Genomic DNA, 56665 nt, shown 5'->3' with positions numbered 1-56665 from the left:
GAACGTCACGTTCAATGAGCCGTATTTCCAGGGACATTTCCCTGGCCGTCCGGTGATGCCGGGCGTGCTGATGCTCGAAGCGCTGGCCCAGGCCGCCGGCCTGCTGGCGTTCGACGCCATGGGCCAGGTGCCGGACGAAAACAATATCTACTACTTCGTCGGCATCGACGCCGCGCGCTTCAAGCGTCCGGTCGAGCCCGGCGACCAGCTCGTGCTCGAGATCACCATCGACCGCGTGCGTGGCGGCATCTGGAAGTTCAAGGGCGTGGCCCGCGTGGGTGACGAGGTGGCATGCGAAGCCGACCTGATGTGCACCATGCGCGCCGTCGGTTGAGGACGCAGCTTTGGTCGTGAGCCGCATCCATTCCACCGCGCTGGTCGATCCCGCGGCCCAGCTCGACGCATCGGTGACGGTCGGGCCCTATGCCGTGGTCGGCCCGCATGTCCGCATCGGCGCCGGCACCAGCGTGGGCGCGCATTGCGTCATCGAAGGCCATACGACGATTGGCGCGGACAACAAGATCTTCCAGTTTGCCTCGCTGGGCGCCCAGCCGCAGGACAAGAAGTATGCCGACGAGCCGACCCGGCTGGTGATTGGCGACCGCAACACCATCCGCGAGTTCTGCACCTTCAACACCGGCACCGTCCAGGACGAAGGGTTGACCCAGGTCGGCAACGACAACTGGATCATGGCCTATGTGCACATCGCGCATGACTGCGTGGTGGGCAACCACACGGTGCTGGCCAACAACGCGACCCTGGCCGGCCATGTCAAGGTCGGCGACCATGCCATCCTGGGCGGCCTCACCGGCGTGCACCAGTTCACGCAGATCGGCGCGCATGTCATGGCCGGCTTCGCCAGCCACATTTCGCAGGACGTGCCGCCCTTCATGCTGGTCGACGGCAATCCGCTGTCGGTGCGCGGCTTCAACCTCGAAGGCCTGCGCCGGCGCGGGTTCGCCCCCGAGCGGCTGGCCGCGGTCAAGCAGATGCACCGGCTGTTGTACCGCCAGGGTCTCACGCTCGAAGCCGCACGCCAGGCCATCGACGCGCTGGCCGCGCAATACCCCGAGGCCGCCGCCGATATCCAAGCCCTGAGCCAATTCATTGCGGGCTCGAAGCGCGGCATTGCGCGCTGACGGGAACGGGCGATGGCAACGGAACGCGTGGCAATGGTGGCCGGCGAGACCTCGGGCGACCTGCTGGCCGGCCTGATCCTCGACGGCCTCAAGACCCGGTGGCCTGGGCTGCAAAGCATGGGAATTGGCGGGCCGCAAATGCAGGCGCGCGGTTTCGATGCCTGGTGGGATAGCCAGCGGCTTGCCGTGCATGGCTACAACCTTGAAGTCTTCCAGCGCCTGGCCGAGCTGCTGCGCACGCGCCGGCAACTGCGCGAGCGGCTGCTGGCCGCGCCGCCGAGCGTATTCGTCGGCGTCGACGCACCCGACTTCAACCTGGGGCTCGAAGCCGACCTGCGCGCTGGCGGCATCAAGACCGTGCATTTCATCTGTCCTTCGATCTGGGCCTGGCGCGCCAACCGGGTGGAGAAGATCCGCCGCGCGGCCGACCATGTGCTGTGCATCTTTCCCTTCGAGCCCGAGCTGCTGGCGTCCCACGGCATCGATGCCACCTATGTCGGCCACCCGCTGGCCAGCGTGATCCCGCTCGAGCCAGACCGCCTGGCCGCGCGCGCGCGCCTGGGCCTGGCACCCGATGCGCTGGTACTGGCCGTGCTGCCGGGCAGCCGCAATTCCGAAATCCGCTATATCGCGCCCGCGTTTTTCGCGGCCGCGGCGCGCTTGCGCCAGGATTTTCCGGCGCTGGAAATCATCGTGCCGGCCGTGCCGGCGCTGATCGACAAGGTGCGCGCCGCCGCCCAGGCCGCGGGCCTCGATGGCCGCATCCATATCCTGCAGGGCCGGTCGCACGATGCGCTGGCGGCCTGCGACTGCACGCTGATCGCCAGCGGCACGGCGACGCTGGAGGCCGCGCTGTTCAAGCGGCCGATGGTCATTGGCTACCGCATGCAGCCGCTGAGCTGGCGGCTGATGCGCCGCAAGCAGCTCCAGCCCTGGGTCGGCCTGCCCAACATCCTGTGCGGCGAGTTCGTCGTGCCGGAGCTGCTGCAGGATGCGGCCACGCCCGAGGCCCTGGCGGCCGAAGTCTCGCGCTGGCTGCGCGCGCGCAGCGATTCCCCCTCAACCATTGAGGCGCTAGAGCAGCGCTTCACAGCGCTGCACCATGTGCTGCGGCGCGATACCGCCCGATTGGCTGCTGATGCTATCCAGAAAGTTGTCTCTTCCACCTGAACAGGCCTGCTTGCCGTGGCATCCGCCCGGCCTGGTAGCCGGGGTGGACGAGGCGGGGCGGGGCCCTCTGGCCGGTCCGGTGGTGGCGGCGGCCGTGATCCTCGACGACCTGAACCCGATCACCGGCCTGGCCGATTCCAAGAAGCTCACGGCCGCACGCCGCGAGGCGCTGTTCGACGAGATCCGCGCCAAGGCGCTGTGCTGCTCGATCGCCGAGGCCAGCGTGCAGGAGATCGACCAGCTCAACATCCTGCAGGCGACGATGCTGGCGATGCGCCGTGCGGTGATGGGGCTGCGCCTGAAGCCGGTGCTGGTGCTGGTGGACGGCAACCGCATTCCGGTGCTGGACATGCAGGCCGAAGCCATCGTCAAGGGCGATGCGCTGGTGCAGGCGATATCCGCAGCCTCGATCCTGGCCAAGGTGCACCGCGACCGCTGGTGCGAGCGCCTGCACGAGCAGTATCCAGCCTATGGCTTTGCCGGCCACAAGGGCTATGGCACGCCCGCGCATCTGACGGCCTTGCAGGCGCATGGCGCGTGCCCCGAGCACCGCCGCTCCTTTTCTCCCGTCTCCCAGGTCATGGTGTGCACCCCCTGAGCGACTACGTGGCCGGGCCACTCCGCGCTTCCCCCTCTCAACCTTCGGTGGAGGGGGACGCCACCCTCGCTGCGGGGCGGCCCTTGCTCGGTGGCCCTGACCTGGCTCGCGCCGGTTTTCAAGGCTGCATGCGGTGGGCAGCACCATTGGTTGATTGAAAATTTTCACTTGAACGGCTATGACCTCACCTGTGACACCCATCCATTCGCGCGACAACTCCTTCGTGAAGGAGTTGCGCAAGCTGTCGCATGACAGCACCGCGTATCGCAAGCAGGGCCGGGTCTGGCTCGAAGGCGACCACCTGTGCCGCGCGGCGCTGGCGCGCGGCCTGCGCCCGGAAATCGCGGTGTTCGCCGAATCGTTCTGGCCGCAGGTGCCTGCCGAGTGGGCCCAGGCCGCGCGCAAGGTCGTGGTGCTGGCCGATGCGCTGTTTGCCGACATCAGCGGCCTGGAGTCGCCGGCGCGCATGGGCTATCTGCTCGAATGGCTGCCGGGCCAGGAGCCGCAACCGGGCCAGGCCACGGTGGTGCTCGACCGCGTGCAGGATGCCGGCAACGTCGGCTCCATCCTGCGCAGCGCGGCGGCGTTTGGTTTCACCCAGGTCGTGGCGCTCAAGGGCACGGCCGCGCTGTGGAGCCAGAAGGTGCTGCGCGCGGGCATGGGCGCGCATTTCGGCCTGCATCTGGTCGAAGGCGCCGAAGCGTCGGCGCTCGAAGCGCTGCAGGTGCCGCTGATCGTCACCAGCTCGCACCAGGGCAAGCTGATCCAGCACACCAATCTGCCCTGGCCCTGCGCCTGGGCCATGGGCCACGAGGGGCAGGGCGTGGGCCCGGCGGTCGAGGCCCTGGCGGCGCTGCAGGTGCGCATCGGGCAGCCCGGCGGCGAGGAGTCGCTGAATGTGGCGGCGGCGGCAGCGATCTGCCTGCATGCGAGCGCGCTTGCGGCTGCAGGGTAGCGCCGGTGGGTGAGTCGCCGCTGTTTGTACGGCTGCCATTCATCCTTCGACAAGCTCAGGACGAACGGGAAAACCGTTCGTGGTGAGTTCCGGACGCCGGACAAAACCGTTCGTGGTGAGCCTGTCGAACCATGAGCGGCCTGCCCGCGGGAAAGCTGCGTAGCCTTTGACGGCTGCGCGGCCGTATAGGTCTCCTGCCCTCTCGGGTAATCCCTGGCGCTGCCAAACGCCTGTCATGGCTCACGGCTATAATGGGCGGCTTTCAAGCATTCCACATCTACGCCTAGCGCCGCTTCGAGCCTTCCCCCGCATCACAAGCTACAGCCGGACTCACGTCCAGGCTCGCTGGGCGTAACCGTAATTAGAACCGGAGAACCCAGTGCTTTTGTCTCTCAAGGGAACCTTCCCCCCAGCCATCCTGGCGCTCGCAGACGGCACGGTCTTTATCGGCAACTCGATCGGTGCAGTCGGCACCACCGTCGGCGAAGTGGTGTTCAACACCGCGATCACCGGCTATCAGGAAATCCTCACCGACCCAAGCTATTGCCAGCAGATCGTGACGCTCACGTATCCGCACATCGGCAACTATGGCGTCAACGCCGAGGATATCGAGGCTGTAAAGGTCCATGCCGCAGGACTGATCATCAAGGACCTGCCGTTGCTGGCCAGCAACTTCCGCAAGACCGAGACCCTGTCCGAGTACCTGGTGCGCGAGAACACCGTCGGCATCGCCAACATCGATACCCGCAAGCTCACGCGCCTGCTGCGCGACAAGGGCGCGCAAAACGGTGCGATCGTCGGCCTGGCGCAGGGCGAGAGCGTGACCCAGGAGCGCATTGACGAAGCCCTGGCCGCAGCCAAGGCCGCGCCGTCGATGAAGGGCCTGGACCTGGCCAAGGTGGTGTCGACCACCAAGACGTATACCTGGGACCAGACCGAGTGGCAGCTCGAAGGCGGCTACGGCACGTTGACCGAGCCGCGCTTCCATGTCGTGGCCTACGACTACGGCGTCAAGCTCAACATCCTGCGCATGCTGGCCCAGCGCGGCTGCAGGCTCACCGTGGTGCCGGCACAGACACCGGCGTCCGAAGTGATGGCGCTCAACCCCGATGGCGTGTTCCTGTCGAACGGCCCGGGCGACCCGCAGCCCTGCGACTACGCGATCAAGGCCACGGCCGAGCTGATCGAAGCCGGCGTGCCCACCTTCGGCATCTGCCTGGGCCACCAGCTGATGGCGCTGGCCTCGGGCGCGACCACGTACAAGATGGCCAACAGCCACCATGGCGCCAACCATCCGGTCAAGGACCTGGACACCGGCCGCGTGAGCATCACCAGCCAGAACCACGGTTTCTCCGTCGACATGGACACGCTGCCCGCCAACCTGCGCCCGACCCACGTGAGCCTGTTCGACGGCACGCTGCAGGGGCTGGAGCGCACCGACAAGCCTGCGTTCTGCTTCCAGGGCCACCCCGAAGCATCGCCCGGCCCGCATGACATCGCCTATATGTTTGACCGCTTCACGGCACTGATGGCCAAGGCCCAGGAGAACAAATAATGCCAAAGCGCACAGACCTCAAAAGCATTCTGATCATCGGCGCCGGCCCCATCGTCATCGGCCAGGCCTGCGAGTTCGACTATTCCGGCGTGCAGGCCTGCAAGGCGCTGCGCGAAGAGGGCTACAAGGTCATCCTGATCAACAGCAACCCCGCGACGATCATGACCGACCCGGCCACGGCCGACGTCACCTACATCGAGCCCATCACCTGGCAGACGGTCGAGAAGATCATTGCCAAGGAGCGCCCCGACGCGATCCTGCCGACCATGGGCGGCCAGACCGCGCTGAACTGCGCGCTGGACCTGTGGCGCAATGGCGTGCTCGACAAGTACCAGGTCGAGCTGATCGGCGCCACGCCCGAGGCCATCGACAAGGCCGAAGACCGCCTCAAGTTCAAGGACGCGATGACCAAGATCGGTCTCGGTTCGGCGCGCTCGGGCATTGCCCACAGCATGGATGAAGCCTGGGCGGTGCAAAAGCAGATGGGCTTCCCCACGGTGATCCGCCCCAGCTTCACGCTGGGCGGCACGGGCGGCGGCATTGCCTACAACCCCGAAGAATTCGAGACCATCTGCAAGCGCGGCCTCGAAGCCTCGCCGACCAACGAGCTGCTGATCGAGGAGTCGCTGCTCGGCTGGAAAGAGTACGAGATGGAAGTGGTGCGCGACAAGGCGGACAACTGCATCATCATCTGCTCGATCGAGAACCTGGACCCGATGGGCGTGCACACCGGCGACTCGATCACCGTGGCCCCGGCGCAGACGCTGACCGACAAGGAATACCAGATCATGCGCAATGCCTCGCTGGCAGTGTTGCGCGAGATCGGTGTCGACACCGGCGGCTCGAACGTGCAGTTCTCGGTGAATCCCGTGGACGGCCGCATGATCGTCATCGAGATGAACCCGCGCGTGTCGCGTTCGTCGGCGCTCGCATCGAAGGCCACGGGTTTCCCGATCGCCAAGGTCGCGGCCAAGCTGGCCGTGGGCTATACGCTCGACGAGCTGAAGAACGAGATCACCGGCGGCGCGACCCCGGCCTCGTTCGAGCCCTCGATCGACTACGTGGTCACCAAGATCCCGCGTTTCGCGTTCGAGAAGTTCCCCACGGCCGACAACCGCCTGACGACGCAGATGAAGTCGGTCGGCGAAGTCATGGCCATGGGCCGCACCTTCCAGGAATCGTTCCAGAAGGCGCTGCGCGGCCTCGAGGTCGGCGTGGACGGCATGAACGAGAAGACCCAGGACCGCGAGACGCTGGAAAAGGAACTCGGCGAGCCCGGTCCCGACCGCATCTGGTATGTGGGCGATGCATTCGCCATGGGGTTGTCGGTCGATGAAGTCTTCAACCTGACCAAGATCGACCGCTGGTTCCTGGTGCAGATCGAGCAGATCGTGAAGATCGAGCTTGAACTCGACGAGCTGTACGCTGCCCAGGGCGAAGGCGCGCTGGCCGCGCTGGACGCCGCCACGCTGCGCACGCTCAAGCAAAAGGGTTTCTCCGACCGCCGCCTGGCCAAGCTGCTGCACACGACCGAAGACGCCGTGCGCGCCGCGCGCCATGCGTTCGATGTGCGGCCGGTGTACAAGCGCGTGGACACCTGCGCCGCCGAGTTCGCGACCAACACCGCCTACATGTACTCGACGTACGACGAGGAGTGCGAGGCCGCGCCGACCGACAAGAAGAAGATCATGGTGCTGGGCGGCGGTCCCAACCGCATCGGCCAGGGCATCGAGTTCGACTACTGCTGCGTGCATGCCGCCCTTGCGATGCGCGAAGACGGCTATGAAACCATCATGGTCAACTGCAACCCCGAAACCGTGTCCACCGACTACGACACTTCGGACCGCCTGTACTTCGAATCGCTGACGCTCGAAGATGTGCTGGAAATCGTCGCGGTCGAGAAGCCCGTGGGCGTGATCGTGCAGTACGGCGGCCAGACGCCGCTGAAGCTGGCGCTGGGCCTGGAAAAGGCCGGTGTGCCCATCATCGGCACCTCGCCCGACATGATCGACGCCGCCGAGGACCGCGAGCGCTTCCAGAAGATGCTGCATGAGCTGGGCCTGCGCCAGCCGCCCAACGCCACCGCGCGCACCGACGCCGAGGCGCTGGAAAAGGCGGCCACGCTGGGCTACCCGCTGGTGGTGCGTCCGAGCTACGTGCTGGGCGGCCGCGCGATGGAAATCGTGCACGAGCAGCGCGACCTCGAGCGCTACATGCGCGAAGCCGTCAAGGTCAGCAATGACTCGCCGGTGCTGCTCGACCACTTCCTGTCGAATGCCATCGAGTGCGATGTCGACTGCGTGCGCGACGTCGAGGGCAAGGTGTTCATCGGCGGCGTGATGGAGCACATCGAGCAGGCCGGCGTGCACTCGGGCGACTCCGCCTGCTCGCTGCCGCCGTACTACCTGTCCAAGGACACGATCGACGAGATCAAGCGCCAGACCGCGGCCATGGCCGAAGGCCTGAGCGTGGTCGGCCTGATGAACGTGCAGTTCGCGATCCAGGAGCGCGACGGCAAGGACGTGATCTACGTGCTCGAAGTGAACCCGCGTGCCTCGCGCACCGTGCCCTTTGTCTCCAAGGCCACGGGCATCCAGCTGGCCAAGGTGGCCGCGCGCTGCATGGTCGGCCAGACGCTGGCGTCGCAGGGCGTCACCAAGGAAGTCACGCCGCCGTACTTCAGCGTCAAGGAAGCCGTGTTCCCGTTCGTCAAGTTCCCGGGCGTGGACACCATCCTCGGTCCGGAAATGAAGTCGACCGGCGAAGTCATGGGCGTGGGCAAGACCTTTGGCGAAGCCTTCGTCAAGAGCCAGCTCGGCGCGGGCACGCTGCTGCCCAAGTCGGGCCGCGTGTTCCTCACCGTGAAGAACAACGACAAGGCGCGCGCCGTGAGCATCGCGCGCGACCTGGCAGCCATGGGCTTCGAGCTGGTGGCGACCAAGGGAACGGCTGCGGCCATTGCCGAGGCGGGCATTGCCGTGCAGGTGGTGAACAAGGTCACCGAAGGCCGTCCGCACATCGTCGACATGATCAAGATGGGCGACATCGCGATGGTGATCAACACCGTCGAGGAGCGCCGCAACGCGATCGCCGACTCGCGCGCGATCCGCACCAGCTCGCTGCTAGCGCGCGTCACGACCTTCACGACCATCTTCGGCGCCGAAGCCGCCGTCGAAGGCATGAAGAGCATGGACCACCTGGAGGTCTATTCGCTCCAGGAGCTGCATGCGCAGCTGGCCGCCCAGGCTTGAGCACCAGCCCGGGTTATACCGGGTGATTGCCGCGCCAATCGCGGCATAATGGACCCATGACCAGAAACCGCCGCGCGGCAACGTGCGGCGGTTTGCTTTTGGGGCGCGCGACCATGGCTGCGCGCCCAGGCAATGCAGCCCCGTGTCCCGGGCATCCGCTGGTTTTTTTTATGGAACTGCCGCGCCCGGCGCGGAACCTGCTGAACGTGGAGAATTAGCAATGGCCACCATCCCGATTACCAAGCGCGGTGCCGAAAAGCTCAAGGCCGAGCTGCACCGCCTGAAGACCATCGAGCGCCCCAGCGTCATCCAGGCGATTGCCGAAGCGCGCGCCCAGGGCGACCTGAGCGAAAACGCCGAGTACGAAGCCGCCAAGGACCGCCAGGGCTTCATCGAAGGCCGCATTCTCGAAGTCGAAGGCAAGCTGTCGGCGGCGCAGATCATCGACCCGACCGCGGTGGATGCGGGCGGCCGCGTGGTGTTCGGCGCCACGGTGGAGCTCGAGGACGAGAACACCGGCGACAGCGTGACCTACCAGATCGTCGGCGAAGACGAGGCCGACCTCAAGGAAGGCCTGATCAACATCTCCAGCCCGATCGCACGCGCGCTGATCGGCAAGGAAGAGGGCGACACCGCCGAAGTCCAGGCCCCGGGCGGCCTGCGCCGCTACGAAGTGGTGGCGGTGCGCTACCTCTGAGGCACGCCATGGCGAAATTCGCTTCGCAACTGCCGCAGCGCCTGCCGGTGCTGGCCGCCGCGCTGTGGTGGGGCGGCCTGAGCGTCATCGGCTTCATTGCCGTACCGCTGCTGTTTGCACACCTGCCCACGCCGGCCATGGCCGGGCGCATGGCGGCCACGCTGTTCACGGCCCAGACCTGGGTGTCGGTGGCCTGCACGGCGCTGCTGCTGGTGCTGGCCAAGCGCCGCCATGCCGAAGCCGAGGAGCCCTGGGCGCGCGACGTGCTGGCCTTGTTGATCGGCGGCATGCTGCTGGCGCTGCTGGTGCAGTTCGGCGTCTCGCCGCGCATCGTGGCCAAGCAGGACCTGCGGCTGTGGCACAGCGTCGGCACGCTGATGTATGCGCTGCAATGGGTTTGCGCGCTGCGCGTGCTGTGGCGCACCAGTGCGCCACAGCCTTAGAGCGCGTGTATTGCAAGGCGAAAAAAAGGCGGTTCCGAGGAACCGCCTTTTTTGTCCAGTCCGGCGCGCCGCGCCTCAAGCGTTCATTCGCGCCAGTGTTCCGCGACCCAGGTCGCGGGCTGGATGAAGCGAAAACGCCGGTTGCGCCGGCCCGCGAGCGCATCGGGCGGATTGCATTCGCCGTGGAAGATCACCACGCGCGCGCCTGCGGGCACGAACGGCGGCTTCCAGTAATTGGTGGGCCAGCGCGGAATGCCGTGGTACTTGAAGCTCGGGCACCATTCGGCCGGCCAGTACTGCAGCTTGCCCTGGCGATGCAGGAAGTCGGAGAGGTAGGCCTGCTCGTTGCGGAACTTCCTGCGGATATCCTCGAAGTGGCTGCGGAAGTAGGCCAGCACATCGGGATGCGCGCCCAGCTCCCAGCGGTAGACGGACGAATTGCCCGTGATCCGCCAGGGGCGCTTGTAGTCGTGGATGATGCGGAACTCGCCGGGCAGCGTGAAGAAATCGTCGAGCGGGCCGGTCACGACCACATCGACGTCGAGGAACAGCGCCGTGCCGCGCAGGCCGTACAGGTCCTCGGTGAAGGTGGCGAGTTTGGTCCAGCCGCGCTCGGGCAGGCCCGCGGGCAGGTCGAGCGAGGGAATCGGAAAGCACTGGACCTCGGGACGAATCCCCTGGCTGTCGTCGGTCAGGCAGACAAAGCGAAAATCACCCTGCAGATGGCGCCGCACCATGGCATAGAGCCGGTTGACGTATTCGGGGCCGTATTTCGTGCCCCATTTCATGCAGATGATGTGGCGCTCGCGCGCCGCGGAGGTCGAAGTTTCGTTCATGGGCTACGCGGCGGGCTGGCTTCAGTCGCCTTGCTGGCGCTTCTTGATGGACTTTTGCTTGACCTTGGCGCGCTTGATGGTGCCGCCGGCCGTGAGGCGCTGGTTGCCCAGCACGCGCAGCTGCTTGACTTCGGGGCGCTGGCCACCGCGCGAGCTGAACTTGAGCACCTTGACGTCGCGCGGGCCGGGCATGCGGTCCTCGTCGACGGTCTTTTCCTTTTCGGGAATCGGGCGCCACAGCACCAGCAGCTTGCCGATGTGCTGGATCGGCGCGGCGTCGAGCTCGTCGGCGAGTTGCTGGTAGATCTGGTCGCGCGCGGCGCGGTCGTCGTTGAACACACGGACCTTGATCAGGCCGTGGGCATTGAGGGCCGCATGGATTTCTTTTTGCACGGCCGGCGTGAGGCCGTCGCCGCCGATCATGACCACGGGGTCGAGATGGTGGGCGTTGGCGCGGTGTTCCCGGCGCTGTGCGGGAGTCAATTGAATTTGGGGCATAGCCCGTATTATCTAGGCAGGACGTAATCAGCATGAAAACCAAGACCAAAAGCAAGAAGGTCAATAAGGCATGGCTCAATGACCATGTCAACGACACCTACGTGAAACTCGCCAAAGTCGAGGGATTCCGCGCCCGCGCGGCGTACAAGCTCAAGGAGATCGACGAGCAGTTGAACCTGATCCGGCCTGGCGACTTCGTTGTCGACCTGGGCTGCACGCCGGGCGCCTGGAGCCAGTACGTGCGCCGCAAGCTCTCGCCCAAGGGAGCGGCCGCGGGCGAGCTCAACGGCCGCATCATCGGGCTCGACCTGCTGCACATGGAGCCGATCGAAGGCGTGCATTTCCTGCAGGGCGACTTTCGCGAGGAGGCGGTGCTGGCCGAGCTCGAGGCGCTGCTCGACGGCAAGAAGGTGGATGTGGTGGTTTCCGACATGGCGCCCAATCTGTCGGGCAACGGCTCGACGGACGCCGCGCGCATCGCGCTGCTGATCGAACTCGCGGTGGATTTCACCAAGCAGCACATGAAGCCCGAGGGCGCGCTGGTGGTCAAGCTGTTCCACGGCAGCGGCTACACCGAGCTGGTGGACCTGTTCAAGCAGACCTTCAAGGTGGTCAAGCCGATCAAGCCCAAGGCCTCGCGTGACAAGTCGTCGGAAACCTTTCTGGTGGGCATGGGCTTGAAATAGCCGCCGGGCCCGCGCAAATGGCCTTGCCCCCAAGGCCAGATCAAGGGATTTATGGGCTGTCGCGCTTGAAGCACCTAAAATGGTCCCCAAATAGGCCATGAAGATTTCGTGACCCTTTCCCCGCATTCCATCTGGAGCCCCGCTTGAACAATCAGTGGTTTTCAAAAATTGCCGTCTGGCTGGTCATTGCCATGGTGCTGTTTACGGTGTTCAAACAATTTGACACCCGTACCAGCGCCTCGGCAGGTCACATCGGCTATTCCGAATTTCTGGAAGAAGTTCGCAACAACCGCATCAAGAGTGCGACCATCCAGGAAGGGCAGGGCGGCACCGAGATCGCTGCTGTCACGACGGACGACCGCAAGCTGCGCACGACGGCAACCTATCTGGACCGCGGTCTGGTGGGCGACCTGATCGCCAACAACGTCAAGTTCGATGTCAAGCCGCGCGAGGAAGGCTCGCTGCTGATGTCCCTGCTCGTGAGCTGGGGCCCGATGCTGCTGCTGATCGGCGTGTGGGTCTACTTCATGCGTCAGATGCAGGGCGGCGGCAAGGGCGGCGCGTTCAGCTTCGGCAAGAGCAAGGCGCGCATGCTCGACGAGAACAACAACACCGTCACTTTTGCCGATGTGGCCGGCTGCGACGAAGCCAAGGAAGAAGTCAAGGAAGTCGTCGACTTCCTCAAGGACCCGAGCAAGTTCCAGAAGCTTGGCGGCCGCATTCCGCGCGGCCTGCTGCTGGTCGGCCCGCCGGGTACCGGCAAGACGCTGCTGGCCAAGTCGATCGCCGGCGAGGCCAAGGTGCCGTTCTTCAGCATCTCGGGCTCCGACTTCGTGGAAATGTTCGTTGGCGTGGGCGCGGCCCGCGTGCGCGACATGTTCGAGAACGCCAAGAAGAATGCCCCCTGCATCATCTTCATCGATGAAATCGACGCGGTCGGCCGCCAGCGCGGCGCCGGTGTCGGCGGCGGCAATGACGAGCGCGAGCAGACGCTGAACCAGATGCTGGTCGAGATGGATGGTTTCGAGACCAACATGGGCGTGATCGTGGTGGCCGCCACCAACCGCCCCGACATTCTCGACGCCGCGCTGCTGCGCCCGGGCCGTTTCGACCGCCAGGTCTATGTGACGCTGCCCGACATCCGTGGCCGCGAGCAGATCCTCAACGTGCACATGCGCAAGGTGCCCGTGAGCCAGGACGTGAACGCCGCGGTGATCGCGCGCGGCACGCCCGGCATGTCGGGCGCCGATCTGGCCAACCTGTGCAACGAGGCGGCGCTGATGGCCGCGCGCCGCAATGCGCGCACCGTCGAGATGCAGGACTTCGAGAAGGCCAAGGACAAGATCATCATGGGCCCCGAGCGCAAGTCCATGGTCATGCCCGAGGAAGAGCGCCGCAACACGGCCTACCACGAGGCCGGCCATGCGCTGATCGGCAAGCTGCTGCCCAAGTGCGATCCGGTGCACAAGGTCACCATCATCCCGCGCGGCCGCGCGCTGGGCGTGACCATGAGCCTGCCCGAGAAGGACCGCTACTCCTATGACAAGGAGTTCATGCTGAACCAGATTGCCATGCTGTTCGGCGGCCGCATTGCCGAGGAAGTGTTCATGCACCAGATGACCACGGGTGCGAGCAACGACTTCGAGCGCGCCACGCAGATCGCGCGCGACATGGTCACGCGCTATGGCATGACCGAAGCGCTGGGCCCGATGGTCTACGCCGAAAACGAGGGCGAAGTGTTCCTGGGCCGTTCGGTGACCAAGACCAACAACGTCAGCGAGCAGACGATGCAGAAGGTCGACGAGGAAGTGCGTCGCATCATCGACGAGCAATACCACCTCGCGCGCAAGCTCATCGAAGACAACAGCGACAAGATGCACGCCATGGCCAAGGCCATGCTCGAGTGGGAAACCATCGATGCCGAACAGCTGGACGACATCATGGCCGGCCGCGCACCGCGCCCGCCCAAGGACTGGACGCCGCGCACGCCTTCGTCGGGCGGCGACGATGCCAGCGGCGGCACGCCGGCCGTGAAGGCCGAGGGACCCGCCGCGGCCGACGCCAAGCCGGGCGATTCCAACGCCGCACCGACTGCCGCCTGAAACCGGCAGTGCAATCAATACAGCGGGGCCTGCGGGCCCCGTTTTTCATGGGCAGATTTTTTCAAGAGAGTGAACATGCAGCATTGGCAGACCAGCCGCTTCCTGTTGGGCCTGGAGCGCCCGCTCGTGATGGGCATCGTCAACGTCACCCCGGATTCGTTTTCCGATGGCGGCCGGCATGACAGCCTGGCGCCCGCGCTGGCGCACTGCGAGCAGTTGCTCAAGGACGGCGCGCACATTCTCGACATCGGCGGCGAGTCGACGCGCCCGGGCAGCCCGGCCGTGGGGCTGCAGGAAGAACTGGCGCGCGTGCTGCCGCTGGTGCGCGAAGCCGTGAAGCTGGGGGTGCCGGTTTCCGTCGACACTTACAAGACCGAGGTGATGCAGGCGGTGCTTGATCTGGGCGCCGACATCATCAACGACATCTGGGCGCTGCGCCAGCCTGGGGCCGCGCAGGTGGTCGCCGGCCATGCGCAGTGCGGCGTGTGCCTGATGCACATGCACAGCGTGCCGCAAAGCATGCACCAGGACCAGATGCAAGGCGATGCCGTGGCGCAGGTGCGCGACTTTCTCGCGGCCGCGGCGCAAGGGCTGCAGGCGCTGGGCGTGGCACGCGGGCGCATCGTGCTGGATGCGGGCACGGGCTTTGGCAAGACCGTGGCGCAGAACTTCGCGCTGCTGGCGCGCGAGGCGGAGCTGGCGGCCCTGGGCTACCCGCTGCTGGCCGGCTGGTCGCGCAAGGGCTCGCTGGGCCAGGTCACTGGCCTGCCCGTGGGCGAGCGCATGGTGCCGAGCGTGGCCGCGGCGCTGCTGTCGGTCGAGCGCGGCGCGCGCATCGTGCGCGTGCATGATGTGCGCGAGACCGTGGCGGCGCTCCAGGTGTGGCAGGCAATGCGCGACAATCAGGCCTTGGCTGGCTGAAACATCGCGGCCGCTCCCTCACAACGGACTGATAACAAGGCTTGCAATGGCTCGTGAATATTTCGGCACCGACGGTATCCGTGGCACCGTCGGCCGCTCGCCCATCACCCCTGACTTCGTGCTGCGCCTGGCACATGCCGTGGGCCGCGTGCTGCGCCGCACCGAAGCTCGGCCACTGGTGCTGATCGGCAAGGACACCCGGATTTCGGGCTACATGCTGGAAAGCGCGCTCGAATCGGGTTTCAATTCGGCCGGCGTCGATGTGCTGCTGCTCGGCCCCTTGCCGACGCCAGGCGTGGCCTACCTCACGCGTGCGCAGCGCGCCAGCCTGGGCGTGGTGATCAGCGCCAGCCACAATCCCTATCCCGACAACGGCATCAAGTTCTTCAGCGCCCAGGGCAGCAAGCTGCCCGACAGCTGGGAGGAAGAGGTTGAGAAGGCGCTGGCCGAAGACCCGGTATGGGTCGATTCGGCGTCGCTGGGCAAGGCGCGGCGCCTCGATGATGCCGCAGGCCGCTACATCGAGTTCTGCAAGAGCACCTTCGGCCAGGAGCTCACGCTCAAGGGCCTGAAGATCGTCGTCGATGCGGCCCATGGCGCGGCCTATCAGATCGCACCCAAGGTGTTCCATGAACTGGGCGCCGAGGTCGTGGCCATGGGGTGCGCGCCCAACGGACTCAACATCAACGACGGCGTGGGTGCGACCCATCCCGAAGCGCTGGTGCGCGCGGTCGCGGCGCAGGGCGCGCACTATGGCATTGCGCTCGATGGCGACGCCGACCGGCTGTTGATGGTCGATGGCGCCGGGCGGCTCTACAACGGCGACGAGCTGCTGTATCTGCTTGCGGCCGACCGGCTGGCACGCGGCGAAGCCGTGCCGGGCGTGGTTGGCACGCTGATGACCAATCTCGCCGTCGAGTCGGCGCTCAAGGCGCAAGGTGTGGACTTCGTGCGCGCCAAGGTCGGTGACCGCTATGTGCTCGAGGAACTCGCGCGCCATGGCTGGCTGCTGGGCGGCGAGGGCTCGGGCCACCTGCTGGCGCTGGACCGCCACACCACGGGCGACGGCCTGGTCAGCGCCTTGCAGGTGCTGCAGGCCTGCGTGCGCGGCGGCAAGACGCTGGCCCAGTGGCTCGAAGCCGTGCCGCTCTATCCCCAGGAGCTGATCAACGTGCGCCTTGCTCCCGGCCAGGACTGGAAGAGCAACGCGCAGCTCGAGCAGACGCTGGCGGCCGTGCAGGCCGAACTGGGCGACAGCGGCCGGGTGCTGATCCGCGCCAGCGGCACCGAGCCGCTGCTGCGCGTGATGGTGGAAGCGCGCGATGCGCAGCAGGCCACACGCTGCGCGCAGCGCCTCGCGGACGCCGCCAGCGCTGGCTGAGCCCGCAGGCTCCTGGGCTCAGCGCCTGGAGGAGGAAAAGGCCGGCGCCTGCCGGCTGCGCAGGAACTGCAGCAGGTCGTCGCCCGGCGGCAGCGGCCGGCTGAAGTAATAGCCCTGGGCTTCGTCGCAGCCCATGTCGCGCAGGAACTGCAGCTGGGCCTCGGTCTCGACGCCCTCGGCCGTGGTCTGCATGCCCAGCGCCTGGGCCATGCGGATGATGGCGCTGACGATCGCGCGGTCGTTGCCGTCGTGGTCGAGATCCTGCACGAACGACTGGTCGATCTTGAGCTTGTAGATCTGGAAACGCTTGAGCTGGCTCAGCGACGAGTAGCCGGTGCCGAAGTCGTCGATCGACAAGCGCACGCCGCGCGAACGCAGCTGGTCCATGGTTTCGGTGGCGGTGCGCGGATCGTTGACCGCGACGCCCTCGGTCAGCTCCAGTTCCAGCGCATCGGGTGGCACCGCTGCGGCATGCAGGATCTGGCTCACCAGGTCGGGCAGCTGCGGCTGGTGGAACTGGATCGCCGAGAGGTTGACCGCGACCTTGAGCTCGGTGAGGCCGGCAAGGCGCCAGGCCTTGAGCTGGCGCACGGCGTTGCGCAGCACCCACTCGCCGATCTGCAGGATCTGGCCCGTGTCCTCGGCCACGGGAATGAACTCGGCGGGCGAGATCGGCCCGAGCTTGGGATGGTTCCAGCGCAGCAGCGCCTCGACGCTGTGCACGCGGCCGGTGCGGATGCGCACCTGGGGCTGGTAGTGCAGCTGCAGCTCATCGCGCTCGAGCGCGCGGCGCAGCGCGTTCTCGAGCTGCAGGGCGCGCAGCGACTGGGCGCGCATCTCCGGCGTGAAGAAGCGGAAGGTGTTGCGGCCGTCGAGCTTGGCGTGGTACATCGCGACATCGGCCGACTGCGTCAGCGTGTCGAAATCCATGCCGTCCTGGGGGTACAGCGCAATGCCCATCGAGGGCGCCATGGTCAGCTCATGGTGGTCGATCTGGTAGGGCTGGCGCGAGGCTTCGAGCAGCTTGTCGGCCACGCGCGCCGCGCCATGCGCATTGGCGCCGGGCAGCAGCAGCACGAATTCGTCGCCGCCGATGCGCGACACCGTATCCTTCTCGCGCACCACCGAGCGCAGCCGCTTGGCGATCTGCACCAGCAGGGTGTCGCCGACGCGATGGCCCAGCGAGTCGTTGACATGCTTGAAGTGGTCGAGATCGAGGAAGATCGCGGCCAGCGGCGTGCCGTTGTCACGCGCCAGCTGGATGGCCTGCGTGCTGCGGTCGGCCAGCAGCGTGCGGTTGGGCAGGCCGGTCAACGGATCGTAGTGGGCAAGCCAGTAGATGCGGTCCTGGTCGCGCTTGCGGTCGGCCATCTCGCGGTGCAGGTCTTCGACGGTGGCGCTGAGTTCGCGCGTGCGGTCGCGCACCTGCTGCTCGAGCTGCTCATGCACCTTGGCCAGCGCCGCCTGCGCCTGGGTGCGCTCGGTGATGTCGACCGTGATCCAGATCGTGCCCTGGTCCGGATCATTGGCGTCGATCAGCTTGCAGCGCACTTCGCAGATCACCGTGCCGCCGTCCTTGCGGGACAGCATCATCTCGCCTTCGGAGCTCAGGCCCACGGCGAGCTGGCGCGTGAAGTTCTCCTCGATCCGCTCCCATTCGGCAGTGCTGGCAAACCAGTCGCGTGCGCTGGTGCCGATCAGCTCGCCCGGTCCGTAGCCGAGCATGGTCTCGAAATGGCCGTTGCAGCGCGTGAGGTGGCCGCGGCGCATGAAGATGATGCCGACGCTGGCGTGGTCGAACAGCAGTTGCTTTTCGCGCAGCGCCGTGCTGAGCAGGGCCTGGGCCTGGCGCTGCTCGTCGATGTCGTCAAGGGTCCAGATCGACCCTTCGCCGGGAGCGGCGGGGTTGATCAACCGGCCTGTGATACCGCCCCAGAAGAGTGCGCCGTCGTGGCGGCGCAACTGGGATTCGGTGCGGAAGGTGAGTCCCTGGGCCATGTGCAGCCGCGCCCTTCGGCGCAGGCGGCGGAAGGTTTTCTCGTCGGGATGCAGCGATGCCCCGTGGCGCCCGAGCATCTCGTGCGCCGCGCCATGGCCGAAGATCTCGGCGCAGCGGTCATTGCAGCTCACGATTTCCTGCTGCCGCACGAAGGCAATGCCCAAGCCGGTGCTGCCCAGGAGGCTGTGCTGCTCGCGCAGGATGCGCTCAATTGCGTCAAGCGAGACGGTATTGGAGGAGTGCACGGAAAATCGCTCTAGCGAAGAGGTAGGCCCGGAGCGGCAAATTCTGGTGCGCTGCAGGGCAGAAGGATGTTATGAAGTGTAGCATTTGATACTTCTTTTACACCCCCGCATGGCACCCCGGAGCAGGCGTGATTAGCGCCTGCCGAGGTCTAGGGCACTGCACTTGCCGCGGTATGCAGGCTGTAGAGCAGTCCATGGCGCAGCGAACCCTGGGTCACGCGCATCTCCTCGATGCCGAAGAGCTGGAACACGGCCTGCATCACGCTCACGCCGCCGCCGATCACCGGACGCAATTCCTCGCGCAGGCCGGCGAGGTGCACCTGGCTGCTGTGGCCGCAGTCCTGCAGCCGGGCCAGCAGCCAGTCCAGTCCCTGGCGCGTGATCAGGCCGTGGGGATGGCGCTGCGGTGCCTGCGTCTGGGCCGACAGTACCCGGCTGATGGCACCCGCCGTGCCTGATGCGCCATAGGCCTGTTCCCAGTGCGCCGGCGCAAACTCCTGCGCCAGCGGTTGCAGCAGCGCGCGTGCGCTGGCCTGTGCCGCGAGGAACTGGTCCGGCCGCAGGCCGCCATCGGCAAAATGGCGCAGCGACCAGGCCACGCTGCCGATCTCCACCGAGCGCGTGCGCTGCGCGGTGAAGCCCTGGCCCAGGCACAGTTCGGTGGAACGCCCGCCGATGTCGATGACCAGGCGCCGGCGCGGCGATGGCGGCAGCAGCCGCGCCACGCCCTGGTAGATCAGACGCGCCTCTTCCTCACCATCGATGACTTCGATGGGTGCGCCCAGCAGGGCGCTGCCGCGCTCGAGGAACTCCGCGCGGTTGGTGGCTTCACGCAGGGTCTGTGTCGCGACGGCGCGCACGCGTTCGCGTGGCAGCCCGGCAATCAGCGGCGCGAACCGCTCCAGGCAGGCCCATCCCCGCTCCATCGCGTCGCGGCTGAGCCGTCCGCTCGCTTCGAGCGAGCCGCCCAGGCGGATGGTCTCCTTGCGACAGGTTTGTGACACCAGCCGGTCGCCGACGAAATGCCCCATTTCCAGCAGGCAGCTATTGGAGCCTATGTCGATGGCGGCAAACAGGCTGGTATCGTGCATGGAAGAGGAGGGAAAAGGTCAAAAAGCGCGCAGCTTAGCACCTTACCCTGGTTGCACGCCGGCCGCATGCCAGCTGCGGGAGCAAGTCGCCTGGCCGCCGCAGCGAATGTCAGTGTCATCGCGCTGACATAAACGCGGTCGATACTGTGCCGCGCCACGTCTTTTGCACGTTGTAGGATTGTTTGTGACTACTTTGACCTCTACCCAGCCCGAGCGCGCGGTTCCTGACGAGGCCGGCATGGCTGAACTGAACACGTCTGTTTCCACCGAGCTGCAGGGCGCGATTGCCGACCCGGCACAGGCGCTGGAACCGGTGGAGGACAACTGCGAGGAAGCGGTGGAGGCTGCGGCCGACAGCGCTGCGGCCGGGGTGCTGCTGGACCGCGACCACAGCATCCTGGCATTCAACGACCGCGTGCTCGACTGGGCGGTGCGCGACGACGTGCCGCTGCTCGAACGCCTGCGCTATCTGTGCATCGTGTCATCCAACCTCGATGAGTTCTTCGAGGTGCGGGCTGCGCCGCACATCACGGCCGAGCTCAGCGGCGACGGCCAGGGCGCCTATACGACGGCTTCGTTCCAGGCCCTGATGGAGCAAGCCCACGACCTGGTCGCGCGCCAGTACGCGCTCTACAACAAGGCGCTGGTGCCGGCTTTCGCGCGCCAGGGCATACGGATCATCTCGCATGGCGAGCGCTCGGGCGCGCAGCGGCGCTGGGTGCGCGAATATTTCCTGTCGGAAGTGCGCCCGCTGCTGATCCCGCTGGGGCTCGATCCCGCGCACCCGTTTCCCCAGGTGGCGAACAAGGCGCTGAACTTCATCGTCCGGCTCAAGGGGCCGGATGCATTCGGCCGAACCAATGAAGTGGCCATCGTCAAGGTGCCGCGCGCCTTGCCGCGCCTGGTGCCCATGCCGGCCAAGGTCGCGGGCAAACAGCGGCTTTTCGTGAGCCTGTCGAGCATTGTGCGGGCCCATCTCAAGGAGTTGTTTCCGGGGCGCGAAGTGGTGGAGTTCTCGCAGTTCCGCGCGACGCGGCATTCCGAGCTGGCCGTGGACGAAGAGGATGTCGGCAACCTGCGCATGGCCTTGCGCCAGGGCCTGCACCACCGCCATTACGGCCAGGCGGTGCGCCTGGAGGTGTCGTCGGGCTGCTCGCCCTTCCTGGCCGAGCTGCTGCTGGCGCAGTTCCATCTGCCGCCGCAGGCACTGTTCCGCGTGCCCGGTCCCGTCAATCTGGTGCGCCTGGGGCAGTTGGTCGACCTGGTCAACGATGCCTCGCTGCTGTTCGCGCCGTGGCAACCGGTGTGGCCGCGCCAAATGCAGCGCGGCGTGTCGGTGATGGCGCAGCTGCGCCAGCGCGACGTGCTGATCCACCAGCCCTTTGAAAGCTTCGAAGGCGTGCTGGCGCTGCTGCGCGAGGCCGTCAACGACCCGCAGGTGCTGGTCATCAAGCAGACCATCTACCGCACCGGCTCCGATTCGGAACTCATGGACCTGCTGGCCGAGGCCGTGCGCCGCGGCAAGGAAGTCATGGCCGTGGTCGAGCTCAAGGCGCGCTTCGACGAGGAGGCCAACATCAACTGGGCCGAGTCGCTCGAGCGCGTCGGCGCGCAGGTGGTCTACGGCGTGGTCGGGCTCAAGACCCATGCCAAGATGATGCTGATCACGCGGCGCGAGGGCCGCCGGCTGCGCCGCTACGGCCACCTGTCGACCGGCAACTACAACCTGCGCAGCGCCAGGCTCTATACCGATTTGGGCTACATGACGTCGGACGCCACGGTGACGGCCGACATGGATGAAGTCTTCAACCACCTCGCCAGCCACAACCGCCTGCCACAGCTGCAGCGGCTGATCATGGCGCCGTTCCATCTGCACAGCGCGATGCTGGCCTTCATTGCCCAGACCGGCGAGGCCGCGGCCAAGGGCCAGCCCGCGCGCATCGTGGCGAAGATGAATGCGTTGACCGATGAAGCGCTGATCCATGCGCTGATCGCCGCCGGTCAGAAGGGCGTGCAGATCGACCTGATCGTGCGCGGCGCCTGCATGCTGGCGCCGCAGCGCCCGGGGCTGACCGACAACATCCGCGTACGCTCGGTCATTGGCCGTTTTCTCGAGCACACCCGGGTGTTTTATTTCCGCCAGGGCGAGAAGGAGCAGCTGTTCCTGTCGAGCGCCGACTGGATGAACCGCAACATGATGCGCCGCATCGAACTCGCCTGGCCCGTGCGCGACCCAGCGCTGCGCCAGCAGATCATCGACGAATGCCTGGTGGCCTATCTGCACGACGACCGCGACGCCTGGACGCTGGGGCCGGACGGCCGCTACACGCGCGCCCCGCGGCCCTTCGATGGCAACGGCGCGCAGAACGCGCTGATGGGCCGCTACGGGCCGCCGATGCTGCCGTGCTGAACAAATCCCCTGGGCGGTGCAAGCGGCCCAGGGGATTTTTTCATTCCAGGTTCAAGTCCAGCTGCCAGTGGGTCTTGAGCCAGGCCTGCTGTTCTTCCTGCAGCAGGAAGGCCGACTGCGGATAGGTCTGCGACCAGTCGTTGCCGGCGCTGAAGCGAAAGCGCGGACCGTCGGCCTCGATGCGCAGGCTGGCCAGCTCGGGCGGGCGCCGCGCATGGCACAGCAGCACGGCCAGGCGCAGGGCCAGCAGCGGGTAGACGTGCTGCGGCTCGGTCAGCATCTCCGGCTCGAGCTTGCGCAGCTTGCCGCGCTGGCCGCAGACCAGTTGCGCCAGCAACTCGCGCTCGGCCTGGGTGAAGCCCGCAGCCGAAGTGTTCTGCAGCACGTACGCGCCATGGCGGTGGTAGTTGCTGTGCGCGATGAGGCTGCCGATCTCGTGCAGCAGCGCCGCGTGGCGCAGCGTCTCATGGTGTTCGGCGGAGGTCTGCGGCGCCAGCTGCTCGAGCAGGTTGCGGGCCACACCCGCGACGCGCTGGGCCTGTTCGGCATCGACACTGTATTTCTGCATCAGGCCCTGCACGGCCGCGCTGCGCAGGTCGGTGCACAGCGGGTCCTGTTCGACCAGGGTGTGCAGCACGCCCTGGCGCAGCGCGCCTTCGGCGACATGCAGCGAACGCAGCTGCAGCAGATCGAACAGCGCCTGCATGATGCTGACGCCGCCGGCAATCACCGCGCGCCGGTCTTCCTTGAGACCGGCCAGGCGGATCTGGTCGGTGGTCTGGGCCCGCACCAGGCTGTCATGCAGCCATTCGAGGCCTTCGCCATCGATGATGCCCGGCGTGCGGCCGCTGGCCGCAAGAATGTCGCCAATGGCCGCCGCCGTGCCCGATGAAGCATAGACCGTGTCCCAGTCGCCGCTGTGGATCCGGTCCAGCGCCTCGTCAAGCACCGCGCGCGCGGCCACGGCGGCGACGGAAAAGGCATTGCGGCTGAGTTCGCCCTTGGGAAAGTAGCGTTGCGACCATGCCACGCTGCCCAATCGCAGCGACATCGCCTGCTGCGCTTCCTGCGCCCGTCCGAGCACCAGTTCGGTCGAGCGGCCGCCGATGTCGATGACCAGCCGGCGCTCGTCCGAGGCTGGCAGCAGGCTGCTGACGCCGCGGTAGATCAGCCGGGCCTCCTCCTCGCCGGCAATGACTTCGATCGGGTAGCCGAGCAGTTCGGCGCCGCGTTGCACGAAGGCCTCGCGGTTGCGCGCCTCGCGCAGCGTCTGGGTCGCGACCGCACGCACATGGCCCGCAGGAAATCCCGCGAGGCGCTCGCCGAAGCGCGCCAGGCAGTCCCAGCCGCGCTGCATGGCTTCCTCGGAGAGGTAGCGGTCGGCATCGAGGCCGCCGCCCTGGCGCACGGTTTCCTTGAGATATTCCACGCGCTGGAAGTGGTGATGGGAGAACTGGCCGATCTCGAGCCGGAAGCTGTTGGATCCGAGGTCGATGGCGGCAAACGAATGGGCGTGGAGCATGGGACAGGGACCGGTCACGGAACCGCATGCGAAACAGGCATGGGTTGCTGTAGGAAGCACAAAACGGTGGTCGCACCACCGCGTGGAGCCAGAGCGTACACCGGGAATGTGGCAATCGCATGAAATGCGTGATACGGAATATATTGATTGCATGTGACGGGCGTGCCGCATGTCACGAAGCCGTCATAAATGCTTTCTACAGTCACGGACATCACAGTTTTTTCCAACCTGAGAGGTGTGTTCATGAAGTGGTCCGTGATTCAAATTCTGGTGGCTGGTGTTGTCGCTGGCTCCGGCATGGGCAGTGCGTTTGCCCAGCAGGAAGCCACCGGCGCGGGCGCGAGCTTCCCAGCTCCCCTGTACTCCAAGTGGGCGGCTGATTACAACAAGGCCACCGGCGTCAAGATCAACTACCAATCCGTGGGCTCGAGCGCCGGCCTCAAGCAGATCGAAGCCAAGACCGTGGACTTCGGTGCTTCGGACGAACCGCTGAAGGACGACGAACTGGCCAAGAAGGGCCTGGTGCAGTTCCCCACCGTGATCGGCGGCATCATTCCCGTGGTCAACATCGCCGGCGTGCAGCCCGGCCAGCTCAAGCTCACCGGCAAGCTGCTGGGCGACATCTACCTGGGCAAGATCACCAAGTGGAACGATGCCGCCATCGTGGCACTGAACCCCGGCGTGAAGCTGCCTGACGCGACCATCGCTCCGGTGCGCCGCGCCGACGGTTCGGGCACGACCTTCGGCTTCACCAACTACCTGAGCGCGGTGAACCCCGAGTGGAAGGAAAAGGTCGGTGAAGGCAAGGCCGTGAACTGGCCCACCGGCGCCGGCGGCAAGGGCAACGAGGGCGTCGCCGCCTTCGTCGGCCGCCTGCCCAACTCCATCGGCTACGTCGAGTACGCCTATGTGAAGCAAAACAAGATGACCTACGCGCTGCTGCAAAACCGCGACGGCAACTTCGTCTCGCCCGATGACTCCTCGTTCAAGGCCGCCGCCGCCGGCGCCGACTGGACCAAGAGCTTCTACCAGATCCTGGGCAACCAGCCTGGCAAGGATGCCTGGCCCATCACCTCGGCCACGTTCATCGTGATGCACAAGGCGCAGGACAAGCCCGCGCAAGCCGCCGCCTCGCTGAAGTTCTTCGAGTGGGCCTACAAGTCGGGCGACGCCACTGCCAGCGGCCTGGACTACGTGCCCATGCCCGAAGCCGTGAAGCAGGTGATCTACAAGTCGTGGGGTGAAATCAAGGACACTTCCGGCAAGGTGATCGCGGTCAAGTAAGCAAGGCCACGGCGGTGCACCCCGGTGCACCGCCTTTTTGGTGCTTGTGTTGAAACCATTTTGAAGAGGCGCTCAGCGTGTCCACTCCATCGACTGCCCGTCCGATGCCCGCGTCCGTAACGACCCCGGCAACGTCACGCGCCCCCACCCCCCGCCGCCTCACGCGGCTGTCCGGCGCCTGGGCCGACCGTGGCTTTGCCTGGCTCGCGCGCGCCGCGGCGCTGCTGACCCTGGGCCTGCTGGCGGCCATCCTGGGCTCGCTGCTCGTCGGCGCCTGGCCCGCCATCCATGAATACGGCCTGGGCTTCTTCACCAGCAGCGTCTGGGATCCGGTGCAGGACCAATACGGCGGCCTGGTGATGATCTACGGCACGCTGGCCACTTCCATCATTGCGCTGGTGATTGCCGTGCCCGTGAGCTTCGGCATCGCGCTGTTCCTCACCGAGCTGTCGCCGGCCTGGCTCAAGCGCCCGCTGGGTATCGCCATCGAGCTGCTCGCCGCCGTGCCGTCCATCGTCTACGGCATGTGGGGCCTGATGGTCTTCGGCCCGGTGCTGGCCACCTATGTGCAGGCGCCGCTGCAGTCGCTGTTCGCGGGCGTGCCCTATCTCGAAGCTTTCGTCTCCGGTCCTCCCGTGGGGATCGGTATCCTGTCGGCCGGCATCATCCTGGCCATCATGGTGATTCCCTTCATCGCCTCGGTCATGCGCGACGTGTTCGAAGTCACGCCGGCACTGCTCAAGGAATCGGCCTACGGCCTGGGTTCGACCACCTGGGAAGTGGTGTGGAAGGTCGTGCTGCCCTATACCAAGACCGGCGTGCTCGGCGGCGTGATGCTCGGCCTGGGCCGCGCGCTGGGCGAAACCATGGCCGTCACCTTCGTGATCGGCAACATGAACCAGCTCAACTCGGTGTCGATCTTCGAGGCCGCCAACAGCATCACCTCGGCGCTGGCCAATGAATTCGCCGAAGCCGGCGCGGGCTTGCACCAGGCCTCGCTGATCTATCTGGGCCTGATCCTGTTCTTCATCACCTTCGTGGTGCTGTCGATGTCCAAGATCCTGCTGTCGCGCCTGCAAAAGAATGAAGGAGCTCGTTCATGAGCCAGACTCCCGTGCACGGAACGGCCCAACGGGTCATGCAGGCGGCCGAGCTGGCTGCGCAGCGCCAGGCGCGCTACGCCGGGCGCAAGCGCGTCAACCAGGTGGCGCTGACGCTGGCGCTGGCGGCCATGGCCTTCGGCCTGTTCTGGCTGATCTGGATCCTGTGGGAAACCATCCGCCTGGGCCTGGGCGGCCTGAGCCTGGCGCTGTTCACCGACATGACGCCGCCGCCGAACGAGGCGGGCGGCCTGATCAACGCGATCTTCGGCTCGATCGTGATGGTCGGCCTGGCCACGCTGATCGGCACGCCGATCGGCATCATGGCCGGCATCTACCTTGCCGAATACGAGCAGCGCGGCTGGCTGGCGCGCACCACGCGCTTCGTCAACGACATCCTGCTGTCCGCGCCCAGCATCGTGATCGGCCTGTTCGTCTACTCCGTGGTCGTGGCCCAGCTCAAGAGCTTCTCCGGCTTTGCCGGCGTCGTCGCGCTGGCGCTGATCGTGATTCCAGTGGTGATCCGCACCACCGAGAACATGCTGATGCTGGTGCCCGCCAGCCTGCGCGAAGCCGCGTATGCGCTCGGCACGCCCAAGTGGAAGGTCATCATGATGGTGACGCTGCGGGCCGCGCGCGCCGGCGTGATCACCGGCGTGCTGCTGGCCGTGGCGCGCATTGCGGGCGAGACCGCGCCGCTGCTGTTCACCGCGCTGAACAACCAGTTCTGGAACGCCGACCTGAGCAAGCCCATGGCGAGCCTGCCGGTGACCATCTTCAAATTTGCCATGAGCCCGTACGAGAACTGGCAGCAGCTGGCCTGGGCCGGCGTGTTCCTGATCACGGTGGCCGTGCTGGGCCTCAACATCCTCGCACGTGTGCTGACCCGCCAAAAATAAGGCAAGGAAATTTCCCATGTCGACCCTTCACACTCCCGTCTCCCCCCTGTCGTCCAAGCTGACGGTGCGCAACCTCAACTTCCATTACGGCAAGTTCCATGCGCTCAAGAACATCAATCTGGATATCCCCGAGAAGAAGGTCACGGCCTTCATCGGCCCGTCGGGCTGCGGCAAGTCCACGCTGCTGCGCACCTTCAACCGCATGTTCGAGCTCTATCCCGAACAGCGCGCGCAGGGCGAGATCCTGCTGGACGGCGAGAACCTGCTGACCAGCCGGCAAGACGTGGCGCTGATCCGCGCCAAGATCGGCATGGTCTTCCAGAAGCCCACGCCGTTCCCGATGTCGATCTACGACAACATCGCGTTCGGCGTGAAGCTGTTCGAACGCCTCAGCGCCACCGATATGGACGACCGCGTCGAGTGGGCGCTGCGCAAGGCCGCGCTGTGGAACGAGGTCAAGGACAAGCTGCAGCAAAGCGGCTCGGGCCTGTCCGGCGGCCAGCAGCAGCGCCTGTGCATCGCGCGCGGCATCGCGATCAAGCCCGAAGTGCTGCTGCTCGACGAACCCTGCTCGGCGCTCGATCCGATCTCGACGGCCAAGATCGAAGAGCTGATTGCCGAGCTGAAGAACGACTACACGGTGGTGATCGTCACGCACAACATGCAGCAGGCGGCGCGCTGCAGCGACTACACCGCCTACATGTACCTGGGCGACTTGATGGAATTCGGCGAGACCGAGCAGATGTTCTTCAAGCCCCAGCGCAAGGAAACCGAGGACTACATCACTGGCCGTTTCGGCTGAGGAGACAGGCAACATGAACGAAAAACACCTCTCGTCCCAGTTCGACAGCGAACTCAACCGCATCTCCACGCGCGTGATGGAACTCGGCGGCATGGTCGAGTCGCAGATCCGCCTGGCGATCTACTCGCTGGCCGAGCTGAGCGTCGAAGCCGCCGAGCAGGTCGATGCGGCCGAGCAGCAGATCAACGCGATGGAAGTCGAGATCGACCACGAACTGTCGTCGATCATCGCCCGGCGCCAGCCCACGGCGCGCGACCTGCGCCTGCTGATGGCCTTCTCCAAGGCCACCGCCAACCTCGAGCGCATGGGCGACGAGGCGCACAAGATGTCGCGCATGGTGCGCTCCATCATCGGCAGCGGTTCGGCGCGCATGCTGCCTTCGAACGAGCTGCGCGTGGCCGCCGACCTGGCCTCGGGCCTGCTGCGCAAGACGCTGGACGCGCTGGCGCGCCTCGACACCAAGGCCGCCGTGGCGATCCTCAAGGAGGACGACCTGATCGACCAGGAATTCGACGGTTTCGTGCGCAAGCTGATCACCTACATGATGGAGGATCCGCGCACCATTTCCGCGAGCCTGGACCTGCTGTTCCTGGCCAAGGCCATCGAGCGCATCGGCGACCACTCGAAGAACCTCGCGGAACAGATCATCTATCTGGTGGAAGGCAAGGATGTGCGCCACCAGACCATGGCCGCCATTGAATCGGCCGTGCTTTAAGCCGGAAAGACAACAGGGATGAAGAAACTGCCCTTGGTTCTCATTGTCGAAGACGAGCCCGCGATTGCCGAGCTGATTGCCGTGAACCTGCGGCACAACGGTTTCCAGCCGATCTGGGCCGAAGACGGGGTGTCGGCGCAGCGCGAACTCGATGCCGTGCTGCCCGACGTGATCCTGCTCGACTGGATGCTGCCCGGCACCAGCGGGCTGGCGCTGGCGCGCAAGTGGCGTGCCGACGCGCGCACCAAGCCCGTGCCGATTCTCATGCTCACGGCGCGCGGCGACGAACCCGACAAGGTGGCGGGCCTCGATGCGGGCGCCGACGACTACATCACCAAGCCGTTTTCCACCCAGGAGCTGCTGGCGCGCATTCGCGCCGTGCTGCGCCGGCGCGCACCCGAGCAGTTGCAGGACCAGGTCAGCGCGGGCGCGCTGGTGCTCGATGCGGCCGCGCACCGCGTGAGCTACAGCGGCGAGCCGCTCAAGCTCGGGCCGACCGAGTTCAAGCTGCTGCACTACTTCATGAAGCACCCGGAGCGCGTGCACAGCCGCTCGCAGTTGCTCGACAAGGTCTGGGGCGACCATGTGTTCATCGAGGAGCGCACGGTCGACGTGCATGTCAAGCGCCTGCGCGAGGCGCTGGGCGAGGCCAGCAGTCTGGTCGAGACAGTGCGTGGCGCGGGCTATCGCCTGAGTCTCCCCGCCCAGGGCTGATCCCGGGCATCCGGCGCATGGCATGCGCCGTGGGCGCCGCCGGTCCTTCACGGCGGCGCAGCAAAAGGCGAAAAATATGGTCTGGCGTAGTTTCTGGTTTGTGTGCATCCAGCTTGCGGGCGGCGCGGTGGGATGGTGGCTGTGCCGTTGGCCCGGGGCCTTGATCGGCGTGCTGCTGGCCAGCTGGCTGTGGCTGGCGGACGACAGCTGGCGCGCCGGCCGCCTGTTGTCGTGGCTGCGCCGCGCCGACCTGGCCAGCGCGCCCGCGCAGCGCAGCGGGCTGTGGGGCGAGGCCGGCGAGCGTGCGCGGCGCTGGCTGCGCCTGCAGAGCCAGCAGACCCAGGCCAGCGATGAACGCCTCAACGACATGCTGTCGGCGCTGCAGGCCAGCCCGAACGGCGTGGTGCTGCTGGACGAGCAGGGCCGCATCGAATGGTGCAACCAGATCTCCAACAGCCAGTTCGGCTTCGATGCGGCACGCGACCGCATGCAGAACATCGGCAACCTGGTGCGCGATCCGGCCTTCAGCCAATACCTGCATGCGCAGGACTTCTCCCATGACCTGATCCTGCAGGGCCGCGACAGCACGCCGTCGCGGCCGGTGCGGCTGTCGGTGCAGCTCTATCCCTATGGCGATGGACGGCGCCTGTTGCTGGCGCGCGATGTCACCGCGCAGGAGCAGGCCGAAGCCATGCGCCGCGACTTCGTGGCCAACGTCTCGCACGAGATCCGCACGCCGCTGACGGTGCTGGTGGGGTTCGTCGAAACCCTGCAGACCCTGCCGTTGCCCGAGGACGAACGTGCGCGCTACCTGGGCCTGATGGCCCAGCAGTCGGCGCGCATGCAGCACCTGGTCGAGGACCTGCTGGCGCTGTCGCGCCTCGAAGGCAGTCCCTTGCCCGGATACACGCAGTGGACACCGGTCGGCCTGCTGCTGCGCCAGTGTGAGGACGAAGCCCGCGGGCTGTCGATGGCGCTCACGCGTGTGCATGGCAAGCCGCACCAGATCGAGTTTCCCGATTCGCCGCCCGGCGCGGACCTGGGCGAGATCGCGGGCGCAGCCACCGAACTGCAAAGCGCGTTCTCCAATCTGCTGGCCAATGCGCTGCGCTATACGCCGGCCGGCGGGCGTGTGGTGGTGCGCTGGCAGGCGCATGCCGATGGCAGCGCGACGTTCTCGGTGCAGGATGCGGGCCCGGGCATCGATGCCACGCACCTGAGCCGGCTGACCGAGCGCTTCTACCGCGTCGACCGCAGCCGCTCGCGCGACACCGGCGGCACGGGCCTGGGCCTGGCCATCGTCAAGCATGTGCTGCAGCGCCACAATGCCAGGCTCGAGGTGCGCAGCACCGTGGGCAGCGGCTCGACGTTCTCGGTGATCTTCCCCGCGCAGCGACTGCGCGCCACGGCGTTGCCGGCGCCAGCCGAAACCTGATCAGCCGGCGCGCGGCGCCGTGCGCGGGCGCAGTGCGCGCCACAGCAGCGCGCTGAAGGCGATGGCGGTCACGGCCAGCGCCAGCGCGCTCGCGGCCCAGAACGGCGCGGGCGTGGGCCGGCCGCTCCAGGGGCCGATGCCGCCATAGGCCAGCCAGTAGCCACCGGCCAGGCCGCCGCCCCACAGCAGCACGCAATAGGTCAGCAGCGGCGCCACGGTGATGCGGTAGCAGCGCAGCACGAAGACGCAAAAGCATTGCACTGCATCGGCCGCGTGGTAGAGCGCCACCCACAGCAGCAGCGAGGCCGCCAGCGCGGCGACTTCGGCATCGCTGGTGTAGACCGAGGCCAGCGCATGCCGGCCCAGCAGCAGCAGTCCGCCCAGCAGCAGGCCCATCAACGCCGCCAGACGCCAGCCCAGCACCACCAGCTGGCGCGCATGCGCCTCATTGCCCGCGCCGCGCCACCAGCTCACGCGCGCGCTGCAGGCAATGGACAGCGACAGCGGCACCATGTAGCAGACCGCGGCCAGATTGGCGGCGATCTGGTGGCTGGCCGCGGCCAGGTTGCCCTGGCGCGCGACGAACAGCGCCACCAGCGTGAACGACGTGACTTCCACCAGGATCGCCAGGCCCGCCGGCAAGCCCAGGCGCAGGAACTGGCCGATCTGCTGCCAGTCCGGGCGCTCCATGCGCTGCCACAGCTGCAGCGGCGCATACAGCGCGCGGGTGCGCACCAGCCACAGGCCCACGCCCAGCAGCGTGTAGTTGACCACCAGCGTGGCCCAGGCGCAGCCGGCGACCCCGAGCGCGGGCAGGCCGGCGCCGCCAAAGGTGAACCAGATCGACAGCGGCAGCTTGAGCCCCAGCGAGCCGACCTGCAGCCAGGTCACCAGTTGCGGCCGGCCCAGCGACTGGTTGAGCGTGCTGTAGATGCGAAACAGCATCGCCGGCGGCAGGCCCCAGGCGAGGATGTTCAGATAGTGGCGCACATCGGCCTTGAGGGCATCGGGCACATCGGCCCAGCGCAGCAGCGCGTCGGGCGCCAGCAGCACCGACATGCCGATCACGCAGATGCCCAGGCACAGGTACAGCGACTGGCGCAGCGATCGACCCACAGCCGGCAGCCGGCCCGCGCCGCGCTGCTCGGCCCACAGCGGCAGCAAGGCCTGCAGGATGCCCATCAGCGAGATATAGACGCTGATGAACACCGCCGAGCCCACCGACAGCGCGGCCAGCGCCGCGGGCGAGTAGCGGCCCGCGACGATGGTGTCGGTGACGCCGAAAGCCATGATGGCCAACTGGCCCGCAAGCACCGTGAGTGCATGGCGGGCAATGGTGGAGAGTTCGGACTTCATCGCGCGGGGCGCTTGCGCAGCAGGATCAACTGGTCGCTCCTGACCGTGGGCCGCGCGATGCGCGCCACCGGCTTCCAGCCGTCCAGCAGCACGCGATCCTGTGTCGCATCCCACATCTGCGCATCCGCCACCAGCCAGTCGCAGGGTCGGCGGTTCTTGCTGGTCGTGGAGATCTGCGTCGTGGCCACCTGGCCGTGGAATTCCAGGCCGATCAACTGCGCGCGGCTGAGACCGTAGGTGGCGACGCAGCGCGGTGCCGGGTCGCCGATGGAGGCCATGACCTGTTCCACCTGCGGTGCATAGCTGCGCGCGTAGTCGAGCAGTGGCAGCCACAAGCTCATCAGCAGCAGCCAGCCCAGCGTCGCGCCCGAGGCCGGCAGCACCAGGCTTTTCCAGATCGCGGCGCGGTTGCGCGAGGTGCGCCAGACCACCAGCGCGCACCAGGCCACGGTGGCGGCCAGCGCCGCAGCCAGCGCCAGCAGCGAGAATTCGGACTCGAAGCCCGGCGCCAGCTTGGCCACGTTGGCCGCGGGCTTGGCGGGGAAGCCGGTCTGCAGCGAGATCCAGATCACCCAGATCGCAATTGCCGACACGCTGAAGAACAGCAGCGTGAACCAGTCGATCAGCGCGCTGATGCTGCGCCGCAGCGTGGGCAGCGCAAATGCCGCCAGCGTGGCAATGGCCGGCAGGCCTGGCAGCAGCGCACGGTCGGCGGGCTGCGTGACCAGCGCGGCGCAGAAAGCCAGCCCCGCAAACCAGATCGGCAGCACCAGATGGCGGTGGCGCATCGGGTGCGCGATCTGCCGGCGCCAGCGCCACAGCGTCCACAGCGCCAGCGGCCAGGCAGGCCAGGTGAACCACGCCAGCAGGCGCAGCAGGCTGCCCCATTCCGGGCTGCCCCAGGCCGGCAGCGAAATGCGCCACTGCCACAGATCGAGCCGCGTCGCCAGCAGACCGGCCAGCAGCGTGCTGCCCAGCCAGGCCAGCGCCCACAGGCGCGCGGCGCGCGTGGCTTCGACGGGCGAAAGCCAGGCCAGCGCGGCGCAGCCCAGGCCCATCAGCACGGCCATGGTCGGGGCGCCGCCGAGCACCAGCCCGGCCAGCCCGACGAGCATCGCCAACGCCGGCGCGGCGTTGCGGTAGGGCATGGCCGCGGCGGCAAAGAACACCAGCGTCGTGCAGGCGAGCTGGGTCACATAGCCCGTGGTCTCATGCGACAGCTGGGCCAGGCCCAGGCTCGCGATCAGCGCCAGCAGGCCGCCATCGGCCATGGCGCGCGCATAGTCGATCGGGTTGGCCTCGCCGCCAAACGCAAATGCCACGGGCTGCGCGCCAGGGCTGCGCGCCAGGCAGTAGACGCCCCACCAGGTCGCGGCCATGGCCAGCAGCAGCAGCAGCATGAACGGCACGCGCACCGCCATCTCCGCCGGCATGGCCGCGGGCGCGAGCTGCAGCGCCCAGGCGCCAAGCCAGTAGGGCAGCAGGCCGTCGGTCTGCGGTGCCATGCCGCCGACCAGCGGCGCCATCCATTCGGTGCGGCCCTCGAACAGGGCCAGCATGTAGCCGAAGGCCGTGATGTCGGCGTTCCTCCAGGGCGCACGGCCGACGTAGCCAGGCACCACATAGGCCAGGCACAGCAATACCAGCGCCCAGCGCGGCAGGGTGCGCACGGCCTGTTGCGAAACGATGGCGGGGGTAGGTTGGTTCACGCAGCGTAGAAACGACAAGAAAGACCGCAAGAATACGCGAACCCGGGGCGGTCAGCGGTGGTGCTGAGCGTTGGGGCCACTTTTGTCGCTGTGATCTACGCTGCCGGCGTGCAAGGCCGTGGGATATGTGTGCATGCGGCATATGCCAGGCACCGGCGTCCGCCGGGTCCCGATGCCGGGATCAATACCAATAGAACTTCGTCAACTTGGCGCGCATTGAGTCCGATTGGTATTGTTCTGGAACCATATTCATGAAGAACAGCCGGATGCGGGTGAAGAATCCAGGGATCGGAGGATCGATCGCCTTGACAATACGGCGGCACATTTCGGTTTGTTTAAAATTTTTAGCGAAGATGAACGCGGTCTCGCCGAATCTGTTCCGGGTTTCAAGCTGTTTCCTATGCATCTTCTTCATGATGGCGAGCGCGATTTTTGTATCGCCCCGCTCCAATGCCAGCATCATCGCATTGTTGCCATCTTTGTCGCAGATGCCCAGTTGCGCCGGTGTCATTTTCGCGATGAGTGCCAGGCTGGCAGCGGGGAGATCTTTTTTTATCGTGATCATCAGCGCAGTGTCGCCACGCCGGTTTTTGAGGCCCAGATGCTGGGGAAGCATTGAGTGGACGATTTTCACATCCCCGCCCAGGGCGGCATGATATGTGGTTAGTTTTTCCAAGAGGCGCTGGTGGCGATCAAGAAGTGCTTCATGGCTCATTTTGCGGGCTATGACGTCGGCCGCACCGGGCTGGTTGTTAGCGAACGCGATGCCCAGCGCGTCATCGTTCGCCTTGTTTTCGAGGTCGAGTTGCGCCGCTCTCATGCGCTCGGCGAGCTGCGGGACAATAGCAAAATTATTGTGCTTGAGCGCGATCATCATCGCTGTATCGCCGTTGCGGTCTCTGCAGCCGAACTGGGAGGGATCGGTGCGGTCGAGAAGAATGCTGATGATCTCTGGATCACCCATTTTGAGCGCCAGCATAAAAGCAGTGTGTCCATTGTTGTTTTGCAGGGACAGCTGCTGCTCGCTCATCTTTTTAATGATGCTTTTGATGAGGCTTTTGGTGAGTTGGGGGTGGATCTTCTGAAGGGCAGTCCTCAATGCCCGGTGCAGCACAGTGTTGCCGTCGCCATCCTCGTTGCCTAGATGCTGCCCACTCATCATGGAAAGGATGATGTCAGCGATGTCGGGTCTTTTTTTCCCCAGCGCTTGCGCCATCGATGTGGCTAATAACATTTCTTTTGCGGTGTCCGACCATATAAAGGCCATTGATTCATTCAGAATTTCCCCGACCTCTGACAGATCCTTCGATTGCAACATTCTGGTGACTGCGGAAAGAGAAATTCTTTGCAGGATATCATCCTGAAACTTCTTGATTTCAGGTTTTTCAGTGGCCTTATAGTTGAGTTTGTCCAATAGTTCTTTGCTCTTGGAAGCATCTCTCCAGACGAACTCCTCCAGAATTTGATGGTGATGCTCTTTGGCGTCATTGGTGGTGCTGACATACACAATATTTTCGCCGGATATTTTGAGCTTGGTTCCAGCCCCTTTTTCGCCAGCAAGATAGCTGGGGTGGAAGTTGATGGCGCCGGCTTCGCGCAGGTTGCGCGCGATGGAACGCATCAAAAGCGTGTTGTCTTTGATCAGGTGGTACTGTTCGACATCGCCCTCGTCCGAATAAACGAAGACATCCGTGATGGGAATGGGGCCAAAGCTGTGCGTCAGTTTTGGTTGGACAGTGTCGTTGAATATATTCAGGATATCGCAAAAATCATTTTCATTAATAGCGACAGAGTCTATATTGAAATTTTCGACTGACAGTTCGTGGATTATCTGGCTGCGGCACTCTTCGGCCAGGACTTCAATCACCCGATCGATGATGATCTTGTCGTGAATGTGGACCGTGAATTGATCGAGATAATGCGCTGAGATCCGGGATTCAAGTGCGTCTGCGCGTGGCCGAAGGCCGAAATTAGGTGCAATATAATTGAAAAATGCCGCTACATCATGAATCTCGTTGCCTTTGTAGGTGCCGATATTGTTGTCGCGCATGTAGTTCAGTATTTCAGCATTGATGACATTTATCAACTGGTTGATGAAATTCTGTGGCAACCCATGTTTGAGGGCTTCCAATTTTCGTGCGGCTTGTTCGATGTTCTGTGCCATTCCCGATGGACAGACATGCAGATGTGCTGCCAGATCCTCGATGGTCTTTTTGCGTACGTCTTCTGGAAGGTCGGCATCGTGCGCGAGGCTGCAAATTATGCTCAAATTATCGAAAACCAAGCTCTTGTAAATTTCCAGATTTTCCCAGCAGAAGTCGCTCTTGATTCCTGATTCAACCAGTGAGAAGAATTTGTCGAGATTGTCCCCTTGAGATGGGTTGGTTTTCTCGTCAATCAAGCTGCGCAGGGTTTCTATATTTTCTTTATAGCCGCGAATGATGTCTGTGTCCGACAGCTGGGCACCAGAGTTGACGGGCTTTTCATTGGTTGCCAAATGGCTGCCATTGCCCGCTGCACGCGCCATGAAGCTCGGCTGGAGATTGAAATGGTGGCTGCTGTTGGTGCGCATTTTTTGGTCCAACCTTTCATTGGAAGCCGTTGACAAGGAATCGCCCGTCTCAAGTCCTCCGATCAGGCGGGGCGGGAGGGTATGTTTTCTCTGACGGCGTTGACTTGGTTGCCACTGGGCGCGCATGGTTCCAGCGGCAATCGGTGGTCATCGTGGGGAGCTGCTCAGGGCTGAAGGAAGACGAAAAAAAAGCAGCCCGGTTGCCCGGGCTGCTTTTTGGCATGAATGCGCAGAATTTACTTGGCTGCGGTGGTCTTGCCGAAACGGTTGCGGAAGCGCTCGACGCGGCCGCCCATGTTGTCCACCGACTTTTGCGTGCCGGTGTAGAAGGGGTGCGATTCGCTCGAGGTGTCCAGCTTGAACATCGGCAGTTCGCGGCCGTCGTCGGTGGTGCCGGTTTCCTTGGTGTTCACGCACGAACGGGTCACGAACTTGAAGCCGTTGGACAGGTCAACGAACAGCACTTCGCGGTAGTTGGGGTGGATTCCTTCTTTCATGATCTTCCTAAGGTCAAGTGCGGTAGCCGTGTCCAACCCAGTGCAACCTCTGCATTGGTTCAAATTGAACGTACTTTCCGCAATAGAAAAGCCCCCGAGTATACCGCGGGGGCTTTGCAGTGGGTACCGACACAGCCTTGTGCCGGAGTAGGGATTAGCCGCCGCGGCGCATCATGTCGAAGAAGTCGTTGTTGGTCTTGGTCGCCTTCATGTTCTTGATCATCAGCTCGGTGGCTTCGATCTCGTCCATGTTGTAGAGGAACTGGCGCAGGATGCGCGTCTTGTTCAGTATCTCGGGCGACAGCAGCAGTTCCTCGCGGCGCGTGCCGCTCTTGTTCAGCTCGATGGCCGGGAACACGCGCTTCTCATAGAGGCGGCGGTTCAGGTGCAGTTCGCTGTTGCCGGTGCCCTTGAACTCCTCGAAGATCACTTCGTCCATGCGGCTGCCGGTATCGACCAGGGCCGTGGCGATGATGGTCAGCGAGCCGCCTTCTTCGACCTTGCGCGCCGCGCCGAAGAAGCGCTTGGGGCGCTGCAGCGCGTTGGAGTCGACACCGCCCGACAGCACCTTGCCCGACGAGGGCACGACGTTGTTGTAGGCGCGGGCCAGGCGCGTGATCGAGTCCAGCAGGATCACGACGTCCTTCTTCAGCTCGACCAGGCGCTTGGCGCGTTCGATCACCATCTCGGCCACGTGCACGTGGCGCGTGGCGGGCTCGTCAAAGGTCGAGGCAATGATTTCGCCCTTGACCGAGCGCTGCATCTCGGTCACTTCCTCGGGACGCTCGTCGACCAGCAGCACCATCATGTGCACGTCGGGATGGTTCGCCGTGATCGCGTGGGCGATGTTCTGCATCATCATCGTCTTGCCGCTCTTGGGCGGGGCGACGATCAGCGCGCGCTGGCCGCGGCCGATCGGGGCAATGATGTCGATGATGCGGCCGGTGATGTTCTCGTCGGACTTGATTTCGCGTTCGAGGCGCAGCTGCTCCTTGGGGAACAGCGGCGTCAGGTTCTCGAACATCACCTTGTGCTTGTTTTGCTCCGGCGGGCCGCCGTTGACCTTGTCGAGCTTGGTCAGCGCGAAATAGCGCTCGCCATCCTTGGGCGTGCGCACTTCGCCTTCGATCATGTCGCCGGTGTGCAGGTTGAAGCGGCGCACCTGGCTGGGCGAGATGTAGATGTCGTCCGTGCTCGCGGTGTAGCTGGTGTCGGGGCTGCGCAGGAAACCAAAGCCATCGGGCAGGATTTCAAGCACGCCGTCGGCAAACACTTGTTCGCCGGCCTTGGCCCGCTTCTTGATGATGGCAAACATGATTTCCTGTTTGCGCATCCGGCCAACGTTTTCGATCTCGAGCTCTTCGGCCTGCTTCAGGACTTCAGACACGTGCTGTGCCTTGAGTTCATTAAGGTGCATGGGGTGACTCCTGGGCGGAGTAAGTGGAATCAGGAATGGGGCAGAAGGCTGGGCGGTACACGGCGTCGTGGGCCTAGCTTGCCTGGTGATCTCGAAACGGCCGTCAATGCAGGGGGCCGGTGATCTGTGCAGATTATGACAGGAAAAGATCTGCAGGTCCGAAAATAAAGAACCGGGGCGGCGTCGCGCCACCCCGGCTTCAGGCGCGGGCCGGGCGGATGGTCACCGCCCGGCGCGCCCGCAACTCAAGCCAGCTGTTCGTCGAGGAAGGCCGTGAGCTGGGCCTTGCTCAGGGCGCCGACCTTGGTGGCGGCCAGCTCGCCGTTCTTGAACAGCATCAGCGTGGGGATGCCGCGGATGCCGAACTTGGCGGGGATCTCGCGGTTTTCATCGACATTCATCTTGGCGATCGTGACCTTGCCCTGGTAGGTGCCGGCGACTTCGTCCAGGATCGGGGCAATCATCTTGCAGGGACCGCACCACTCGGCCCAGTAGTCCACCAGCACCGTGGTGCCGGCCTGCAGCACTTCGGCTTCGAACGAGGCGTCGGAGAGATGTTTGATGAGGGCGCTTGCCATGGAGGTTTCCTTGGTTGTGGGCTGTAATGGGCGAAAGTTCGCGGAACTGGCTTCGATTGTGACAGAAACGCATCTCCCGCCAGCGCATGTGGGCGACACATGGTGCTATGACTGTCATAGCGTAAAGCGATGAGAATGCCAAGCCGGGGCATGGGCTTGGCCCCGCGCGCCGCGGGGCGGCCGAGCGGCGGTATCCTGCGCCCCTTGCGGCAATGTGTCTTAACAAGGAATCCTGAATGACTGAAGTCTCCACCCACCGTGCGCCACTCAAGTGCGAGGCCGCCATCGTCGGCGGCGGCCCGGCGGGCCTGATGGCCGCCCAGCGCCTGGCGCAAGCCGGGGTGCGCGTGCATCTGTTCGATGCCATGCCGTCGGTGGGCCGCAAATTCCTGCTGGCCGGCAAGGGCGGCCTGAACCTGACGCATTCCGAGCCCGCAGATGCGTTTGCCGCGCGCTTTGGCGCGCGCCGCGCGCAGATCGAGCCCATGCTCGCGGACTTCGGCGCCGATCAGGTCAAGGACTGGGCCGCGCGCCTGGGCGTCGAAACCTTTGTCGGCACCTCGGGCCGCGTGTTCCCGGTCGGCATGAAAGCCGCGCCGCTGCTGCGCGCCTGGCTCGCGCAGCTGCGCGGCCTGGGCGTGCAGTTCCATACGCGCCACCGCTGGCTGGGCTGGAACGAGCAGGGCGCGCTGCGCTTTGCCACGCCCACCGGCGAGGTGCTGGTGCAGGCGCGCGCCCTGGTGCTGGCGCTGGGCGGCGCGAGCTGGCCGCAGCTGGGCTCCGATGGTGCCTGGGCGCCCTGGCTGGAGGCGCGTGGCGTGGCCATTGCGCCGTTGCAGCCCGCCAACTGCGGCTTCGATGTGCTGAACCTGGCTTCGGGCAGCGCGGAAACCCGGCGCAGCTTCCTGCGCGAACTGGTCGGCCTGGAGCAGGCCCCGGCGCACGGCTGGACGCCGCATTTCCGCGAGCGCTTTGCGGGCCAGCCGCTCAAGTCGGTGGGCTTGTCGTTCACCGGCAGCCACGGCCAGGCATTCGCGCGGCGCGGAGAATTCGTCGTCACGGAAACCGGCATCGAGGGCAGCCTGGTCTATGCCGCCTCGCAGTGGCTGCGCGACGAGATCGCCGCCAGCGGCCATGCAACGCTGCACCTCGACCTGCTGCCCGAACACGATGCCGCGCGCGTCGAAGCCGAAGTGCGTCACCCGCGCGGCGCGCGCAGCCTCAGCAGCCACCTCAAGAGCCGGCTCGGGCTGGACGGCGTGAAGATGGGGCTGCTGCATGAAGTGCTGGGGCGCGAGGGCGTGCACGACCCGGTGGCGCTGGCCGCGGCCATCAAGGCCCTGCCGCTGACGCTGGCCGCGCCGCGTCCGGTGGCCGAAGCCATCAGCACCGCGGGCGGCGTGGCTTTCGAGGCGCTCGATCCAAAGGGCATGCTGAGCGCGATTCCCGGCGTGTTCTGCGCGGGCGAGATGCTGGACTGGGAGGCGCCCACGGGCGGCTATCTGCTGACCGCGTGCCTGGCCAGCGGCGCGCGCGTGGCCGATGGCGTGCAGCAGTTCCTGACCGAGCCGGCGCAGGGTTGAGGAGGATTGCCGGCTGGTGCGATGCGCCGGCCGGACGCAAAAAAGCCCACGTCGCCGTGGGCTTTTTCAATGGCTGAGGACCTCTGGCTGGCAGACATCCTGGAAAGAAGTTGACGAGCCTTACCCCCGGCACTGGCTCCACAGTTAGGGCTGCTTGGTTCCCCACCTGACCCGGTTGGCTGCTTCACCATGCGGGGAGGCCCGTCACCGCCGATTGTAGCGCAGACTGAAGGCCGGTTCAGGCAAACCAGCCTTCGGCGCCGCGGTTCAGAGGCGGAAGGCGCTCAGCGAACGCTTGAGTTGTGCCGCCTGCACCTCGAGCGACTGGGTCGCGGCCGAGGATTGCTCGACCAGCGCCGCGTTCTGCTGCGTCATCTGGTCCATCTGCGCCACGGCCTGGTTGACCTGTTCCAGCCCGGCCATCTGTTCGTGGCTCGCATGGCTGATCTCGCCGACCAGGTCGGTGACCTTCCTCACGCCCTGCACGACCTGGTCGATGGTGCCGCCGGCCTGTTCGACCAGGCGGCTGCCCGTGGCAATGCGCTGCGCCGAGGCATCGATCAGGCCCTTGATCTCCTTGGCCGCGTTGGCGCAGTTCTGCGCCAGGCTGCGCACATCGCCCGCGACCACGGCAAAGCCCCGGCCCTGCTCGCCGGCGCGCGCGGCTTCGACGGCGGCATTGAGCGCGAGGATGTTGGTCTGGAACGCGATCTTGTCGATCACGCCGATGATGTCCTCGATGCGCTTCGAGGTCTGCAGGATCTCGGCCATGGTGCGCACGACTTCGTTGACCGATGCGCCGCCCTGCACGGCCAGTGCCGAGGTGGCCTGCGCCAGCTGGTCGGCCTGCTGCGCGCTGGCGGCGTTGTTGCGCACGGTGGAGGTGAGTTCCTCCATCGAGGCCGCGGTCTGCTCGAGCGCGCTGGCCTGTTCCTCGGTACGCCCCGACAGGTCGAGGTTGCCTGAGCTGATCTCGGCGGCCGCGGTGGCCACCGAGTCGCTGCCCTGGCGGGCTTCGGACACCAGCGCGCGCAGGTTGGCTTCCATCTTCGACAGCGACTGCATCAGTTGCGCGGCCTCGTCGCGGCCTTGCAGCAGCTCGCGGTCGAACGCGAGTTGCAGGCTGCCGGCGGCGACTTCGTCGGCAATGCGCACCGCGGCGCGCAGCGGCCGCACGATGCCCAGGCTCAGCACCAGGGCCACGACCACGCCCAGCACCACGATCAGCGCGCTCAGGCCGGTCAACGCCGTGAAACTGGTCTGGTAGCTGCTGTCGATATTCGTGGCCGTGCTGTCGATTTCCTGGCGCTGCAGGTCCAGCAGCGCACGGATGCTCTGTACATAGGCCTGGGTGGCGGGCGCATATGTGCTGGTGAAGATGGCTTCGGTTTCCTCGCCCTGGTCCTTGGCCTTGGTCACGGCGGCGCGCGCGGCGTTGTACTTGTCGCGCGCCTGGCTGGCCTGGTCGAACAGGGTGCGTTCGGCATCGGAGTTGATCAGCGGCTTGAAGCGTGCGAGCAGCTTGCCCGCATCTTCGGACGACTTGCGCGCGGTCTCGGCAAAGAAGCGGCCCAGCTCGGCGTCGGGGCTGCGCACGATGGCGGTGGTGCGCTGCGAGCCGGCCAGCACCAGCGCGTACCAGTCGGCAATCAGCCGCTCCTTGGCCAGGGGGCTGTCCATCATGCTGCGGGTCTGGTGGGCCACGCTGGACAATTGCACGAGGCTGGCTGCCAGCCCGAAGATGGTCAGCAGCAGCACGGCGGCAAAACCCAGGGCAATACGCTGCCCGATTTTCAAGGAAGAGAAACGCATCGGAAACACGGAATCGGGAAAAGGGAAAGTGGGGATGGACTGGTTATGTAAAAAACGCTTACGAATGATAAGTCTTGTAGCAAAACCAATGAATGGACCTGCTTTTCCATGCCCGCCCTCGCGCCCCGTAGAATCGGCGCCATGTCTTACCTCGTGCTTGCCCGCAAATACCGCCCCCGCAATTTCTCCGAAATGGTGGGGCAGGAGCATGTCGTGCAGGCGCTGTCCAATGCATTGACGCAGCAGCGCCTGCACCACGCCTATCTGTTCACGGGCACGCGCGGCGTGGGCAAGACCACGGTGTCGCGCATCCTGGCCAAGTCGCTCAATTGCCAGGGCCCCGACGGGCAGGGCGGCATCACGGCCACGCCCTGCGGCGTCTGCGCGGCCTGCACCGAGATCGACAGCGGCCGTTTTCCGGATTACACCGAGCTGGACGCGGCGTCGAACCGCGGCGTCGACGAAGTCCAGGGCTTGCTCGAGCAGGCGGTCTACAAGCCGGTGCAGGGGCGCTTCAAGGTCTTCATGATCGACGAAGTGCACATGCTCACGAACACGGCGTTCAACGCCATGCTCAAGACGCTGGAGGAGCCGCCCGAATACCTCAAATTCGTGCTGGCCACCACCGATCCGCAGAAGGTGCCGATGACGGTGCTCTCGCGCTGCCTGCAGTTCAATCTGCGGCCCATGGCGCCCGAAACCGTGCTCGACCACCTGGGCCAGGTGCTGGCCGCCGAGAACATCCCCGCCGAACCGCAGGCGCTGCGCCTGCTGGCGCGCGCCGCGCGCGGCTCGATGCGCGACGCGCTGTCGCTGACCGACCAGGCGATTGCGTTTGGCAGCGGCCAGCTGCTCGAAGCCGGCGTGCGCCAGATGCTGGGCAGCGTCGACCGCTCGCATGTGTTCCGCCTGATCGCCGCGCTCGCCGAAGGCGACGGCCGCAGCGTCGTTGAAACCGCCGATGCGCTGCGCCTGAACGGGCTGTCGGCCGCGTCCACGCTCGAAGAGATGGCCGCGGTGCTGCAGCGCATGGCGGTGCTGCAGGCCGTGCCGCAGATGGCGCAGGACGCGAGCGACCCCGAGGCCGCGGCCATTGCGCGCCTGGCGCAGGCCATGCCGGCCGATGAAACCCAGCTGCTCTACAGCATCTGCCTACATGGCCGCGCGGAGCTGGGCCTGGCCCCCGACGAATACGCGGCGCTGACGATGGCGCTGCTGCGGCTGCTGGCCTTCAAGGCTCCGGCTGAAAAAAAAACTCCGGCAATAGCTGAAACGGCGCCGGCGTTGGCGCCCACTCCGGTGCCAGCGCCAGTGTCGGCACCCATAGCGGTCCCCAAGGCGCTGCCGGTTCGGGCCGAGCCACCGGCGCCCGGGCCCCTGGCGCCGCCCGTGGCACCCGCACGGCCGGTAGCTGCGCCCGCCATGGCGCCGGCGCCGCAGCCGGCTCCCACCCCGGGCCCGCGGCCGCGCCCCGAACCCGCCGAACGCCAGCCGCTGGCCGAAGCCGTCGTGTTGCCCGATGACGGCTATGGCGAGAGTCTGGGCATGGACAGCGTGGAGTTTGCGCCGATCGACGTGCCGCCATGGGAGCCGCTGCCCGAGACTGTGGCCATGGCCCGCGCACCCGCGCGCGCCGTGCCGCGCCAGGCCGCGGCGCCCGATGTCGAATATGAAACAGAGTCAGCGCCCGCTGCGCTGGCGCGCCCCGCCTGGACCCCGTCCGAGCCTTCGGGCGAGCCCGTGCAGACCACGCCCGAGGGCGACCGCTGGTTTGCCGCCGTGCAGCAGTTGGTTGCCAGCGAGGCCATCACCGCGCTGGTGCGCGAGCTGGCGCTGCAGTCGCAGCTCATGGCCTGCGACGGCGACCATTGGACGCTGTGCGTGCAGCGCCAGTCGCTGAACCAGGCGACGGCGCGCGAGCGCCTGCGCGCGGCGCTGGCAGAAGCCGGCCTGGCGCAGCAGCTGAGCGTCGAGATCGGCGCGGTGACGGATACGCCCGCGCGGCGCAACGCCGCCGCAGCGCAGCAGCGCCAGCGCCTGGCCGAAGAAATCGTGATGAATGACCCCCTGGTGCAGACCTTGATGCGCGAGCATGGCGCGCGCATCGTGCCGGGTAGTATCAAACCCGCTTAAACCCACTCAAAAGGAAGAAACATGTTCAACAAAGGACAACTCGCCGGCCTCATGAAGCAGGCCCAGGCCATGCAGGACAACCTGAAGAAGGCCCAGGACGAACTGGGCCATGTCGAGGTCGAGGGCGAATCCGGCGCCGGCCTGGTCAAGGTGCTGATGACCTGCAAGCACGACGTCAAGCGCGTGACCATCGACCCCAGCCTGCTGGCCGAAGACAAGGACATGCTCGAAGACCTGGTGGCGGCCGCGTTCAACGCCGCGGTGCGCAAGGCCGAAGAGACTTCGCAGGAAAAGATGGGCAAGCTGACTGCCGGCATGCCCGGGCTGCCCGGCGGCATGAAGTTCCCGTTCTGACGCTCAGCCGCCGTGCCTTACCCCGTTTTGCCGCCGGGCCGCCCCAAGGCAAAACAGTGTTGGGGGGCTTTGCCCCCCAGGCAACCCACACGAAGTGGGAGAGCGTGGGGGCCATGTTTTGCCGCCGGGCCGCCCCAAGGCAAAACAGCGTTGGGGGGCTTTGCCCCCCAGGCGACCTACACGAAGTGGGGGAGCGTGGGGGCCATGTCTGACCTGCCGAGCGCAGGTCTTTTTTTCTGCTTCAGTGAGGTTCCATGGCCACTTCGGATGTCCATCCTCTGGATGATTTGATCCAGGCCCTGCGGCGCCTGCCCGGTGTCGGCATCAAGTCGGCCCAGCGCATGGCCTACCAGTTGCTGCAGCGCGACCGCGAAGGCGCGCAGCAGATCGCGCGCGCGCTCGATACGGCGCTCGAAGCGGTGCAGCACTGCGAACAGTGCCATACCTTCACCGTGGGCCGGCTGTGCGCGATATGCCAGGACGAAAGCCGCGACACCGCGCGCCTGTGCGTGGTGGAAACGCCTGCCGATCTCGCGGCCATGGAGCGCACCGGCGCCTACCAGGGCAGGTACTATGTGCTGATGGGCCGTCTGTCGCCGCTCGACGGCATCGGCCCGCGCGATCTGGGCCTGCCGGAATTGCTGGAACGCACCGCCCAGGACGGCGTGCAGGAAGTGATTCTCGCCACCAGCTTCACCGCCGAAGGCGAGGCCACCGCGCATGCGATCAGCGAGGCGCTCAAGAGCCGCGGCGTGCATGTGACGCGGCTGGCGCGCGGCGTGCCCGTGGGCAGCGAACTCGAGTATGTGGATCTGGGCACGATTGCCCATGCACTATCTGACCGGCGCTGAGGCCCAGGAGGATTGCCATGACCGAACATCTGACGACGGCCTACTGGTGCGTGCTGGTGGCCGCGCTGCTGCCCATGGTCTGCGCCTATCTCGCCAAGAGCGGCGGCATGGGCCGCAAGCCGGAGCAGGGCGGCTTCGACAACCATGATCCGCGCGCCTGGCTGCAGCGCCAGACCGGTTTCCAGGCGCGCGCCAATGCGGCCCAGGCCAACAGTTTCGAGGCCCTGCCGTTCTTCATCGGTGCGGTGGTGATTGCCCACCAGCTGCACGCGCCGCAGCACTGGGTCGATCTGCTGGCCGTGGTTTTCGTGCTGCTGCGCGGGCTCTACATCGCGCTGTACGTGGCCGACAAGCCCACGGCGCGCAGTCTGGTCTGGGCCCTGGGCATGCTGGCGAACGTGGCGATCTTCTTCAGCGTCTACCGCTGAGTTTCGTCAGCGCTTTTCAGCGCTTCTTCACCTTCGAGGGCGTGCCGCCCTTGCGCGAAGTCTGCGCCGGCGCCTTGGACGAGCGTGCCACCGCGACCTTGGCGGCGCGCGGACTCGAGGGCGCGATCGACGTGCCGCGCAGCGGCACGAACAGCACGATGGACTGGCCGGCCTTGAGCGCCGAGCCGACCTTGAGGTCGTTCCACTCGGCCAGGCTCGCAACGCTGACGCGGTGGCGGCTGGCCAGGCTGGCCAGCGTGTCGCGCTTTTGCGCCTTGACCGTGGTGCGGCGCGTCACGATCTCGGGCGCCAGCGCCATGTGGCCATTGTCGGCGACCTGGCTCGACACATCGGTCAGCGTGCTGGCCGAGCGCGGCACCATCAGCGCCGATCCGGCCTTGATCACCATGCGCGGCGGAATGTTGTTGAGCGTGCGCAGGCCTTCGGCGCTCATGCCCACGCGCTGCGCCGCGTCGGCCACCGTGAGCGTCGAGGGCACGGTCCAGACCGTCCAGCTCGAATACTGGCCCTGGTCGTAGGCCGCAAGATTGCGCTGGAACACCTTGGCGTTGTCCCAGGGCAGCAGGATCTGCGGCGTGCCCGCGGCAAAGATCACGGGCCGGCTCAGCGAGGGATTGAGCGCGCGGAAGTCGGCAACCGACACGTCGGCCAGCCGGGCCGCGAGTTCGACGTCGATGTCGCGCTTGATGTCCACGGCCTGGAAGTAAGGGTGGTTCTCGATCAGCGGCAGCTCGGCGCTGAACGCGTCGGGCGTGTTGACGATGTTCTTCACGGCCTGCAGCTTGGGCACGTAGAGCCGGGTCTCGGCCGGCATGTTGAGTTCGGAATAGCTGATGCCCAGGCCGGCCTTGCGGTTGCGCTCGATGGCGCGGCCCACGCTGCCTTCGCCCCAGTTGTAGGCCGCCAGCGCCAGATGCCAGTCGCCGAACATGCCATAGAGCTTTTGCAGGTAGTCGAGCGCGGCGCGCGTCGAGGCCAGCACGTCGCGGCGGTCGTCGCGGAAGATGTTCTGCTTCAGGTCGAAATAGGTGCCGGTGGCCGGCATGAACTGCCACATGCCCGCGGCCTTGGCGCTGGAGACCGCCTGCGGATTGAAGGCGCTCTCGATGTAGGGCAGCAGCGCCAGCTCGGTCGGCATGCCGCGGCGCTCGAGTTCCTCGACGATATGGAACAGGTACTTGCTCGAGCGCTCGGTCATGCGCAGGATGTAGTCCGGCCGGCTCGAGTACCACTGCTCGCGGTCGTGCACCAGTTCATGGTCGAGATCGGGCATGGCGAAGCCGCGGCGGATGCGGTCCCACAGATCGGCCGGCGCCGACAGCGAGGCCACGCCCGGTGTCGTGACCTGCGCCGGCGTCAGCGGGCTCAGCGAGCCATTGGGATACTGCGGCGTATGGCTGGCGCTGGACTCCGCGTTGGAGGCGGGGGAATCGGGGCTGACGGTCGCGCAGCCGGCAAGAAACAGCACGCTGCTGAGCAATACGGGATAGAGAAGCTTCATCGGAAATCGTTTTTCCAGGCGCGCAATGCTGCAAGCACCTCGTGGGCCTGCTGAGGATGGATACGCGGATCATGGCGGTGGGCGCTCGCTGCCACTGCCGTTTCGCGCGTACGAAGAAAAGGGTTGATGCTGCGCTCCAGTCCAATGCTGGAAGGCAGCGTCGGCATGCCATGGGCGCGCAGGCCCTCGCAATGCTCCAGGTAGTGGAGCAGCGCGGCGTTGTTTGGTTCCACCGCGCGCGCAAAGCGAAGGTTAGAAAGTGTGTACTCATGCGCGCAGCACACGCGGGTCGCATCCGGCAGTGCGGCGAGCGCGTCCAGCGACTGCTGCATCTGCGCCGGCGTGCCCTCGAACAGCCGTCCGCAGCCGCCCGAAAACAGGGTGTCGCCGCAAAACAGCAGCGGTTCGGCGCCGGCATCGCTGAAGTAGGCGATATGCCCTGCGGTATGCCCGGGCACGTCGATGACGCGCCACGGGCCGCCCAGCACCTCGACCTGGTCGCCGCCATGCACCCGAGTCACGGGTTCGGGCAGGGTTTCGCGCGCCGGGCCCCACACCGGCGCACCCGTGGCGGCGCGCAGCGCAGCCACGCCGCCGACGTGATCGGCATGGTGGTGGGTGATTAGAATGGCTTGCAATTGCAGCGCATGGCGCTCCAAGGCCGCGAGCACGGGAGCCGCTTCGCCCGGGTCCACGACCAGGGCCTGGCGGCCGTCGTGCAGCATCCAGATGTAGTTGTCAGAAAAAGCGGGCAGCGGCAACAGGTTCATGAGCGACAAAATTATAGGGATGCACCAGTGGCTCGAGTCACCGACCGGGCGCTATCTGCTCGACTGGGAGCAGCAGCGCTGCGACGAGGCCGTGGCGGACGTGTTCGGCTACCACAGCCTGCAGCTGGGGCTGCCTATGCTACAGGGCTTGCGCGCCAATCGCATGCCGCAGCGCTGGCTGGCCGTCGAATCGATGGATGCAACGGCCGCCGCGCTGCCGGGTTGTGCCGTGCATGCGGTGCTCGAGCCGTCCGCGCTGCCGTTTGCCGAATCCAGCCTGGATCTGCTGGTGCTGCCCCATACGCTGGAAAGCACATGCGACCCGCATGGCGCATTGCGCGAAGTGGCGCGGGTGCTGGTGCCTGAAGGGCGGGCCGTGATCTTCGGAATCAACCCTGCCAGCTGGTGGGGAATTCAGTCGGCGGTCACGCCGCGCGGCACGCGTTTGCCCGATGTGCGCAGTGCCATCGGCTACTGGCGGCTGCGCGACTGGCTGCGGCTGTTGGCGCTCGATGTGCAGGCCGTGGAGTTCGGTTGCCACCGGCCTGCCGTGCAATCGCTGCAGTGGCATGAGCGCTGGGGCTGGATGGATGCGCTCGGCGAGCGTGCGTGGCCCATACTCGGGGGCGTCTACTGCGTGGTGGCCACCAAGCGCGTGCCGGGCATGCGCCTGATGGGGCCGGCCTGGCGCCAGCGTGCGCCCGCCACTGCCGCCGCGGCGCCGCTGGCGCACCGCCGGAATCGAAAAATCTAGAGGAAAAGAAGTTGAATCAAGTTGTGATCTATACAGATGGGGCTTGCAAGGGCAACCCTGGTCCGGGCGGATGGGGCGTGCTGCTGCGCGCCGGGACGATGGAAAAGGAGTTGTTTGGCGGCGAACTGGGAACCACCAACAACCGCATGGAGCTGCAGGCCGTGATCGAGGCGCTGAGCGCGCTCAAGAGGCCTTGCGACGTGACGCTGTTCATCGACAGCCAGTATGTGCTCAAGGGCATCACCGAATGGATCCACGGCTGGAAGGCCAAGGGCTGGCGCACGGCCTCGAAGGAGCCGGTGAAGAATGCCGAACTGTGGCAGCGCCTGGACGCGCTGGTGGGCAGCGGCGGCCACCGCATCGACTGGCGCTGGGTGCGCGGCCATGCGGGCGACCCGGGCAACGAGCGCGCCGACATGCTGGCCAACCAGGGCGTGGAAAAGGCCTTGGGCCGGCGCTAGCGCGTTTCAGTCCTTGGGCAGCTTGGCCATCTCGGCCGCCAGCGCAGCGCCGTTTTGCGGGCGCACGCTGCGGCCGACTTCCTGGCCGTCGCGCAGGAAGATCAGCGTCGGCCAGAGCTTGACGCGGTAGTGGCGGCCCAGCGGGCGGCCCGAGCCGTCCTCGGCCTTGATGTGCTGCACATCGTCGCGGCCGGCCAGCGCCTCGCGGATCAGCCCCTGCGCGCCCTGGCAGTAGCCGCACCACCCGGTGCCGAACTCCAGCACCGCATTGCCGCGCAAGGCCTCGATTTCCGCGATCGTGGGGTTCTGGGAGAGATGCTGGCTCTGGTAGGTCATCGCAGGTTCCTTGGAAATGATGGATGGCGCAGGGGCGGCCTGCCGCGCCGTCAGCCGTTGCCGATATCGACCGCGCGGACCTGGTCGCGGCCCTCTTGCTTGGCACGGTACAGCAACTGGTCGATGCGTTCAATTGCTTGCGCCAATTCCTGACCGTCGCCAAGCACGCCCACGCCCGCCGAGATGGTGACCGGCAGGGGCAGCAGCGCGGCACAGGCGTCGCGCACCGCATGCCGGCAGCGCTCGAGCGTGGCCAGCGCGCCGGCCAGGTCGCAGCCCGGCATGAACAGCAGGAATTCCTCGCCGCCCCAGCGGATGATCTTGTCGCTGGTGCGCAGGCACGATCTCAGGGCCCGCGCCACGGCGGACAGCGCCTGGTCGCCCGCCGGGTGGCCGAAGCGGTCGTTGACCTGCTTGAACCGGTCGACATCGACCAGCGCCAGCGCCAGCGGCGTGGCCAGCGCGCGCGCCTGGGCCACGGCATTCGCCAGATGCAGCTCCCCCGAGGTGCGGGTCAGCGTGCCAGTCAGGCCGTCGTGCTGCATCTGCTCGCGGAAGGCGCGGTCGGACAGCACGCGCGCCGTCACGTCGCGCACGATGCTCACGGAATGTGTCACCTGTGCCTCGCGGTTGCGCAGCGGCGTGATGCTTTCCTCGCAATGCACCTCGCTGCCATCGGCGCGGCGGTAGGTGGAGAGCTCGCGCACTGCCTGGCCGGCGCGCAGGCGCGCCCAGAGCGCCGCCTGCCAGGCTGCGTCATGCCCGCCGGGGTACGACGCGACGGGCGGGCGCCCGATCAGTTCGCTGGCGCGCAGGCCGGTGATCTTCTCGTAGCCCTGGTTGGCAAACTCGATCAGGCCACGGTGATTGCAGATCAGCACGCCGTCATCGGTCGCATCCAGTGCGCGCGCGAAGATGTCCGATGAGGCCTGTGCCGACGCCAAGGCACTGAGGTTTTGCTGGACCGAAACGAAATGCGTGATGCGGCCGCTGGGGTCGCGCACCGGCGAAATGTTCCATTCGAGCAGATAGGGCGTGCCGTCCTTGCGGTAGTTGAAGGTCGAGCCCTTGAAGAAGCGGCCCTCGGCGAGGCAGCTGCGCAGCTCGGCAATCACTTCCCTGGAGGTCTGCGGCCCCTGCAGCATGCGCGCGTTGTGCCCGAGCAGCTCATGCGCCGCGTAGCCGGACATCGCGCACATGGCGGGGTTGGCGTAGACGATGCGGTGGTCGTTGTCGGCGCCGTCGGTGACCAGTACTGCATTGAAGGCCTGCTCGACGGCTTGCAGCAGCAGTGCGGGCAGCATCTCGGGTGGGCGGGAAGGCGGCGTGGAGGGCGGGCAGGAACGCATGCAGATCTTGTCGAACCCGGGACAGGGGTGGCAAAAATCGGTGCCTGCGAAATGCAGGACAGCGGCTTGCGGCAGATTATGCCGGGCCGCCAGCGTTTTGCATCAGAGCGCGCCGTCAAACATCAGCACCTCGACCGGCGCACCGGCTTGCACCGTGCCCTGGTCATGGTGCAGCACGATCAGGCCGTTGGCCTGGAGCATGGAGCTGAGCACGCCCGAGCCCTGGTTGCCCGTGGTGCGCACCTGCAGCCGGCCATCGGCGCCCAGGCTGACGATGCCGCGCTGGTACTCGGTGCGGCCCGGGCGTTTGCGCAGGGTCTCGCTGCTCACGGCCTGCAGCAGCGGCTGCGGCTGCGCGCGGCCGCCCATCATCTGCAGCAGCGCCGGGCGCACCAGTGCAATGAAGGCCACCATGGCGGCGACCGGGTTGCCGGGCAGGCCGAACAGCAGCGCCGGCCGCGTGCCGGCGTGCAGCCGGCCCACGGCCAGCGGCCGGCCCGGGCGCATGGCAATGCGCCAGAACGCGACTTCACCCAGGCGCTGCAGCAGGGGCCGCAGATGGTCGGCATCGCCGGTGCTCACGCCGCCGCTGGTGATCACGGCATCGACCTGGCGCGCGGCGCGCACCAGCGCGGCTTCGAGCCGCGCCGGGTCGTCGCCCACGGGATCGCCTTCGATGACCTCGACATCGAGCCGGCGCAGCAGCGCGCAGAGGGTGTAGCGGTTGCTGTCGTAGACCGCGGCCGCGCGCGGCGGCGCGCCGGGGCTCAGGATCTCATCGCCGGTGGAAAAGTAGGCCACGCGCAGCCGGCGCAGCACCTGCACTTCGGCCAGGCCCAGGCTTGCCAGCAAACCGAGTGCGGCCGGCGTGAGCCGCTCGCCCGCGGCCAGCGCCAGCGTGCCCTGCTGCAGGTCCTCGCCGCAGCGGCGCCGGTTCGCGCCTGGGGCCAGCAGGTCGGCGGCGATGGCGATATGGCCGTCATCTTCCAGCGTGACCAGCTCCTGCGGCACCACGGTGTCCGCACCCGCGGGCATGACCGCACCGGTCATGATGCGCAGGCATTCTCCGGGCTGCAACGTCTGGTCCCAGGCCGCACCCGCATGCGCGCGGCCGGCGATGCGCAGCCGCAGGCCGCAGCCGGGTGCCAGCGCGCTGCCGGCAAATGCATAGCCGTCCATGGCGGAGTTGTCGTGCGCGGGCACGTTGATGGGCGAGACCAGGTCCTGCGCCAGCACCCGCCCCAGGGCCTGGCCCAGCGGCAGCACCTCGCTGCCTTCGAGGCCGGGCGCGGGCACGAATTCGCGCAGGAAGCGCTGGGCCGTGGCCACGTCCAGGGCCTCGGGATCGTAGCCTTGCAGGCGGGCGGCGATTTCCGCCAGGGTGGGGGAGTGCGTCATCGGGCGTTTTCCAGGGCGTGCAGTTCCTGCGGCGTGTTGGCATTGGCAAAGGCGCGCGCATCGTCGCCGGGCTGGTCGAACGCCACGCTGATGCAGCGCTGCGCGCGCGCCCAGGCATCGATCTTGCGCCCGCCCTCGGCCGTGTAGCGCAACAGGCTGGGCCGCAGCGAGGCCTGCAGCAGGCAAAAGACCGGCTGGTCGCGCCAGCGCGTGTGTCCCTGTGCATCGATTTCCGGGGCCGCGGCAAACGCGATCTCGGCATTTTCGGCGGCTGCGGCGCGCGCCAGGCGCTGCGCCAGGTCATGCGGAAACAACGGGGTATCGCAAGGCACGGTCAGCAGCCAGGGCGTGCTGCAGTGCGCCAGGCCGCAAAGAAAACCCGCCAGCGGGCCCGCGTAATCGGCCAGGCTGTCGGGGTACACGGGCACGCCGAACGCCGCATAGCGCTCCAGGTGGCGGTTGGCATTGACCATGCAGCTGCCGACCTGGGGCGCGAGCCGCTGCAGCGCATGCTGGGCCAGCGGCAGGCCGCGAAACGGCAGCAGGCCCTTGTCCACGCCGCCCATGCGCGTGCCGCGGCCGCCGGCCAGCACCAGGCCGGTGATGTCGTCCAGGCGCGGGGCTTCAGCCACCGATGTAGCTCATCTCGATGCGCCGGCCGGGGCTGGCCTGGCCCGGAGGCAGGCTCGCGCGCAGCTGCGAATACTGGTCGCGGCGCTGTCCCCACAGCGGCGCGATGGCCGCGGCCAACTCGATGTCGCTGGCGCCGTCGCGCAGCAGGCTGCGCAGGTCCCAGCCCTGCGAGGCAAACAGGCACAGGTAGAGCCTGCCTTCGGTCGACAGGCGCGCGCGGTTGCAGTCGCCGCAGAAGGCTTCGGTGACGCTGCTGATGAAACCGACCTCGCCCAGCGCCGGGTCGTATGCGCCGCGGGCATCGGCGTAGCCCCAGCGCGAGGCGGTCTCGCCGCTGCTGGCCGCGGCCAGCGGCACCAGCGCGAATTCCGACTGCAGGCGCGCGCGCACCTGGGCCGAGGGCAGCACTTCATCCATGCACCAGCCGTTGGTCGCGCCCACATCCATGTATTCGATGAAGCGCAGCGTCACGCCCGTGCCGCGGAAAAAGCGCGCCATCGGCAGGATCTGGTCGTCATTGGTGCCGCGCTGCACCACCATGTTGACCTTGATGCGCTCGAAGCCCACGGCCTGCGCGGTCTCGATGCCCTGCAGCACGTCGGTCACGGCAAAGTCGACGTCGTTCATGCGGCGGAACACCGCGTCGTCCAGCGCGTCGAGGCTCACGGTGATGCGGTTCAGGCCCGCATCCTTGAGCGCACGCGCCTTGCGCGCCAGCAGCGAGGCATTGGTGGTCAGCGTCAGGTCGGCGGGCAGGCCCTCGGCGGTGCGCAGCGCCGCGAGCTGCTCGACCAGCGCCTCGAGGTGCTTGCGCAGCAGCGGCTCGCCGCCCGTGAGCCGGATCTTCTGGACACCATGCGCCAGGAAAACGCGCGCCAGGCGCGTGATCTCCTCGAAGCTCAGCAACGCGCTGTGCGGCAGGTAGCGGTAGTCCTTGTCGAAGACTTCCTTGGGCATGCAGTACTGGCAGCGGAAATTGCAGCGGTCGGTGACGCTGATGCGCAGATCGCGCAGCGGACGGCCCAGTTGGTCGAGCAGATGGCCCGTGGGAGCGGCAGGCGACAGCGGCACAGCCGCCCTGTAGGCTGCTGCGCGCTGATCTACCAGGGGAATCACTCGTTCAGCCATGGGGGGTATTTTGCCCGAATCGCCATCAGGACGAGCCGGCCCGGGCGGATACCCCAGCCGCTGCTAGGCGGACTTTTGCGCCACCGCGCGGTCCGCCGGCGCGGACCGGGCCGCGCGTGCATCGGCATCCCAGTGGACGAACTGCGGGTAATAGGTGGCCACGCCCGGGCCGTTGAAGTCCCACCCCAGGCACTGGCCCAGATGGCGCGGCGGCTGCTCGGGGTCGTCGCCGGCAAAAACCCCGGGCATGGACTGGAACGCGGCCGTGGCCATGTTGAACAGCAACTCGCGCAGATGGGTGCAACTGGCCACGCCGCCCAGGTGTTCCTGGATGGACTTGCGCCAGCCGCGGCCCATCTGGCAGCCGACCATGCGCTGCAGCGCGGCATTGGCCTCGGGGCAGTGGCCCAGGGGATGCGAATCCATCGCCACCTCGATGGCCTGCACGCGCAGCGTGGTGTCGACGGTGGCGCGTATCCACATGTGGTGGATGGCCGTGCCCGCGGGCACGTGGCGGTTGCCGTGGAAGACCTGATCGGCCGCCTTGCTGTCATGCAGCTCGCCTTCGATGTCCCAGAGCCCGTCGGGGCGGGAGAAGCTGCGGTAGCGCACGTCGCGCAGGTGTTGGGGACGTCGGTCGGGAATTTCGGTCAGGGGCATCGTGGATTCTTCGGGAGCGGGCGCTGCGCAGCAGCTGCCGGATTCCCGACCGTAGCGAACAATTGCCCTGCCGGCAAGCATCTGCGCGTCTTCAGTGCCGCGCTGCCTGCGCGCTGTCGCGCAGCCGCGCCAGGTCGAGGATCTCGAGCTTGCCGCGATACAGGCGGATCATGCCGCGCTGCTGCAGGTCCTGCAGGATCTGGTTGGTGGTCTGGCGCGACAGCGCGAGCATGCGCGCCAGCTGCTCCTGCGACAGCCGCAGCACGCGGCGCGACTGCGTGGTGTCCAGGCGCAGGCCGTAGTCCTCGGCCATGGTCGCCAGCCGCCGTGCCACGCGCTGCGGCGCGGCCAGCACCGACTGGTCCTCGAGCGCGGCCACCGCCAGGCGCAGCTTGAGCGTGAGCAGCAGGGCCATCGGCCGCCAGTGCTCGGGGTGCTGGTCCAGCCATTGCAGCAGCGGCGCCTGCGGCACCTGCAATACCCAGCTCGGCTCGATGGCATGCACGTCATGCGAGCGCGCCGATTCGTCGAACAGCGACAGCTCGCCAAACCATGCCGGGGCTTCGAGCAGCGTCAAGAGCTTGCCATGCGGGCCTTCGCTGGCGCTGGAGATGTGCAGCGTGCCGCGCAGCACTGCATACAGCCCGCCGGGCGGGTCGCCGCGCAGGAACACGGCTTCGCCAGCCGCGAGTTGCCGGATGCGTGCCAGCCCCGTGAGCTGCTGCGCCAGCGCCCGGGGCAGATCATGGAACCAGCGGCCCGAACGCAGGATGATCAGGTGCTCGGGCAGCAGCGGCGAAAAGGTGATGGCAGGCACTGGTGTCAGCATCGCGGCAGGCATGGCGGAGGATGGGACCATGCTATTGACGCACGCCCGGCGTGGTTTCCCGCCGCAGGGAAACCCTGATTCCGGCGCGGGACGCTGCGGCCGCGGGGCAATTTGCCGGCGCATCCCGAGGCTGCGCCTAAAATCACGGCCAATCCCGCTGCGGGCCGTCCATTTCATTCAACTCCTCTATCCATCATGTCCTTCGACAAAGTCACTCCCGGCAAGAATGCTCCCGACACGTTCAACGTGGTCATTGAAATCTCGGCCAACGCCCACCCCATCAAGTACGAAGTGGACAAGGAATCGGACGCGATCTTCGTCGACCGCTTCATGACCACGGCCATGCACTACCCCACCAACTACGGCTATGTGCCCCAGACGCTGTCGGGCGACGGCGATCCGGTCGACGTGCTGGTGATGACCCCGTTCCCGCTGCCCCCGGGCGTCGTGGTTCCCTGCCGCGCGCTGGGCATTTTGATGATGGAAGACGAAGCCGGCGTCGACGGCAAGGTGCTGGCCGTGCCCACCGCCAAGATCCTGCCCCAGTACGCCAAGATCGAATCGATCGCCGACATTCCCGAGATCACGCTGGCGCAGATCTCGCACTTCTTCGAGCACTACAAGGACCTGGAAAAGGGCAAGTGGGTCAAGGTCCAGGGCTGGCAGGGCGTGGACGCGGCCAAGAAGGAAGTCTCCGACGGCATCGCCAACTACCAGGCCTGATGTTCTGCTGCACGCGCCTCGGGCCACGGGCGAGACGCGCGTGCGGTCCGGCGTTCCGGCGTTCCGGCGTTCGAGCGCTCCGGCGCTGCGTCCACAGCGTGCTGCCAGCAATGGCAGCACGCTGTTTTTTCATGGGGCATCCGCCTGTGCAAGCCATTCGGCCGCGGGCGGGTGAGGGGATGGCATTCGAAAAAGAGAGTTGGAAATGAAGTTGGCTGATATGCGGCTGGGAATGAAGCTGGGGCTGGGATTCCTGCTGGTGGTGCTGTTGACGGTGGCAGTGGGCGGGCTGGCGCTTTGGCAGTTGCGCAACATCAATGCGACGGCGAACTATCTCGGCAGCCACGCCCTGCAAAGCGTGTCC

Annotated in this window: 52 protein-coding genes and 1 other RNA gene (2 of these 53 only partly in view); 30 read left to right on the top strand and 23 right to left on the bottom strand. The window is 66.3% G+C overall.

Annotated features, from left to right (window positions below; all coding sequences use genetic code 11):
* The 9 genes from fabZ to HUK68_RS13035 all read left to right on the top strand — a co-directional run.
* Positions 1 to 334, top strand: the 3' portion of a protein-coding gene (gene fabZ, locus HUK68_RS13075) for a 3-hydroxyacyl-ACP dehydratase FabZ (protein ID WP_159913763.1). Its footprint begins 107 nt before the window's first position; the window shows 334 of its 441 coding nt (coding positions 108-441); the start codon falls outside the window, past its left edge; it ends in the stop codon at positions 332 to 334.
* A gap of 16 nt (positions 335 to 350) precedes the next feature.
* A complete protein-coding gene (gene lpxA / locus HUK68_RS13070) occupies positions 351 to 1139 on the top strand; it encodes an acyl-ACP--UDP-N-acetylglucosamine O-acyltransferase (RefSeq protein WP_175504555.1) in 789 nt (262 codons plus the stop codon).
* Between the two features lie 12 nt (positions 1140 to 1151).
* Positions 1152 to 2309: a lipid-A-disaccharide synthase gene (gene lpxB / locus HUK68_RS13065; RefSeq protein WP_244146167.1), complete on the top strand. Its 1158-nt coding sequence runs from the start codon at positions 1152 to 1154 to the stop codon at positions 2307 to 2309.
* Positions 2278 to 2907 carry a ribonuclease HII gene (rnhB, locus tag HUK68_RS13060; RefSeq protein ID WP_175504554.1) on the top strand — a complete coding sequence of 210 codons (630 nt, stop codon included), beginning with the start codon at positions 2278 to 2280 and terminating at the stop codon, positions 2905 to 2907. The genes lpxB and rnhB overlap by 32 nt, the downstream gene beginning before the upstream one ends.
* A gap of 178 nt (positions 2908 to 3085) precedes the next feature.
* Positions 3086 to 3862 carry a TrmH family RNA methyltransferase gene (locus tag HUK68_RS13055; RefSeq protein WP_175504553.1) on the top strand — a complete coding sequence of 259 codons (777 nt, stop codon included), beginning with the start codon at positions 3086 to 3088 and terminating at the stop codon, positions 3860 to 3862.
* 379 nt (positions 3863 to 4241) lie between these two features.
* Positions 4242 to 5417 (top strand): glutamine-hydrolyzing carbamoyl-phosphate synthase small subunit, encoded by a 1176-nt coding sequence (gene carA / locus HUK68_RS13050; protein ID WP_175504552.1) that lies wholly within the window; start codon positions 4242 to 4244, stop codon positions 5415 to 5417.
* A complete protein-coding gene (gene carB / locus HUK68_RS13045; protein ID WP_175504551.1) occupies positions 5417 to 8668 on the top strand; it encodes a carbamoyl-phosphate synthase large subunit in 3252 nt (1083 codons plus the stop codon). The genes carA and carB overlap by 1 nt, the downstream gene beginning before the upstream one ends.
* Positions 8669 to 8888: 220 nt before the next feature.
* Positions 8889 to 9365 carry a transcription elongation factor GreA gene (gene greA, locus HUK68_RS13040; protein ID WP_175504550.1) on the top strand — a complete coding sequence of 159 codons (477 nt, stop codon included), beginning with the start codon at positions 8889 to 8891 and terminating at the stop codon, positions 9363 to 9365.
* Positions 9366 to 9373: 8 nt separating this feature from the next.
* Entirely contained in the window at positions 9374 to 9808 is a 435-nt protein-coding gene (locus tag HUK68_RS13035; protein WP_175504549.1) for a DUF4149 domain-containing protein, read from the top strand.
* Between the two features lie 83 nt (positions 9809 to 9891).
* Here HUK68_RS13035 and HUK68_RS13030 read toward each other — a convergent pair whose 3' ends face one another.
* Together HUK68_RS13030 and HUK68_RS13025 are read right to left on the bottom strand one after the other, a co-directional pair.
* The gene (locus HUK68_RS13030) at positions 9892 to 10644 is read right to left on the bottom strand and encodes a glycosyltransferase (RefSeq protein ID WP_175504548.1); all 753 of its coding nucleotides are present in this window, start codon (positions 10642 to 10644) and stop codon (positions 9892 to 9894) included.
* Between the two features lie 21 nt (positions 10645 to 10665).
* The gene (locus HUK68_RS13025; protein WP_175504547.1) at positions 10666 to 11142 is read right to left on the bottom strand and encodes a YhbY family RNA-binding protein; all 477 of its coding nucleotides are present in this window, start codon (positions 11140 to 11142) and stop codon (positions 10666 to 10668) included.
* Positions 11143 to 11174: 32 nt separating this feature from the next.
* On the opposite strand from HUK68_RS13025, the gene HUK68_RS13020 reads away from it, so the two are divergent.
* The 4 genes from HUK68_RS13020 to glmM all read left to right on the top strand — a co-directional run bounded on the left by HUK68_RS13020 (position 11175) and on the right by glmM (position 16232).
* Entirely contained in the window at positions 11175 to 11828 is a 654-nt protein-coding gene (locus HUK68_RS13020) for an RlmE family RNA methyltransferase (protein ID WP_175504546.1), read from the top strand.
* Positions 11829 to 11971: 143 nt separating this feature from the next.
* Complete coding sequence (gene ftsH, locus HUK68_RS13015; protein WP_175504545.1) at positions 11972 to 13930, top strand: ATP-dependent zinc metalloprotease FtsH; 1959 nt, start codon at positions 11972 to 11974, stop codon at positions 13928 to 13930.
* A 75-nt stretch (positions 13931 to 14005) separates the two neighbouring features.
* The gene (gene folP / locus HUK68_RS13010; protein WP_175504544.1) at positions 14006 to 14851 is read left to right on the top strand and encodes a dihydropteroate synthase; all 846 of its coding nucleotides are present in this window, start codon (positions 14006 to 14008) and stop codon (positions 14849 to 14851) included.
* A 46-nt stretch (positions 14852 to 14897) separates the two neighbouring features.
* Positions 14898 to 16232: a phosphoglucosamine mutase gene (gene glmM / locus HUK68_RS13005; RefSeq protein ID WP_175504543.1), complete on the top strand. Its 1335-nt coding sequence runs from the start codon at positions 14898 to 14900 to the stop codon at positions 16230 to 16232.
* 18 nt (positions 16233 to 16250) lie between these two features.
* On the opposite strand, the gene HUK68_RS13000 is transcribed toward glmM, so the two are convergent.
* Positions 16251 to 18476 carry a sensor domain-containing protein gene (locus HUK68_RS13000; RefSeq protein WP_175504542.1) on the bottom strand — a complete coding sequence of 742 codons (2226 nt, stop codon included), beginning with the start codon at positions 18474 to 18476 and terminating at the stop codon, positions 16251 to 16253.
* Between the two features lie 149 nt (positions 18477 to 18625).
* Positions 18626 to 19567, bottom strand: coding sequence for a Ppx/GppA family phosphatase (locus HUK68_RS12995; RefSeq protein ID WP_175504541.1), 942 nt, complete (start codon positions 19565 to 19567; stop codon positions 18626 to 18628).
* 238 nt (positions 19568 to 19805) lie between these two features.
* Between HUK68_RS12995 and ppk1 the strand changes: the two genes are divergently transcribed.
* Positions 19806 to 21977, top strand: a complete 2172-nt coding sequence (gene ppk1 / locus HUK68_RS12990; RefSeq protein WP_175504540.1) for a polyphosphate kinase 1 — start codon at positions 19806 to 19808, stop codon at positions 21975 to 21977.
* Positions 21978 to 22017: 40 nt separating this feature from the next.
* Here the strand turns inward: ppk1 and HUK68_RS12985 are convergent, their stop codons facing one another.
* Positions 22018 to 23499 carry a Ppx/GppA phosphatase family protein gene (locus HUK68_RS12985; protein WP_175504539.1) on the bottom strand — a complete coding sequence of 494 codons (1482 nt, stop codon included), beginning with the start codon at positions 23497 to 23499 and terminating at the stop codon, positions 22018 to 22020.
* Positions 23500 to 23513: 14 nt separating this feature from the next.
* Positions 23514 to 23744 carry a hypothetical protein gene (locus tag HUK68_RS12980; RefSeq protein ID WP_175504538.1) on the bottom strand — a complete coding sequence of 77 codons (231 nt, stop codon included), beginning with the start codon at positions 23742 to 23744 and terminating at the stop codon, positions 23514 to 23516.
* On the opposite strand from HUK68_RS12980, the gene pstS reads away from it, so the two are divergent.
* The 7 genes from pstS (at position 23743) to phoR (ending at position 30448) form a co-directional block, all read left to right on the top strand.
* Entirely contained in the window at positions 23743 to 24783 is a 1041-nt protein-coding gene (gene pstS, locus HUK68_RS12975) for a phosphate ABC transporter substrate-binding protein PstS (protein WP_175504537.1), read from the top strand. The two genes, HUK68_RS12980 and pstS, sit on opposite strands and share 2 nt — an antisense overlap.
* A gap of 104 nt (positions 24784 to 24887) precedes the next feature.
* Entirely contained in the window at positions 24888 to 25886 is a 999-nt protein-coding gene (gene pstC / locus HUK68_RS12970) for a phosphate ABC transporter permease subunit PstC (RefSeq protein ID WP_175504536.1), read from the top strand.
* Positions 25883 to 26782, top strand: coding sequence for a phosphate ABC transporter permease PstA (gene pstA / locus HUK68_RS12965; RefSeq protein WP_175504535.1), 900 nt, complete (start codon positions 25883 to 25885; stop codon positions 26780 to 26782). The genes pstC and pstA overlap by 4 nt, the downstream gene beginning before the upstream one ends.
* A gap of 16 nt (positions 26783 to 26798) precedes the next feature.
* Entirely contained in the window at positions 26799 to 27584 is a 786-nt protein-coding gene (gene pstB, locus HUK68_RS12960) for a phosphate ABC transporter ATP-binding protein PstB (RefSeq protein ID WP_175504534.1), read from the top strand.
* Between the two features lie 13 nt (positions 27585 to 27597).
* Entirely contained in the window at positions 27598 to 28299 is a 702-nt protein-coding gene (gene phoU / locus HUK68_RS12955) for a phosphate signaling complex protein PhoU (protein WP_175504533.1), read from the top strand.
* Between the two features lie 18 nt (positions 28300 to 28317).
* The gene (gene phoB, locus HUK68_RS12950) at positions 28318 to 29013 is read left to right on the top strand and encodes a phosphate regulon transcriptional regulator PhoB (protein WP_175504532.1); all 696 of its coding nucleotides are present in this window, start codon (positions 28318 to 28320) and stop codon (positions 29011 to 29013) included.
* Positions 29014 to 29089: 76 nt separating this feature from the next.
* Entirely contained in the window at positions 29090 to 30448 is a 1359-nt protein-coding gene (phoR, locus tag HUK68_RS12945) for a phosphate regulon sensor histidine kinase PhoR (protein WP_175504531.1), read from the top strand.
* Here the strand turns inward: phoR and HUK68_RS12940 are convergent, their stop codons facing one another.
* From HUK68_RS12940 to trxA, 6 genes are all read right to left on the bottom strand, one after another.
* Positions 30449 to 31804, bottom strand: a complete 1356-nt coding sequence (locus tag HUK68_RS12940; RefSeq protein WP_175504530.1) for an MATE family efflux transporter — start codon at positions 31802 to 31804, stop codon at positions 30449 to 30451.
* Complete coding sequence (locus HUK68_RS12935) at positions 31801 to 33513, bottom strand: hypothetical protein (RefSeq protein ID WP_175504529.1); 1713 nt, start codon at positions 33511 to 33513, stop codon at positions 31801 to 31803. The genes HUK68_RS12940 and HUK68_RS12935 overlap by 4 nt, the downstream gene beginning before the upstream one ends.
* Positions 33514 to 33694: 181 nt before the next feature.
* Positions 33695 to 36211, bottom strand: a complete 2517-nt coding sequence (locus tag HUK68_RS12930) for an ankyrin repeat domain-containing protein (RefSeq protein ID WP_175504528.1) — start codon at positions 36209 to 36211, stop codon at positions 33695 to 33697.
* A 110-nt stretch (positions 36212 to 36321) separates the two neighbouring features.
* Positions 36322 to 36582 carry a type B 50S ribosomal protein L31 gene (locus tag HUK68_RS12925; protein WP_175504527.1) on the bottom strand — a complete coding sequence of 87 codons (261 nt, stop codon included), beginning with the start codon at positions 36580 to 36582 and terminating at the stop codon, positions 36322 to 36324.
* Positions 36583 to 36736: 154 nt separating this feature from the next.
* Positions 36737 to 37999, bottom strand: coding sequence for a transcription termination factor Rho (rho, locus tag HUK68_RS12920; RefSeq protein WP_175504526.1), 1263 nt, complete (start codon positions 37997 to 37999; stop codon positions 36737 to 36739).
* A gap of 245 nt (positions 38000 to 38244) precedes the next feature.
* Positions 38245 to 38577 (bottom strand): thioredoxin TrxA, encoded by a 333-nt coding sequence (gene trxA, locus HUK68_RS12915; protein WP_175504525.1) that lies wholly within the window; start codon positions 38575 to 38577, stop codon positions 38245 to 38247.
* A 236-nt stretch (positions 38578 to 38813) separates the two neighbouring features.
* On the opposite strand from trxA, the gene HUK68_RS12910 reads away from it, so the two are divergent.
* Positions 38814 to 40160, top strand: coding sequence for a BaiN/RdsA family NAD(P)/FAD-dependent oxidoreductase (locus HUK68_RS12910; RefSeq protein WP_175504524.1), 1347 nt, complete (start codon positions 38814 to 38816; stop codon positions 40158 to 40160).
* Between the two features lie 109 nt (positions 40161 to 40269).
* Here the strand turns inward: HUK68_RS12910 and ffs are convergent.
* Positions 40270 to 40366: signal recognition particle sRNA small type (gene ffs / locus HUK68_RS12905), an RNA gene on the bottom strand.
* Between the two features lie 61 nt (positions 40367 to 40427).
* On the bottom strand, positions 40428 to 41972 hold the full coding sequence (locus HUK68_RS12900) for a methyl-accepting chemotaxis protein (protein ID WP_175504523.1): 1545 nt from the start codon (positions 41970 to 41972) through the stop codon (positions 40428 to 40430).
* Between the two features lie 141 nt (positions 41973 to 42113).
* On the opposite strand from HUK68_RS12900, the gene dnaX reads away from it, so the two are divergent.
* The 4 genes from dnaX to HUK68_RS12880 all read left to right on the top strand — a co-directional run bounded on the left by dnaX (position 42114) and on the right by HUK68_RS12880 (position 45738).
* On the top strand, positions 42114 to 44105 hold the full coding sequence (gene dnaX / locus HUK68_RS12895; protein WP_175504522.1) for a DNA polymerase III subunit gamma/tau: 1992 nt from the start codon (positions 42114 to 42116) through the stop codon (positions 44103 to 44105).
* A 21-nt stretch (positions 44106 to 44126) separates the two neighbouring features.
* Positions 44127 to 44459, top strand: coding sequence for a YbaB/EbfC family nucleoid-associated protein (locus HUK68_RS12890; RefSeq protein ID WP_159913822.1), 333 nt, complete (start codon positions 44127 to 44129; stop codon positions 44457 to 44459).
* 254 nt (positions 44460 to 44713) lie between these two features.
* The gene (gene recR / locus HUK68_RS12885; protein ID WP_175504521.1) at positions 44714 to 45310 is read left to right on the top strand and encodes a recombination mediator RecR; all 597 of its coding nucleotides are present in this window, start codon (positions 44714 to 44716) and stop codon (positions 45308 to 45310) included.
* Positions 45311 to 45327: 17 nt separating this feature from the next.
* Complete coding sequence (locus HUK68_RS12880; protein ID WP_175504520.1) at positions 45328 to 45738, top strand: MAPEG family protein; 411 nt, start codon at positions 45328 to 45330, stop codon at positions 45736 to 45738.
* Positions 45739 to 45754: 16 nt separating this feature from the next.
* On the opposite strand, the gene HUK68_RS12875 is transcribed toward HUK68_RS12880, so the two are convergent.
* Complete coding sequence (locus tag HUK68_RS12875) at positions 45755 to 47260, bottom strand: transglycosylase SLT domain-containing protein (protein WP_175504519.1); 1506 nt, start codon at positions 47258 to 47260, stop codon at positions 45755 to 45757.
* Positions 47257 to 48030: a hydroxyacylglutathione hydrolase gene (gloB, locus tag HUK68_RS12870; protein ID WP_175504518.1), complete on the bottom strand. Its 774-nt coding sequence runs from the start codon at positions 48028 to 48030 to the stop codon at positions 47257 to 47259. Before gloB ends, HUK68_RS12875 begins: the two co-directional genes overlap by 4 nt.
* Before the next feature lie 19 nt (positions 48031 to 48049).
* Here gloB and HUK68_RS12865 point away from each other — a divergent pair, with 19 nt between their 5' ends.
* Positions 48050 to 48784: a class I SAM-dependent methyltransferase gene (locus HUK68_RS12865; protein ID WP_175505837.1), complete on the top strand. Its 735-nt coding sequence runs from the start codon at positions 48050 to 48052 to the stop codon at positions 48782 to 48784.
* Between the two features lie 11 nt (positions 48785 to 48795).
* Entirely contained in the window at positions 48796 to 49245 is a 450-nt protein-coding gene (gene rnhA / locus HUK68_RS12860) for a ribonuclease HI (RefSeq protein ID WP_175504517.1), read from the top strand.
* A gap of 6 nt (positions 49246 to 49251) precedes the next feature.
* Here the strand turns inward: rnhA and HUK68_RS12855 are convergent, their stop codons facing one another.
* From HUK68_RS12855 to HUK68_RS12825, 7 genes are all read right to left on the bottom strand, one after another.
* Positions 49252 to 49581 carry a thioredoxin family protein gene (locus tag HUK68_RS12855; RefSeq protein WP_175504516.1) on the bottom strand — a complete coding sequence of 110 codons (330 nt, stop codon included), beginning with the start codon at positions 49579 to 49581 and terminating at the stop codon, positions 49252 to 49254.
* Between the two features lie 50 nt (positions 49582 to 49631).
* Complete coding sequence (locus HUK68_RS12850; RefSeq protein WP_175504515.1) at positions 49632 to 50930, bottom strand: sensor domain-containing diguanylate cyclase; 1299 nt, start codon at positions 50928 to 50930, stop codon at positions 49632 to 49634.
* 102 nt (positions 50931 to 51032) lie between these two features.
* The gene (gene moeA / locus HUK68_RS12845; RefSeq protein ID WP_175504514.1) at positions 51033 to 52328 is read right to left on the bottom strand and encodes a molybdopterin molybdotransferase MoeA; all 1296 of its coding nucleotides are present in this window, start codon (positions 52326 to 52328) and stop codon (positions 51033 to 51035) included.
* A complete protein-coding gene (gene mobA / locus HUK68_RS12840; RefSeq protein ID WP_279614227.1) occupies positions 52325 to 52960 on the bottom strand; it encodes a molybdenum cofactor guanylyltransferase MobA in 636 nt (211 codons plus the stop codon). Before mobA ends, moeA begins: the two co-directional genes overlap by 4 nt.
* Positions 52953 to 54089 (bottom strand): GTP 3',8-cyclase MoaA, encoded by a 1137-nt coding sequence (gene moaA, locus HUK68_RS12835; protein WP_175504513.1) that lies wholly within the window; start codon positions 54087 to 54089, stop codon positions 52953 to 52955. The genes mobA and moaA overlap by 8 nt, the downstream gene beginning before the upstream one ends.
* 63 nt (positions 54090 to 54152) lie before the next feature.
* Complete coding sequence (locus tag HUK68_RS12830; RefSeq protein ID WP_175504512.1) at positions 54153 to 54749, bottom strand: DUF2889 domain-containing protein; 597 nt, start codon at positions 54747 to 54749, stop codon at positions 54153 to 54155.
* Positions 54750 to 54840: 91 nt separating this feature from the next.
* The gene (locus HUK68_RS12825; protein WP_175504511.1) at positions 54841 to 55578 is read right to left on the bottom strand and encodes a Crp/Fnr family transcriptional regulator; all 738 of its coding nucleotides are present in this window, start codon (positions 55576 to 55578) and stop codon (positions 54841 to 54843) included.
* A 195-nt stretch (positions 55579 to 55773) separates the two neighbouring features.
* Here HUK68_RS12825 and ppa point away from each other — a divergent pair, with 195 nt between their 5' ends.
* Positions 55774 to 56301: an inorganic diphosphatase gene (ppa, locus tag HUK68_RS12820; protein ID WP_175504510.1), complete on the top strand. Its 528-nt coding sequence runs from the start codon at positions 55774 to 55776 to the stop codon at positions 56299 to 56301.
* Positions 56302 to 56506: 205 nt separating this feature from the next.
* Positions 56507 to 56665, top strand: the 5' portion of a protein-coding gene (locus tag HUK68_RS12815) for a methyl-accepting chemotaxis protein (protein ID WP_175504509.1). 1641 nt of this gene lie beyond the right edge of the window; 159 of the gene's 1800 nt are visible here — the first part of the coding sequence; the start codon lies at positions 56507 to 56509; its stop codon lies beyond the right edge, outside the window.

This window comes from Comamonas antarctica (assembly GCF_013363755.1).
In the GTDB taxonomy this organism is placed as follows: Bacteria; Pseudomonadota; Gammaproteobacteria; order Burkholderiales; family Burkholderiaceae_C; genus Comamonas; species Comamonas antarctica.
The sequence above is the reverse complement of the archived record's forward strand: the minus strand, read 5'-3'. Positions and strand labels throughout refer to the sequence as shown.

Bases quoted from the DNA above. Each gene is read 5' to 3' on its own strand.
- lpxB (WP_244146167.1), top strand. From the start codon at position 1,152: ATGGCAACGGAACGCGTGGCAATGGTGGCCGGCGAGACCTCGGGCGAC.
- rnhB (WP_175504554.1), top strand. From the start codon at position 2,278: ATGCTATCCAGAAAGTTGTCTCTTCCACCTGAACAGGCCTGCTTGCCG.
- HUK68_RS13055 (WP_175504553.1), top strand. From the start codon at position 3,086: ATGACCTCACCTGTGACACCCATCCATTCGCGCGACAACTCCTTCGTG.
- carB (WP_175504551.1), top strand. From the start codon at position 5,417: ATGCCAAAGCGCACAGACCTCAAAAGCATTCTGATCATCGGCGCCGGC.
- greA (WP_175504550.1), top strand. From the start codon at position 8,889: ATGGCCACCATCCCGATTACCAAGCGCGGTGCCGAAAAGCTCAAGGCC.
- HUK68_RS13035 (WP_175504549.1), top strand. From the start codon at position 9,374: ATGGCGAAATTCGCTTCGCAACTGCCGCAGCGCCTGCCGGTGCTGGCC.
- HUK68_RS13030 (WP_175504548.1), bottom strand. From the start codon at position 10,644: ATGAACGAAACTTCGACCTCCGCGGCGCGCGAGCGCCACATCATCTGC.
- HUK68_RS13025 (WP_175504547.1), bottom strand. From the start codon at position 11,142: ATGCCCCAAATTCAATTGACTCCCGCACAGCGCCGGGAACACCGCGCC.
- HUK68_RS13020 (WP_175504546.1), top strand. From the start codon at position 11,175: ATGAAAACCAAGACCAAAAGCAAGAAGGTCAATAAGGCATGGCTCAAT.
- folP (WP_175504544.1), top strand. From the start codon at position 14,006: ATGCAGCATTGGCAGACCAGCCGCTTCCTGTTGGGCCTGGAGCGCCCG.
- glmM (WP_175504543.1), top strand. From the start codon at position 14,898: ATGGCTCGTGAATATTTCGGCACCGACGGTATCCGTGGCACCGTCGGC.
- HUK68_RS12995 (WP_175504541.1), bottom strand. From the start codon at position 19,567: ATGCACGATACCAGCCTGTTTGCCGCCATCGACATAGGCTCCAATAGC.
- ppk1 (WP_175504540.1), top strand. From the start codon at position 19,806: ATGGCTGAACTGAACACGTCTGTTTCCACCGAGCTGCAGGGCGCGATT.
- HUK68_RS12985 (WP_175504539.1), bottom strand. From the start codon at position 23,499: ATGCTCCACGCCCATTCGTTTGCCGCCATCGACCTCGGATCCAACAGC.
- pstS (WP_175504537.1), top strand. From the start codon at position 23,743: ATGAAGTGGTCCGTGATTCAAATTCTGGTGGCTGGTGTTGTCGCTGGC.
- HUK68_RS12980 (WP_175504538.1), bottom strand. From the start codon at position 23,744: ATGAACACACCTCTCAGGTTGGAAAAAACTGTGATGTCCGTGACTGTA.
- pstC (WP_175504536.1), top strand. From the start codon at position 24,888: ATGCCCGCGTCCGTAACGACCCCGGCAACGTCACGCGCCCCCACCCCC.
- pstA (WP_175504535.1), top strand. From the start codon at position 25,883: ATGAGCCAGACTCCCGTGCACGGAACGGCCCAACGGGTCATGCAGGCG.
- pstB (WP_175504534.1), top strand. From the start codon at position 26,799: ATGTCGACCCTTCACACTCCCGTCTCCCCCCTGTCGTCCAAGCTGACG.
- phoU (WP_175504533.1), top strand. From the start codon at position 27,598: ATGAACGAAAAACACCTCTCGTCCCAGTTCGACAGCGAACTCAACCGC.
- phoB (WP_175504532.1), top strand. From the start codon at position 28,318: ATGAAGAAACTGCCCTTGGTTCTCATTGTCGAAGACGAGCCCGCGATT.
- phoR (WP_175504531.1), top strand. From the start codon at position 29,090: ATGGTCTGGCGTAGTTTCTGGTTTGTGTGCATCCAGCTTGCGGGCGGC.
- HUK68_RS12940 (WP_175504530.1), bottom strand. From the start codon at position 31,804: ATGAAGTCCGAACTCTCCACCATTGCCCGCCATGCACTCACGGTGCTT.
- HUK68_RS12930 (WP_175504528.1), bottom strand. From the start codon at position 36,211: ATGCGCGCCCAGTGGCAACCAAGTCAACGCCGTCAGAGAAAACATACC.
- HUK68_RS12925 (WP_175504527.1), bottom strand. From the start codon at position 36,582: ATGAAAGAAGGAATCCACCCCAACTACCGCGAAGTGCTGTTCGTTGAC.
- rho (WP_175504526.1), bottom strand. From the start codon at position 37,999: ATGCACCTTAATGAACTCAAGGCACAGCACGTGTCTGAAGTCCTGAAG.
- trxA (WP_175504525.1), bottom strand. From the start codon at position 38,577: ATGGCAAGCGCCCTCATCAAACATCTCTCCGACGCCTCGTTCGAAGCC.
- HUK68_RS12910 (WP_175504524.1), top strand. From the start codon at position 38,814: ATGACTGAAGTCTCCACCCACCGTGCGCCACTCAAGTGCGAGGCCGCC.
- HUK68_RS12900 (WP_175504523.1), bottom strand. From the start codon at position 41,972: ATGCGTTTCTCTTCCTTGAAAATCGGGCAGCGTATTGCCCTGGGTTTT.
- dnaX (WP_175504522.1), top strand. From the start codon at position 42,114: ATGTCTTACCTCGTGCTTGCCCGCAAATACCGCCCCCGCAATTTCTCC.
- HUK68_RS12890 (WP_159913822.1), top strand. From the start codon at position 44,127: ATGTTCAACAAAGGACAACTCGCCGGCCTCATGAAGCAGGCCCAGGCC.
- recR (WP_175504521.1), top strand. From the start codon at position 44,714: ATGGCCACTTCGGATGTCCATCCTCTGGATGATTTGATCCAGGCCCTG.
- HUK68_RS12880 (WP_175504520.1), top strand. From the start codon at position 45,328: ATGACCGAACATCTGACGACGGCCTACTGGTGCGTGCTGGTGGCCGCG.
- HUK68_RS12875 (WP_175504519.1), bottom strand. From the start codon at position 47,260: ATGAAGCTTCTCTATCCCGTATTGCTCAGCAGCGTGCTGTTTCTTGCC.
- gloB (WP_175504518.1), bottom strand. From the start codon at position 48,030: ATGAACCTGTTGCCGCTGCCCGCTTTTTCTGACAACTACATCTGGATG.
- HUK68_RS12865 (WP_175505837.1), top strand. From the start codon at position 48,050: ATGCACCAGTGGCTCGAGTCACCGACCGGGCGCTATCTGCTCGACTGG.
- HUK68_RS12855 (WP_175504516.1), bottom strand. From the start codon at position 49,581: ATGACCTACCAGAGCCAGCATCTCTCCCAGAACCCCACGATCGCGGAA.
- HUK68_RS12850 (WP_175504515.1), bottom strand. From the start codon at position 50,930: ATGCGTTCCTGCCCGCCCTCCACGCCGCCTTCCCGCCCACCCGAGATG.
- moeA (WP_175504514.1), bottom strand. From the start codon at position 52,328: ATGACGCACTCCCCCACCCTGGCGGAAATCGCCGCCCGCCTGCAAGGC.
- moaA (WP_175504513.1), bottom strand. From the start codon at position 54,089: ATGGCTGAACGAGTGATTCCCCTGGTAGATCAGCGCGCAGCAGCCTAC.
- HUK68_RS12830 (WP_175504512.1), bottom strand. From the start codon at position 54,749: ATGCCCCTGACCGAAATTCCCGACCGACGTCCCCAACACCTGCGCGAC.
- HUK68_RS12825 (WP_175504511.1), bottom strand. From the start codon at position 55,578: ATGCTGACACCAGTGCCTGCCATCACCTTTTCGCCGCTGCTGCCCGAG.
- ppa (WP_175504510.1), top strand. From the start codon at position 55,774: ATGTCCTTCGACAAAGTCACTCCCGGCAAGAATGCTCCCGACACGTTC.